This is a genomic window from Luminiphilus syltensis NOR5-1B, assembly GCF_000158175.1.
GTDB lineage: Bacteria > Pseudomonadota > Gammaproteobacteria > Pseudomonadales > Halieaceae > Luminiphilus > Luminiphilus syltensis.
In genome coordinates this window covers 946311-1003085 of sequence record NZ_DS999411.1, presented here as the reverse complement: position 1 = coordinate 1003085, position 56775 = coordinate 946311, and the positions used below count along the sequence as shown (strand labels likewise).

Genomic DNA, 56775 nt, shown 5'->3' with positions numbered 1-56775 from the left:
TTGAAGACGGTGACATCGCCGAATTACGCCCCGGGTTGATTCACATCTTCGACCGCGATGGAGACAGCGTTGAGCGCCCTAAAACCAGGCTTAATCGCGGCGATGAGGCCGATTTACTCGGTGATTACGACCACTACATGCTCAAGGAAATGTTTGAGCAGCCGGCCCGCCTCGAAGATACGGTGGCCTACCCGGCTTTATCTGATGCGCTTTTTGGCGATCAGGCTGCCGAGGTCTTTCCCGCGGTGTCGGCTGTTCAGATTATCGCTTGCGGCACAAGCTACCATGCGGGGCTGGTGGCCCGGCATTGGATCGAGTCGATTGCGGGACTTCCCTGTCAGGTGGAGGTCGCTTCAGAATATCGTTATCGTCAGTCGGTGACGCTGGCAAACACCTTGATTGTGAGTATCTCCCAATCCGGTGAGACGGCCGACACATTGGCCGCATTGAAAAATTGTGACCGTGCCAATGTGCTGGCACGACTGGCGATTTGTAACGTCGACCATAGCGCGATTGTGCGTGAAAGTGAGCTCGTGTTCCTCACTCGAGCGGGTGCTGAAATTGGGGTCGCCTCGACCAAGGCGTTTACGACCCAGCTCGCTGCTTTGCTGATTTTGACCGAACGACTGGCAACCCACCATCGGCCAGATCAGTTCGATGCCGCACCGGTGGCGGCGGCCCTCAAGGACATGCCGAGTGCGGTGGCCCGTGTGCTTTCGCACAGCGACAAGATAGCGGCGCTGACCCCACAGTTTGTCACCAAGCACCACGCGTTGTTTTTGGGCCGCGGTATTTACCACCCTATCGCTATGGAAGGTGCTCTCAAACTCAAGGAAATTTCGTATATCCACGCGGAGGCCTACCCGGCGGGGGAGCTCAAGCACGGCCCGCTGGCGCTGGTGGATTCGGATATGCCAGTGGTTGCTGTGGCACCCAATGATGAGTTGCTGGAGAAGCTGCGTTCCAATCTCGAGGAGGTCAAGGCGAGGGGTGGGCAGTTATTCGTGTTCGCCGATGAAGCTGCCGGTTTCAAGCCCGGTCCGGGCATCGAGGTCATACCCATGCCCCACTGCAGCGAGTTGGTGGGTCCCGTGGTTTATACCGTGGCCCTGCAATTGCTGTCCTATCATGTGGCAGTGGGCAAAGGTACCGATGTCGATAAGCCCCGAAATCTTGCCAAGTCGGTAACGGTTGAGTGATGGGACTGGGCAGGCGGGTATCCCCAAAACCAAACGCCTGTATTAATAAAACGTAAACGCGTTTGTGCCTCTGGCGCTTCACAGACTGCTCGGCTCGGGTAATGCCAACTGCCTAAAGGGCAAGAATTTAGGCGGTTTGCCCTAATCTTTTGTTGAAATAAGGCCCCTTATCGGTAGATTCTAGTGCGATGTGTCCCGTTGTCGCCATCAGAAGCGCTCGGCAGGAGACGCCCTTTCCCAGGAGATTGCCATGTATAAAAAAGACCAGACCTTGCGCCGAGCCATAGCACTGACTTTAGGTACCACCACCATTGGCGCTTTTCCCCAGGCGAGCGCGCAATCGCCGGCACCTGTTGGCGCCCTCGAGGAGATCGTTGTTACCGCCCGTAAGCGTGGGGAAGAGCTGCTCCAGAACACGCCTCTCAGTATCCGTGCGCTTACCAGCGATACGCTTCAGGACGCCGGTATCCAGCAATTCGAGGACTGGGCCCGAATGGTGCCTGGCATCACCTTCAAGGATTTGGGGCCTGGCGAGAAGACCATTGTTACCCGAGGGTTGGTTTCTACGGGCGCCGCCACTACGGCGGTGTATTTTGATGAAACCAATATCACTGCTTTCAACGACGGTGAGGGCGGCGGAAGAAATGTTGATATAAAGCTTTTCGATATTGATCGCGTAGATGTGCTTCGTGGTCCGCAGGGAACCATTTATGGTGCCAGCGCGCTGGGCGGTGTCATTCGTATTGAGACCGCTAAGCCCGACTTAAACGAGTTTTCAGGTGCGATCAAGGCTGATATTGGCTACACCGCATCGGGCGCGGAAAACTACAGCTTTAATGGACACGTTAACATTCCAATTATTGAAGATGTGCTGGGTTTGCGTCTTGTCGCGTGGAATGTTGATAACAGTGGTTTCATCGACAACATCAGGCTTGGCCGCAACGAGATCAATGATGAGCAAACCAGTGGCTTCCGCGCCATAGCACGTTATGTTCCCAGCGACCGTCTTACGCTGACCGCGTCCGCGACCGTTCAGAATCAGGAAATCGGAGATGGTGTCCGTTACAACCGCGTCGGTGATGCAGCGCTGGTTTATCCCGGTGAACAGCCCTTCAGCATTACCGGAGATCTGCAAAACTCTGACTTTACTGTGAACGAGCGTAGCGATGATCCGAGAATCTATTCGCTGACAGCAGACTATGATTTTAAATACGGCAATATTGTCGCCACGACCAATCTGTACGATCGCGAGGTCGAGTTTAACTTCGATTCGACTCCCATTTTGCTGTTTTTCGGTGTACCTATCAAAGCGATTTCCTCGTTTCCGGAGGAGCGAGAAATCTGGTCCAACGAAATACGTTTCAACTCGAGTTTCGATGGTCCGTTGCAGGTTCTCGCGGGAGTTTTTCATCAGGAAGAGAAAATTGACTCTGCCTCGCGCGTTTTTACCGTTGATAACGACGGCCTGATCAATGAGCCTTCGCCGTCAGTGTTGTGGGTAGTGAGAGATCGCGAGTTTGATGAGACGGCGGTATTTGGTGAGGTGAGTTTCGATGTTACTTCTCAATGGAATCTGACCGTCGGTGCCCGCTACGCTGAATTTGATTTCGTCACCGACGAAGAGGCCTTAGTGCCGTTCTTTGGTCCACCTACCGGGCCCGAGCCTACGAAAACCGGCAGCGACAGTACCGATATTCTTCGTTTCAATACGTCCTACCAAATAAGCGACGACCATATGGTCTATGCGACAGCCTCAGAGGGTTTCCGTCGGGGCGGGCTTAACCTGAATGCATTTGGTGCGCTATTCGATATTCCAGAAACCTTCGGATCCGACAGTCTGTGGAATTACGAAATTGGTGCCAAGACGAGCTGGTTCGATCGGCGCTTGACGGTCAATGCGACACTGTACCGACTTGACTGGTCAGATATTCAAGTTGAGACCGTTGATGAGCTGGGGGGAATAGAATACTTCGCCAATGCGGGTGAAGCTCAGGTTGACGGGGTTGAGCTCGAAGTATTCGCGCGACCTATTTCGGGTCTTGATATAACTGCGACCTTGGGATGGACTCGCGCTGAATTAACCGAGGATCCACCGCCTCCAAGTAACGGCCTTGACGGCGACGAAATCAATAACGTCCCGGAATGGACGGCCAGTCTTTCAGCACAATACACTTGGCCTGTCTTTAGTGATTTTGATGGCTTTGTCCGCGCCGATATGGATTATACCGACGGATCAAATACTCGTATTGCCGGCTCCAGAGATCCTTTCAATGTCGCACTCGAGTCCTATGAGTTAGTCAATCTCAGGGCAGGTATAGAAAACGAGAGCTGGAGAATCACCGCTTACGCTGACAATGTTTTCGATGAGATTACGCAGAACGACGCGATCAACGAAGTAACCAATATCCTGGCCTACTTCACAACACAACCGCGGACTATCGGCGTGAATGCGGAGTATCGATTTTAGGTGTGCGCTGACACAAGTTCAGACGGTAGCAGGTGGTGATAGCGGCGTAAATTTTCCAGTGGGTCCACCTTGCTGGCGCGAATTTGAAGTGCGCTAGCGGTGCGGAATAACCCGTCGTCACTGCTATAGTCAGCTGAGGCTAAATCTGCGTCTCGTTCCGCGCCACAGAATGCTAAAAGGCCATCGAGTGTTTTTTGGGGTTCTTGCAAAAGGTCGGCAAGCTTGACGCTGGAAACCCAAGAGCCGGCCGTCGACTCCGCTGACCTGATTATTTCCATGTGTGCCTCCCAGAATCTAGACGCCTCATGGAGGTCATAGGCAAACTGCTGGGTGCTGGAAAAAAGCTGGATAAAACAAGACAAGCAGGTGCTGGCACGATCTCTAGTAGTAATGATGATCCGTGATTCAGGAAAAACTCTAAGGATCAGCGGAATATAAAGCAGATTTCCCGGGAGTTTATCGATGCATATAGATTCTTTCCCCGTTCCCGATACGGGGACATTTTCTGCAAGCAATTTTGAGTAGTCTGAGCGTATTTTCGCGAGCGCACTATCGGGTAAGTGAGCCATACCTTCTGGAAAGGTGAGCTGATTCTCGGTCAGTGATGCTCGCACCAGGCGTTGCATCCAAACCATCTCGCCAGCAGAGGTGATATCGGGATAGCGCGTCATCATCGATTCGAGCAATGTCGATCCTGTGCGCGGCATTCCTACGATAAAAACGGGCCGGTGACGTACATCGCGATAGTCGATGTCGGGTAAAGGCGCTGACGTTAATCCATCTATTTGCGAAGCAATGACTGAAAGTCTTCTTTCATCTTCCGCGATCCCATAATTCATTGACCGCCTGACGAGACTGTTACCGCGTTTATAGAACGTAAATGCGGCGTCAAAATCACCAAAACCATGATGGAGATTACCCGCAGCGAATTGCAACTCTGGTGATTTAAGCCCTCTAGCTGAAGTAGCTTTGAGGACAATATCGGTCGCTATGGGGTCGTTTTTCGAAAGTCGAATGGTTTTGGTCAGCAGGTAATAACCCGGATATAAGTCCGGTTCGATAGCTATGGACTCTCTTGATGCCATTGCAGCCAATTCCTTTTCACCACCCATAAAATGAGTCAGCGAAAGGTTTAGTTTATGCTCCGCAGCACCTGGTTCGAGTCTGGATAGTCGTGTAAGCGCTCGTTTTGCGTAAGGGTAGGAGCCCAGTTGGATCGAGCACTGTGCCAGTTCATTCAAAATGGCGCGATCATCCGGGTCATATTTTTCGAGATCCGATAGTGACCGGAACGCGCTACGCTCGAAACCGCCGGCGCGAAGCTGCCGCACTAGCTCTATTTTCAAAGTTGAATTCGTAGTGGCTATATCTAAGCCTTCCTGGGCGGCTTCCGCCGCCTCGAAGGTCGATCCAGACTTTGATAAAGCTGCTGCCAGGTTGGCATAGGTTTCAACAGCTCGGTATCCATTGAGCAGCGCACGACGGCAGTATTCGGCGGCGCTATTATGGTCACCACGCTGCCCCATCAGTACCGCGAGCAGGTGCCATGTAGCCCCCTCATCCGGATGAGTAGCAAGAATCTGGCGATAGCCAGCTTCTGCCGCGGTCAAATCGCCCTGTTTGTGTAGCACCAGGGCTCGATCACGTGCATCGTCGCGTAGCCTCAATGCTTTCCCATATAAAAAATACGACCGTCGCTTATGACCAGCTCAGGGTGCGCAACAATGCCCATGTTTTCCAGCGGGCTTTCACGAAAAGCTACCAGGTCGGCTTCTAACCCTGGGGCGATATGTCCCGTTCTGGCTTCGATGCCAAATGCGGTTGCTGCATTAATGGTAGCCGCCGCCAGCGTGTCCGCTGGAGTTATCCCGAGTTTTGAATACGCCAAAAGCTCATTTCCATTGTCTCCGTGAGGAAATACCCCGGAATCCGACGCCAGTATCAATTTCGATTTCTCACGATAACCCACCAGCGCTGAAGGTGTTTGTTGTTTGAGAGCATAAAGTTGCTCGAGTATGGACCGAGGCAACCAACCCATGGACCCTTTTTCAAGGGTTTCAGGAGTATCTCCAACGGCCGCTTCGAGGGCGTAAACATGCGGCGCAAAATAACCATCATTGCGGTTTAAAAGTCTGAAAGTCGCGTTATCCGGAAATGTGACGGTGTCTATAATGTCAAAGCCGTACTCTATTGCGCGGTTGATACCAGCGGCTCCAACTGGACTGTTTCCCCCGTCTGCAATGACCTTAACGCCCGCTAAGTCTGCGGTTTCGGCTATTGCGCTCAACTCGTCATTTGTCAGCGTCTGCTGCGGGGACGGTTGCTGCAAAAGACTGCCGGTAGGGTAGACGTTAATAAAGTCTGCACCTCTGTAGAGCTGCTCCAAAACCTGATACCGGCAGCTTTCTGGTCCTTGGCAGGTACCCTCGGGACCTCCTGCGAACTCAACAGCGTCATTAAACCGACCCGTACGTGCGAATCCATGCGCGGCGATGGGGCTTCCGGCCGCCAAAATTTCGGGGCCGGGTAACGCGCCTTGAGAGATGGCATCGCGAACGGCGTAGACGGCTTGCTCATGTTGTCGCCACCCGTTTCCCAGATCCATGACTGTGGTAAAACCCGCCATAAGAATGCTCTCCGCATTCCTGGCGACAATAATTGCCAGTTCCGCGCTCGATGACTTCACTACGGAAAGAGTTGATTCAGGTCGATGATCGGTACTCAGGTGTACGTGTGTGTCGATAAGCCCCGGCATAACAAAGGCCTGCCGTAAGTCGATGATTTCTAGCGCTGGGTTATCGTCGAAGGTGTGAAATCCCGGCAGTATAGAAGCGATTAGACCGCCTTCGATAAGTACCGTCTGATCTTTGAGAGGCGACTCCCCTGCCTTTTTGAGCAGCGTACCCACATGTAAGGCAAAAGTGCTCTCCTCCTGGCATTGACCGGCCGGTGCTGACAATAAATTAAGTAATGTCAGGCTAAGGACAAAGCGAAATACAGGGTTGAAACGGAAATTTAAACGCCTGAAGACTGCCATAACCATCGATCCCACCACTCAAACATGGTCTTGTAATAATCTATTAGATAATCCTTTCGATCGCGGAAAATGCTGTGGTCCGCGTTCGGGTAAATTCGTATTTTTACGGTCTTCCCCGAGCGGCGCAGCATCTGGAACATCGCAATACTTTGATTCAATGGAACCTGGGCGTCGTCGGTCCCATGCAGAAGTAGAAGTGGTGTCTGGATAGCACCCGCCCGCCATAATGGGGAGTCTTCATCATAAGTCTCACGGTTTTCCTGCGGAGAACCCGCGCCAGTAATCAACTCCAGCAACTCCGCATCCCTGTCTTTACCGGTAGCCCAGCTCCATGCAAATTCTGACGGCGGTGCCCTCAATGCAGCGGCGGCGAATTTTGATGTGTTGGTCAGCAAGTGCAAACCAGCGAATCCCCCCAGGCTACCTCCGGTAAACCCAATCGTTAAATCGCGACCCAGTTGCTCTCGTGCGATGGCTATGGCTTGCGGTATCGCCGCGGAGTACGCCTCACCGATCCTACCCAGCACGGGGAAGACATCCACCATGAGGTAGGAGATCCCCCGACTTACGTGCAGTTGAGCTTCAGGATTAAACTGGTGCCTTGAATCGGTCATTCGGCCGTATGCAGTGACCACGAGGGCGGCCGGACTGTGTTTGCTTTTCAGATCGGGTGCGGAATAAAGCAGAGCTTTGGAGGGCGGGCGGCCGGGGTGGGTAACAAGCAAAACCTCGGGTTCGACGGGTCTGAATCCATCGAGCTGTTCAGTTGGGGCAGACGTTTTCCACAATGCGTGGGATTCACCCTTTTCTGACGATAAACGTCGCAGTTCGAAAGACCCATTGGCGTGTTCGCTAAAAAAGAGAACCCGGCTGCGGTGGTCGGTGGTAAATCCGCCAATGCTCACAGCATCAGTAAAAATCTCGCGCGCTTCGGCGCCCGGCTCGAGCCACCATAGACTTTCATCGAAAGTTCTTAAATTACGACTATGAACGATAGCGGCGTGCTTGTGGTAAGTCGCTGTCAGCCCCAAAATTTCTCGCTCGCCATCTGATGGCAGGCTACTCACTACGCTGCCATCTTTTGCGTCAATCAGCTGTACGCCCGCGGGTCGCGGCGGGGGGATCAGATAGGGCTCCTCCTGGGAAGGGGTTTGAGGCGCCAGATGTATACCGAGCCAACCATCACCGCTAATGACGTCCAGGACTGGGCGATCGGTTTGCAAGGGTGCTGGCTGCACACCAAGCTCGGGTTTCCAGATGAATAGGCCCCCGCTATTACTGAAAACCAGATGTTGCTCCAATGTCCAGGTGATTGATTTCGCTGAACTAATTGGAAGAAGTTCTGTTTCCCCTGTTGAATGTTCACTTAGAAAAAACTGCTTTGATCTGACCCATCGATCACCGATAAACACACCGGTTGAATCCGTGTTTGCCGATACTAGCAGTAGTTTTTCGCCTCGGGGCGAGGACGGGAGAATCCGACGTAATGGGCCCGGTTCGCCGCTGGAGGTAATTGCGCCCGTAGTTGCATCAATCTCCGTAATGCTCCAGAGCGTGTCGTCGCGGAAATGGGCATCCCATGGGGTTTTGGCGGTTTTATTGGTTATGCCCCATGGTGCATTCTGCGGGGTAGGGGAGTCGCGGTAATTTGCCAGCGCAACTATAATCGCAGCTCCATTTTCGACCCAAATTGGCGGTAAATAACGCGCACTTTTCCGCTGGTACTCCCCAGAAACCGGTGTGCACCGGGCGTCAGTGTTGGGATGGGCGATTGACGTTACGCAAAGATTCCTTTCGCTGCCGAAGCCATTGAAAAACGCCAGGTGATCACCGGAAGGCGACCACGCAGGGTCGTGAGCTGAATCAAAATCACCGAAGGTAGTTACCGCGCCCTCGCGCCAGACCACTAATTGACCCGAACGTTTAAACGGTAAAAGAACGTCGTTGGCACCTCTACTAATGACAAACGCCACGGCACTACCCTGCGGTTGAGCTAGAGGGCCGCCAAGGGGTTCGGTGCGAGAAAAAAATTCGGTGGGCCAGTCTGGAGTGGCGTGAACAGCGGTGGCCAAAAATATGGCAAATAGAACAAACGCCACCCACTTTTTTAATAGGCTAATCGTCACGGTTATCGACCACCACAGAGCCGCCCTTGATCACCGCAAGAGGAGTCCTGGTCAATGTTATTTGCTCCAGAGGATTACCCTTGAGCACCAGTATATCTGCGTACTTGTCCGGTTCGATGGCGCCGATTTCGCTATCCCAACCGATAGCTGCTGCAGCGTGTGCGGTGGCGGAAAGTAACGCATCGTGGGGTGTCATACCGAGTTCAACCATCTGCTCAAGTTGCTCTGCATTTTCACCATGCGGCCGCCAACCTGCATCGGTGCCGAAAGCTATTTGCACTCCAGCATCCATCGCCGCCCGAAAGCTGGCTACCATGCCGTGGTAAATTGAAAGATTTTCTTCGCGCCAGGCATCGCTTCTGCGTGAGTCAGGGTCCTCCGCCATCTCACGAACAACGCGTGCGGCCAGAAGAGTGGGAATGAACCACGCCTTATTTTCTCGCAGGAGCTCGAATGTTTCTGTATCGCTGTAGGTCCCGTGTACTACACCATCGAATCCAGCGGCAAGCGGCAGGTTTATGGAGTCCGTTGAAAACCCCGAAGCCGTTACGCGAACGCCTTTGCGATGGGCTGCTTCTCGAATCGCGATTAACTCTTCAAGCGCGAACTGTGACGGACTATCCGCTGCGAGATCACCTTTTGTTGCCACTTTTATCGTATCTGCACCGAGGGCGATACTGGCGCGAACCGCTCTGCCGCAATCGGCCGGGCCGTCGCAAATCGCGGCCACATGGAGTGCCTGCTCAATCTCTTCCTGCATCCACCCCGCCAGCTCCCCGCCCGTGGGCCGTATGAGTTCGCCAGCCGCTTGCATTCTGGGTCCCTCGATTAGTCCATCGTTAATCGCATCGCGAACAGCAAATACCGATTGCCCGGAATGTCCCATATCACGTATTGAGGTAAATCCGCCGCGCAGCGTTTTTTCCGCATTGCGCATGGCAATGACCGTCCGGTCTGCATCACTCCACTGCGTGCGGCGCACAGAATGTGGTGGTAGGTTCGGCTGCGATGTCAGATGGGTCTGGGTATCGATGAGGCCCGGTATGATGAAACAGCAGCTCAGGTCCAGGACGCTTGCGTGCTCAGGCAGTTGCTGGATGTCAACATCGTTTTGCACACGCGTAATCCGTTCATTGTCGATGGTCAGAAGAACATTCTTTTGGACTTGATAGCCCCCACCTAGCCAGGCCTCCCCTGCAAATATGAACGTTGGTTCAGTCGGGGTACCCCCCTGTGCGGCAAGCAGAGAGGGTGTGATGAATACCGTTATCGGTAGACAGAAAAACACACGCGCGATTATCCAAATGGCAGTTCTCGCGACGTAACCTGTTGAAAAAATTATGTTTTTTGTCATTACCAGTGACAGCCCCGTATAGTTATCCAGCCAAATTGGCTAAGGTCGATCAGCGAAAAGAGCGGGTTGAGCCCGACCAATGATGAGGGTGATATCGATAGTGATCTATTCGACGTCCTCCGCCATATCCCAGAAAACGTCACCCATATGGACCCTGGTCTTGGCCTCCGCCGTAAACTCGGGTGGTCCCATGGCTTTTTCAGCAACCCCGGTGTACTCGCCGTTTTCTAAATGAAACTCCTTGAAGATCAGGGGGGCTTTCTGCTCCATGGCGCGCTGGCGCAACCACTCGAGAGTTTCGGGTGGCACTTCGGGTCCGGTTGGAATGGCGCGAATCACCTTCCACTCGTACCAGTCGCGATCGGTAATGACAATCGCTCCACTCCGATCCGGCCGCATTTCCTCAGGGAAGATCTCGGGTTGTTGTAGCCAGGCACAGCGAAAGGTTCTGCAGGGCTTTTCTGGCCGCGTTTCGTAAATGCCACAGCCGTTTTCTTTGAGATGCCGACATGAAGAGCCGGGTCTGAGCTCCATCGACTTGTCGTACAGCCAACCCTCGCAGCAGGCGGTACAACCATTGCAGTCTCTCATAATCTAAGCTCCGCTTATCCCTACCTGTTTAAACAGCGGTTGGAAACCGATATCCGAGATTTTTGCGGGTCGTCAACGCCCTGCTCGGCGAAAAAACGGCCTATCGGTTTAGCAACTGACGGGACAGGGGGAAAAAGGGTCTGAGATGGATCACAAAGACCCTGATTGACGGTTAGGTGTTACCGCTACGGGTTGGCTGCCTTGAACGCGCGAATCGCTGTATTGAAATCCTCGGCGAGCTTCTCTTCAGTCGCGACCGATGCGTTATAGGCCTCCGTTGCCGCTTCAAACGCGGCGGCCGCTTCGGCTTTGTCGTCCTCGTCACCCTTTTTTACGCGCTTTTGAGCGGCAGCAATCTCTGTATCAAGACAGGTGCGGTATTCGCCGCTCTCGGCCTGGAACGCTTTTATCGCGCCTTGGCCGGCTACCATTTCTTCCATACTGGCGGAGCTACCATCCGGCAGCGTGGGTGCCTCAGGCGCTTCGCAGTCATCCGCAAACGCGGGGCTGGCCGCCATAAGGGCGATGGCCAAAAAGGGGGTTGTCAACGTTTTCATGGGTAGATTCTCTCTTATCAGTGGGTTTCAGTAACGACGTAACTGAAGGTTGGGTAAGTCGAGGGCCTGGTTGATTGCAGCCATCGTTTTCTGGCCCTGCTCCTCGCTTTTAATACCAACCACCTGTACACGATAAAACAATTCTCCGCGTCTTGCCTCAACTGCGACTTTTGCCTCGAACCCGGAATCACGCAGTGCGCGTGCCTGACGATCGGCTTCCACTCCGGTGGAAAAGGTATCGATATAAATAAACCATCCCCCGCCAAGTCGAGGTTCGCGCAGGGCAGCTCCCGACGATGAGCTTCCACCTGATACCGCCGCTGTGGGTTGTGCGTTGGCGGAGGTGCCAGCCTCAACCGTCTCGGGATCGATAACAACGCCTTCGATCGCATCCACCTCCTCGGGCTGCCACTGGCCTACCCATAAGGGGCCGGTGTTGAGCGTCTCAGCCACTCGCTCCCCCGCGGTTTTCGCGGCTGCCCGACTCTCAAAACCGATAGCTCGAACCCGGAAAACGGTATTGCTATTAACAATGGCTTTCTGCACAAAAATATCGACGCCACTGTCCGCAATGACGGCGGCGAGGGTCTCGGCGGCCTCCAGCGTGTTATAGCTGGCGATGTTGACGAACCAGGTGCCGGAATCGATCGCGGCTCTGGGTATCTGCTGCACTTTTGGCGTTTCAGAGGATCCGGTTTCCGCCTTCGCTGTATCTCCGGTGCTGCTCGTCGCACTAGCCGGCACCATATTGTCGTTATCTTCCGAGGTAGTGGCGATGGCCTCCGATACGTTTGCGGCTGCTCTGGTGGTCTCGAGTTCTTCGAGCACTGAGCGATATTCCCGTTGCAGGTCTGATAACTGACGCTTCAGGGCAGCGTTTTCAGTGATCAGCTCGCGCTCCTCGGCAGCGGCGAGCCCGTCAGCGGATGGCTGTTTCTCCAGCGCGCTGACCTGTGACTTCAGCGCGGTGCGCTCGGTATAGGCGCCCCAGCCGCCGATGCCCACTAACACCAGCGCGGCAATCAAAATAATGACTGACCAGAGCGGGAATTTACGCTTATTACCCTCATCACCCGTATGCCGGTGGTCAGTGAGAATGGCCTCCGCACCTTTTTGCAACGGCTCTTCGGCGCCTGCAATGGGGATTGTGGTCAGGAGGTCCTCATCGCTGTCGCCCATTGTGGGCTCAGCATCGGGAGAGGCGTCTGGGCTGTCGGCCACGTCTGCCATTGTCGTGGTGGCGTCGTCCAAATCGGTCGCCGGAGGCTCGGGCGCCGGATCGGCCTCGAACTCGTCATCAAAGGGGGAAACATAAAGGTGGTCGTCGTTGTCGTCGTCTACATCCTCATCGTCGAGGTCGGGGTCGTCAAACCAGGGAGAGTCGATACCGAGCGGCGTTTTGGGTGTATTCGCCGGTCTCGGCTCAAAAAGAGGATCATCGTCTTCCGACTCTTCATTCCAATCCGCGGCACTGTATGACGGGTCTTCGGATTGATCGTCCCAGTCAGACGCCGTGTCCAAAGCATCGGGACCCGGGGCCGAGGTGGGCTCCTCCAACCAGCTGTCCGGCACCAGGTCTCCATCCTCGCGGGTATCAGATTCGACCTTGAGAGAGTCGTCCGCTGAGGGCGAAGTGGGGTCCGCGTCATCGCTGGGATCGCGACGGTTGGCGTCGGAATCGGTCGGCGACGCGCTGCCGCTTATATCCGCTTCCTGATCGTCGTCGTCATATTTATCGTTCACTTGCCTGCCCTCGTTGCCCACTAGATCAGGGTCAATTACATCAAAGCTCTAGGTGTACCGTTTTCACCGTTAAATATCCACATTAGCGCGGGAGTTCGTCGTGCTTTTTTCGGTAAACTGCCGCTATGGATGTATCGGAAATTCTCAACCCGCTCAATGATGCGCAACGCCAGGCGGTAGCGGCCGAGCCTAGCCATCAGTTGGTGCTCGCCGGGGCCGGGTCCGGCAAGACGCGAGTGCTGGTGCATCGCATAGCCTGGCTTATTCGCGCCGAAAATTATTCACCCAATGCGGTACTGGCGGTGACATTTACCAATAAGGCGGCGCGGGAGATGCGGGGTCGCATCGAGTCCATGTTGCAGTTGCCCACCCATGGACTCTGGATAGGCACTTTTCACGGTCTTGCGCACCGACTGCTCAAGGCACACTGGAAAGCGGCCAACCTGCCGCAAAACTTCCAGATTCTGGACAGCGATGACCAGTTGCGCCTTGTAAAGCGTGTCTGCCGTGAGCTTGATCTTGATGAATCTCGATGGCCGCCAAAGCAGGCGCAGTGGTATATCAATGGCCAAAAAGACGAGGGGCTCAGGGCACGTCATATCGAGCCGCCCTTCGGCGATTTGTACGCGAAAACCATGCTCACAATCTATTCGGCCTATGAGACGGCCTGCGAACGCGGCGGTTTGGTCGATTTTGCCGAGCTATTGCTCCGGGCCCACGAATTGTGGCTCAACTCTCCCGAGACTCTGGCACATTACCAGGGGCGTTTTCGGGCGATTCTGGTGGATGAGTTTCAGGACACCAATACCATACAGTACGCGTGGCTCCGGGTACTGGCTGGAGAGCAGATACCGGTGGTGGCGGTCGGTGATGACGACCAGTCTATCTATGGCTGGCGAGGCGCAAAAATTGAAAATATACAACGGTTCCAGCAGGACTTCGCAAGCGCTACCGTGGTCAGGCTGGAGCAGAACTATCGGTCCACACAAACTATTCTCAGCGCTGCCAATGGTCTGATCGCCCACAACTTTGGTCGCCTTGGCAAGCAACTTTGGACCGATGGCGAGAGTGGCGAGCCCATCAGTCTTTATGCGGGGTTCAATGAGCAGGATGAGGCCCGATTTATCGTCGAGCGTGCTCAGGGGTGGATTGACGATGGAAACCATCGTGCTTCGGTGGCGATTCTGTATCGTTCGAATGCCCAGTCCCGGGTCCTGGAGGAGGCGCTGATCCGCGCCGGATTACCCTATCGGATTTATGGGGGCCAACGCTTTTATGAGCGCCTGGAGATCCGGAATGCCCTCGCCTATATGCGCCTGATGCTGACGCGTACCGATGATCCCGCGTTGGAACGGGTGATCAATACCCCGCCCCGCGGTATCGGCAGCAAAACCATTGACAAGCTTCGTGAGATTGCCCGCGATCACGGTGTATCCCTGTGGGCGGCTATTGGCATCGCTAGAGAGCAAAAGCTGCTCACCACCCGGGCGTTAACAGCAGTCACAGGCTTTCAGGTGTTGATTGATGAGCTCGATTCCACAACGCTTTCGTATTCCTTGGAAGCGCTGACCGAGCACCTGATTAATGCGAGCGGGCTGCTGGATTATCATCGTGCTGAAAAAGGTGAGCGCGGCCAGGCACGAGTGGAAAACCTCGAGGAACTGGTGTCTGCAGCGAAAACATTTATTGCCGAGGATGAGTCGCTGTCTCCGTTGCAGCAGTTTCTCGACAACGCTGCACTCGATGCCGGTGACGCACAGGCCGAGGCTCATGAGGACAGCGTGCAGTTGATGACCTTGCACTCGGCGAAGGGGCTGGAGTTTCCTCTGGTGTTTCTAGCAGGGATGGAGGAAAACCTCTTCCCCCACCGCATGTCCGTTGAGGAACCCGGGCGTCTCGAGGAGGAGCGGAGACTGTGCTACGTGGGGATTACCCGCGCTATGCAACAGTTGGTGATGACTTATGCTGAGAGCCGCAGGCTACATGGCAGCGAGAGCTACAACACCCCCTCGCGATTTGTGCGTGAAATCCCCGCCGAGCTGATCCATGAGGTTCGTCTTGGGTCGAGTGTTTCTCGCCCGCTTTCCACGTTTGCTCCTGACCCGAGTCGGGCCCATGACGAGGCGGGCGTCAGCCTGGGACAGCGGGTCTTACATCAAGTATTTGGTGAGGGAATTATCACTAATTTCGAGGGTCGCGGCGCCAATGCGCGGGTCGAAGTCAGTTTCGCCGAGGGCAGCAAATGGTTGGTTTTACAGTACGCGAACCTGCAGAGCTTATGAGGCACGATGGGTATGAATGAGAGACAGATTTTACCCGCAGTAGTGGTGGCGTTACTGGCACTGTTGGCGCTGGTTACCGGACTCTGGGTTACTGGTGTAGCGCAGGACAAGACAGGTGCCAACACAGGAAACGCCGCCGACGCCGCACAGTATCGCTGGAAGATGGTCACCACTTTCCCGAAGAATTTTCCCGGGCTGGGCACTGCACCTGAGGAGTTCGCACGTCGGGTGCGCGCCATGAGCAACGGCCGCATCGATATTACGGTATACGGTGCCGGTGAAATTGTTCAGGCTTTCGAGGTGTTTGATGCGGTATCACAGGGCGTCGCCGAGCTGGGCTATGGCGCGGCGTATTATTGGAAAGGAAAGATACCCGCATCCGTTTATTTCACGGCGATTCCCTTTGGCATGACGACCCAGGAAATGAACGCGTGGCTCCACTACGGTGGGGGGCTTGAGTTGTGGCGTGAGCTCTATGCCCCATTTAATCTGGTTCCCTTCGCCGCGGGCAGTACCGGGGTACAAATGGCGGGCTGGTTCAATAAAGCGCTCAATTCCGTCGACGATGTCGAGGGTCTGATGATGCGCATTCCCGGTATGGCGGGTGAGGTATTCAGTGGTATTGGCGGCAGCTCGGTCAGAATTGCCGGCGGCGAGATCTACACATCGATGCAAACCGGGGTCATCGACGCGGTTGAATGGGTAGGTCCGTTCAATGACCGCACCATGGGCCTACAGGATGTGGCGGAATATTATTATTATCCGGGCTGGCACGAGCCCGGCACGATTCTGGAAATAACGATTAACGGCGACGTGTACGCAGGCCTTCCTGACGACCTAAGGGCCATTATTGAGGGCGCTGCACGGGCGGTAAATCAGGATACCCTCGATTTTTATACCGCGCGTAATAACGAGGCGCTGCAATCACTGATTGCCGACGGCACCAAGCTCCGGGAGCTGCCGCCATCGGTAGTGGAAGCGCTTTATGCTGAAGCGCTAAATGCTCGGTTGCGCATGGCCAAAACCAGCCCGCTTGCCAATCGTATTGAGGCGTCTTATCGGGAGTTCGAGCAGCAGGTCACTGCTTATCACGATATTTCCGAGCGGGCTTATCTGAATCTTCGCGCGGAAGTTTCAGGTTCCACTTCTCCGGGTGCGGGGCAGGCTAATCGGGATTAATGTGCCGCGTCCGCCCGTTTTCATCGATGGCCACAAAAACGAAGATACCTTCGGTCACTTTTATGGGCTCTCCGTCGTGTCGGGAATTGATCCAGACTTCGACCACGATTCGCATTGAACTTCGCCCGATTTCGATAACGTCACAGTAGCAGCTGACCACCGCTCCGACGTGAACGGGGGTGAGAAAGGCCATACCTTCGATGGCGACGGTTGCTATTCTGCGGCCTGCGGTTTCTTCGGCCGTGATGGCCCCCGCCAGATCCATCTGTGATAACAACCAGCCGCCAAAGATGTCGCCACTGGCGTTGGTATCCTTGGGCATGGCAATTGTCTGTAAGGCCAGGTCGCCCTGTGGCGTCGGCGTACTGTCAATATCCTGCATGACTTCTCGATCTCGGTGGCTTCGGAAGTAGTGGAGCGCAATTTTTAAAGGGCTTGGTGGCTGGAGTCTACCCTAACTTCATCCAGCAACCAGCTTTGGCAACCACGTGGCCAGTGCCGGGAACAGCCAAAGTGTGAATAAAAGGCCTAACTGGATAACGATGAAGGGTACAACACCGCGGTATATGGCTCCCGTGGGTACTGAAGCGTCCGCAACCCCGCGAAGATAAAAAAGGGCGAAACCAAAGGGTGGGGTCAAAAACGACGTCTGCAGGTTGATGGCGATCATGATGGCAAGCCAGATGGGGTCGAAGCCCAGGGCGATAAGAATAGGCCCCACAAGGGGCACGACAACAAAGGTGATTTCAATAAAATCGAGGATAAAGCCCAGCAGGAAGATTCCGAGCATCACCAGCAGTAGCGCTGCGGTGGGACCACCCTCCATAGTGGTGAAGAACTCCTCGATGACCACATCTCCGCCGAGGCCACGAAATACCAGCGAAAACACAGCCGCACCGATCAGAATGGTGAACACCATACTGGTGATGCGTACCGTCGATTGGGCAGCATCGCGGACCATGGCGATTGATAACTCTCCCCGGGATGCCGCTAGCGCGAGGGCACATACGGCGCCAACTCCGGCGGCCTCGGTCGGCGTTGCGGCCCCAAGGAGGATCGATCCCAGCACCAGGCTCATAAGCAAAACCGGGGGGATGAGTCCATGCAGCAGCGCACCGAGTGAGACCGCCTCTGATTCGGCGGGGGGCGCCGCCTCCGGCTTGAATCGAGCAACGGCCAAAACGTACAGTATGTAGAGTCCTACCAGTATCAGTCCGGGAATCAGTGCACCGACAAAGAGATCGCCTACCGAGACGGTGCCTGTTGTGCTGGCACCACTCAGCTGGGCCTGCTGATTGGCCGTTGCCATGATATCACCCAGCAGTACCAACGCGATCGATGGCGGGATGATCTGGCCCAGCGTGCCCGTGGCGCAAATCGTCCCTGTTGCCAATGTTGTCCGGTAGCCGGCTTTCAACATACTGGGCAGGGAAAGCAGCGCCATAGTCACCACGGTGGCGCCAACAATGCCGGTACTGGCAGCAAGTAGTGCTCCGACGATAATGACCGAGACACCAATGCCGCCGGGTCGTCGACCGAACAAACGCGCCATATTAATGAGCAATTCTTCGGCCACCCGAGCCCTTTCCAACACATTGCCCATGAAAATAAATAACGGCACAGCGACCAGGATCGTGTTGTTCATGGTGCCAAAAATTCGCCCGGGCAACGCATTGAAGTAGCTTGCATCGAACAGCTCAAGAATAATGCCCAGGCCAGCAAAGCCCAGTGCAGTGCCGGCCAGGGTGAGTGCTACCGGGAAGCCCAGCATCAAAAGTACGCAGATCGAGGCAAAAAGCAGTATCGCTAGATCACCGCCGCCCATCATGCACCCCACAAAGTTGTGTCACGCCCCGGACAATCTCAATCAGGGCCTGAGCAGCGAGTAGTGTTGCCATGATCGGAATGAGGGTTTTCAGTAGAAATACGGCGGGAATACCACCGGTTTCGGCTGAGGTTTCCCGGATAGACCAGGAGCTGGTCACGTAATCGAGGCTGGAGAAGCAAATGAGCGCACAAATCGGGAGGGTAAAAATGACATGGCCGATGACATTGACCCAGGTCCTGCCCCGTGGGGAAAACCGGTGATACAGAATATCGACCCTGACATGCTCATCGGCAGCCAGGGTATAGGCAGCGCCGAGCATAAAAACGGCGCTGTGCATGTATAACACCGCTTCCTGTGCGGCCATTGCGCCGGTGGAAAAGCCATAGCGCATGACGACGATAATAAATGTCAGTAGCGCCATAGCGGGCACCAGCCAGGCGATGGCCCTTCCCAGTGCCGTAATGGCACTCTCGAGGACGCGTGTCATAGCAGAGATAAAAACCACAGTCGGTTCCGTTTTTTCAGAGCCGCGGCAAGGGTATCATCCCTTGTCTTAATTTATTGTGAATGAGGTTTGCCGTGCTCACGTTGCTTTCACCCGCGAAGACCCTTGACTTCGAAACGACACCAACCACCCGCCGGAAAACGCTGCCGCAGTTCCTCGATCAGGCGGAGCAGCTGGTCGAAGACGCGCGAGCGCTCGATCCCGCCCAGATCCGGGAGTTGATGGGTGTCAGTGAGTCGATTGCTTCCTTGAATCATGAGCGTTTTATGAACTGGAATCGAGAGTTTAGTCTCGACAATGCCAAACAGGCCGTGCTCGCTTTCCGGGGAGATGTTTACTCGGGGCTTGAGGCCGAGACGCTGTCGAAAGAGGAGCTGGCGTTTGCGCAAAAGCATTTGCGGATTCTTTCCGGGCTTTATGGTTTGCTGCGACCGCTGGATCTGATGCAGCCCTACCGGCTCGAGATGGGACTTCGCTTTGCCAACCGTGGCGGCAAGAACCTTTACGAGTTCTGGGGCGACGACATTACCCGACTGATCAATAAACAGCTGCGCGGCAGCGGTAGCGATGTTCTCGTCAACCTGGCGTCCAATGAGTATTTCAAGGCCATCAAGACCAAACAGGTGAACGCAGACATTATCACCCCCGTGTTTAAGGACAAGAAAGGCGACAACTATAAAATCATCAGCTTTTACGCCAAAAAGGCGCGAGGTTTAATGGCCCGACATATTATCCGTGAGGGAATCAATGAGCCCGGCGCTCTATCCAGCTTTTCGAGCGAGGGCTACCGGTATTCAGCGCAGGGCTCGACGCCGGAATCGCCGGTTTTTCTTCGCGATGCTGCGCCGTAGTTTATTCGGTCGCTTTAAACGGCAATAGGTCTCGTGCCGCTTCACAGTACTCGCGGACGTGCTCACCTTCTCGAATACAGAACGCGCTCAATGCCTGATTAAACTCCTCAGCGGCTACCCAGTGGTTGGAATAGGTGAGTGTCGGCTCAAAGCCGCGCTGGATTTTATGCTCACCCTGGGCGCCGGGATCAAAACGGCGAAGGCCGCGCTCAATGCAGTATTCGATACCCCGGTAGTAACAGGCCTCGAAATGAAGGTGTTCGTATTCCCTGAGGCATCCCCAGTAGCGCCCGTACAGGGTGTCACTGGACTGGAAATAAAGCGCGCCAGCAACCGGCCCCTGGTCGTCATCAGCCAACACCAGAACGGTGCTGTCCAGCGTTGGGCAGATGTCGGTAAAAAACTCGCGGGTGAGATAGCCCCCGTGGCCACTTCGTTTGGCATAGGTATGTTGATAACAACGGTGAAAGACTCGCCAGTCTTCCGCTGTCGCCTCACGACCACTCAGGGTGCGAATCGAGAGACCCTGATCTGCAACACGGGCCCGCTCCTTGCGCAGATTTTTCCGTTTTCGGCTGCTACAGGTGGCTAAAAAGTCATCGAACGATGAGTAGTCGTGGTTGTACCAATGAAATTGTGTCGTGAGACGCTGATGTAAACCCAGATCTGAAAGTCGATCCGAGACCGGTTCCGCGCAAAACAGCAGGTGCCAGCTCGATAACTCCCTTTCCCGACACCACAGACCGACCGCAGACACCAGCTTTTCCAAGGCATCGGGGGTCTCAGGATCAAGAAAAACCCTGGGTCCGGATGCCGGCGTGAAAGGTGCCGCTGTGACCAGCTTTGGGTAGTACCGCTTACCACTGCGCTCCCACGCGTCGGCCCACGCCCAATCAAAAACATACTCGCCATAGGAGTGTGTTTTAAGAAAGGCGGGCACGGCGGCGATGACTTTGTTGGCCTCGCGCAGTACCAAGTGGGACGGTTGCCAGCCCTGATTGGCACCGGTACAGCCGGTTTGTTCCAGACCCAGCAGGAAAGCGTGGCTGATGAACGGATAGTCATCGCCGAACCAGGAAAGCCAATCGGAGGCCGCCAGTTCACCAATGCTGTGGTGTACGCTCAGTTCCATCAGGGTGTCGCTGTTGATTGAGTGGGGTTATACGCCGGGGAGCAGGAATTGTCCCAACAACCCCGCCAGAATAATCGCACCAATCCAGCGCGCCTGATTAAAGGCTTTGAAACAGGCCGCTCGATCGCGGTCGCGAATCAGCCTTAAATGCCAGCAAAACAGGGCCCCAACGGCGGCCACCGCGAGATACCAGGGGAAACCCAGGTCAAAGGCGACACCGCAGCCAATAAAGCAAAGAATACAGGCGAGTTGAAGCAGGGCGATGATGCGCACATCGAGGCCGCCAAAAAGTATCGCGGTCGATTTGATACCAATCGACAGATCATCTTCACGATCGACCATGGCGTATTGGGTGTCGTACACCACTGTCCACAACAAATTGGCAGCAAAAAGCCACCACAGCTCCACCGGCAGTGCGTCGAGACTGGCCGCGAATGCCATGGGAATACTCCAGGAGAACGCGGTGCCCAATACCAGCTGGGGCAGATGGGTAATCCGTTTCATAAAGGGATAGATAATGGCCAGCACCACTCCCGCCAGCGATAGTGTGATCGTGAGTGGGTTGGTCAACATCACCAGACCCAGTGCCAGGGCGAGTAGCACCACCATCAATACCAGCGCTTCGGTACCCGAAAGTGCGCCCGTGACCAGGGGTCGTTGCCGTGTACGTTCCACAAACCCATCGAGCTCACGGTCGGCGAGGTCATTGGCGGTGCAGCCGGCGGCGCGCATGACGACGGCGCCGAGAAAGAAAATGGCGAGAAGATCGATAGGCGGTAAACCCCGATTCGCAAGCACCAATCCCCATAGGGTAGGCGCCATCAACAAAAAGGTACCTATGGGCTTGTCGAAACGCATGATTTCGATAAGCGCGCGGAGTTTGGGCTGCGGCGAACCGGTGTAGTCGGCACTGGTCATGGGAGAAAAACGTTTGCGTGATTTCTGCTAATGGTAGCGGAAACCTCGTCGCCTGGGGGGGAGAGTGCTCAGACGCGACCGTAGCTGTCACGCCCCGCCATCCAGCGATCAAGCAAGGCCCTGGCGGTCTCCGGCGATTCAGCGGCGATACGGTCGCTGATGACCTGTACCTGATCCAATAGCGCCTCATGCTCAGGTAGTTTCGCCACTCTGAACTGGGCGAGGCCGGTCTGCCGTGTGCCCAGTAGTTCGCCGGGTCCACGAAGCCGAAGGTCCTGCTCGGCGATGAAGAAGCCGTCATTGCTGTCGCGCATGACATTGAGCCTTGCTCTTGCGGTTTGGCTCAGCGGAGTCTGGTAAAGCAACAGACAATGACTTTTGTCCGCTCCTCGCCCGACTCTGCCCCTGAGCTGATGCAATTGGGCCAGGCCCAGGCGCTCGGGATTTTCGATGATCATCAGACTGGCATTGGCGACGTCGACCCCGACTTCGATCACAGTTGTCGCCACGAGCAAGTCGATGTCCCCGCGTTTGAAAGCGGCCATCACAGACTCTTTCTCTGATCCCGGAAGGCGTCCGTGAATCAATCCGACTCGAACCGTGTCAGGCAGCGCTCCAGTCAGATGCCCGGCGGTGGCCTCGGCGGCCTGCACCGTCAGTGTGTCGCTTTCATCGATCACCGTGCAGACCCAATAAGCCTGGCGGCCCTCGCCGCAAGCGACGCCGACGCGCTCGATAACAGCGGCGCGCCGACTGTTGTCGAGTAGTGTGGTCTGTACGGGCGTTCGCCCCGGAGGGAGTTCATCGATGATGGAGCAGTCAAGGTCGGCGTAGGCGACCATCGACAGGGTTCGTGGAATGGGCGTGGCGGTAAGCACCAATTGATGGGGGTGTCCCGAGTTGCCCCCTTTCTCGGTCAGGGAGAGCCGTTGGTGGACTCCGAATCGGTGTTGTTCGTCGACAATTACGAGCCCCAGCCGGGCGAAACTGACGTCATCCTGAAACAAGGCGTGTGTCCCAACGAGGATCTTGCTATCGCCAGCGGTAACCGCCGCCAGTATTGCTTGACGCTGTTTTCCTTTGACCCGACCGGTCAGCCATCCCACCTCGATACCCAGTGGAGAAAACCAGGTCTTGAAATTCTGCAGATGCTGCTCCGCCAGCAGCTCTGTTGGCGCCATTAGCGCGACCTGGAAACCGGCATCAATCGCTTCCAGTGCGGCGATTGCGGCTACCAGCGTCTTGCCGGAACCGACATCACCCTGAACTAACCGGAGCATCGGTGTTGGCCTGCTCAGGTCATCCAATATCTCGCTACTCACACGCTCCTGAGCAGCAGTGGGTTGGAACGGTAGTGATGCCAGCAGCTGCCTTCTAAGCGCTCCCGATCCTCGCAGGGGCGGAGCGGGCTGTTCACGCTCTTTTTCACGAAGCTGGCGCATCGACAGTTGGTGCGCCACGAGTTCCTCGAGGGCGAGACGAAGTTGCGCGGGATGGTCGCATTCAATGATGGACTCAAGGCGTGCGTCGGGAGGCGGGTGATGAAGAAACCGCAAGGCCTCTACCCAGCCGAAGCTACCCGAGTAATAGGGAGATAGCAGGTCAGGCGGTGGTTCCTTGTCCAGTACTGTCAATGCTTGCCCGCACAAACGCCTCCACAGGGCTTGCCCCAGGCCTTCAATGGTCGGATAGACGGGGGTTAAATGGGATTCCAGTTCCGGCGTTTCACTGCCGATTCGGTATTCGGGGTGGACCATTTCCACGGCCCCGCTACCCCGTCGCGGCTGTCCGTACAGCATAATCGGTGCGCCTGGCGAAAACTGTTTCAGCTGGGCGTTTCGAAAATGGAACAGGCGCAGACTCATCACACCGCTTCCGTCGGCGACTTTTGCAACCAACGCTCGCCGTCGTCCAGGGACAATACTGGCGAGGGTGACTTCGGCGACAACCACCGCATTGACGCCGTCACGCAAGGCTGCGATGGGCGTTACCCGGGTACGGTCTTCGTAGCGTATCGGGAAGTAAAACAGCAGATCCTCGATCGCGCGTATGCCCAGGTCTGCCAGCTTTTCTGCGAGCTTGGGACCTACACCGCGCAACCGCGTAATCGAGCTGTTCAGCGAGCTTCCCTGTTCGTCGGCTGGGGTCATCGTCAAAACATCGTCATAATAATCGGGAATGATAACCGCACCGGAGACATTAATTGGCCAAGCCACACTGTTTACTGCTGGGATGCGGCGATGTAGGCACTCGAGTCGGTCTTGAGCTCGCCGCCAGCGGTTGGCAAATAAGCGCCTTACGCCGTAGCCCGGATCAGTTGCCACGGGAATTCAGGCGACTGGAAGGCGATTACACCCGCTCAGGTGGCCTGTCCTCACTGGCTGATGAAGCCCCAGATTTCATTGTTTTTACGCCTCTGCCCACATCGCGAGATATTGCAGGCTATGAGCGCGGTTACTGGCACAGCCTTTCCGTACTGGCGCAAACCGCAGTGATGAGGTGTTGCCAGCGCCTTTTTTTTGTCTCGTCGACCCGTGTGTATGGGGATGCCGACGGAGGCTGGGTCGACGAGCAGTCGCCGATAGACACTAGCGATCCCCGCTCGGCGGCCATTATTGAAGGCGAGAACGCGGCCCGCGCGCTGGGTGCCTGTACGGTGATTCGGCCCTCGGGTCTCTACGGCAGTCCGCCCGGGCGCCTTCTGCAGCAGGTGGCTCAGGGGGCGGTATCGAACAATACGACCCAGTTCAGTAACCGGATACACCGGGAGGATCTCGCGGGCGTGCTGTCATCCCTGTTGCGGCAATCGGCAGCAAATCAAGAATTACCGGAAACCTTGATCGCATCAGATGATGCGCCGTGCTCAGCCGCTGAGATTCAGGGATGGCTTGCTGACCAGCTGGGAGTAAAAAATCCGACACTCTCGACACCTACAGCGCCCCGCAAAAACCGCCGCTGCAGTAATCGGCGCCTGCACGAGACCGGGTACCGGCTTCGCTACCCCTCTTATCGTGAAGGTTACCGTGAACTGATCGATAGTTATCGGGAACAACGAGCGCAGTAGCAGCCGTTGCTCGGTTTACAGCGCGAGAATGGCTTCAATCTCGATAGCGGCGGATTTCGGCAGCGCGGCGACCTGCACACAGGCCCTCGCGGGATAAGGCTCATCAAAATAGTCGCTCATGATGCCGTTAACCGTCGCGAAGTCGCCAAGATCGACCACCGAAATATTGATTTTTACCGCATTATTCAACGACCCCCCTGCGGCAGCTGCGATCGCGGCAAGGTTCTTGAACGCCTGATGTGCCTGTTCCTCGATACCACCCTCAACGAGGGTCATTGAGACGGGATCAAGGGGAATCTGGCCAGAAACCCATACGGTGTTGCCTACCTTTACGGCCTGAGAGTAGGGGCCGATGGCGGCGGGCGCGTCGTTGGTGGCGATAATAGCTCTGTTGGTCACAGCAATCTCCGTGGATTTGTGGATTTAGCGTCGGGAGGTTCGCGTTACCTTGCGAACGCCATCAATGGTACGCAACCGCTTCATGATTCGAGCGAGGTGTATTCGGCTACTGAGCTTCAATTCCATATCGATATAGGTGAAGTGGGTATCTCTGGCATGGGATGAAATACGTTCAATATTCAGCCCAATCACACTGAGGCGATTGGCAATGACCGCGATAATGCCGCGTCGATTCTCAGCTTCGACGCGGAGCCCCACGGCAAATTGCCCATCAATTTCTTCGTCCCATCGCAGGGCCATCAAGCGCTCCGGCTGATCGCGCTTTTCGCTGAGGTTGGCGCAGCCGTCGCGATGCACGACGATGCCGCGCTCCTGGCTCAGGTAGCCGGCAATCGGATCCCCAGGCAACGGACAGCAGCATTTTGCATAGGTGACCGCAAAACCCTCACTGCCCCGAATCGCCACGGCCTCTTCGAGAGTGGCGTCATCGTCATTTTTGTTGCCAAGGCTGAGCTGGGCCGCTACCACGTGGGGAAGCAGGTTGCCCACACCAATTTCCACATACAGCGCTTCCAAACTGGCTTGGCCGAACCGCTCGAGGCAGTGATCAAGGCGTTGCTCATCGATATCCCGCAGCCGCGTATCGTAGGCACGCAAGGCCTTTTCCAGAATATTGCTGCCCAGCTCTACTGAATCCTCGCGACGCTGATCCTTCAGGAAGTGGCGGATATTGGTGCGCGCTCGCGCCGTGACCACAAAGTTAAACCAGGCAGGGCTTGGGCGACCGCTGGGTGAGGTCACAATTTCAACGCTCTGGCCGCTCTCCAGTGCTTCGGACAGGGGCGCCAATCGCTTGTTGATGCGGCAGGCGACACAGCGGTTTCCGATCTCGGTGTGCACGGCATAAGCGAAATCAACGGCAGTGGCACCCCGCGGCAGCTCCATAATGTCCCCTTTGGGGGTGAATATATAAACCTCGTCCGGAAACAGGTCGATCTTGACGTTTTCAATGAACTCCAGCGAGTCTCCGGTTCGCTCCTGCATCTCGAGTAGGCCCTGTACCCACTGCCTAGCCCTCGCATGAGAGGCGCTGGTGCTTCCCTGCTCGGTCTTGTAAAGCCAATGCGCCGCAACACCGCTGTTGGCCATATCCTCCATCTCCCGAGTTCGAATCTGGATCTCGATGGGAACGCCATTCATGCCTTTAAGCACGGTGTGCAGTGATTGATAGCCGTTACTTTTCGGTATGGCGATGTAGTCGTTGAACTCACCGGGCACCGGCTTGTAAAGACTGTGGACGATGCCCAGTGTTCGATAGCAGGCATCGACGGTATCGACGACCACGCGAAACGCGTAGAGGTCCATAATTTCCGAGAACAGCTTACGCTTCACCTTCATTTTGCGATAAATGCTGTAAAGGTGTTTTTCGCGTCCGAGGATGTCTGCGCTAATGCCCTCATTATCGAGGGCATCTGACAACTGCTGCTGGATATTTTCAACCAGCGCCTTGCGGTTGCCCCGGGCCTTGATGACCGCCGCTTCAATCCGTTTAGAGCGCATTGGATGCAGCGCCCTGAACCCCAGGTCCTCGAATTCCATGCGTACTTCATTCATACCAAGACGCATGGCAATGGGTGCATAGATTTCCAGCGTTTCGCGGGCGATTCGCCGCATCTTGTCGCGATTGAGCACGCCAAGGGTTCGCATGTTGTGCAGACGGTCCGCCAGTTTGACCAGGATTACCCGAATGTCTTTTGACATCGCCAGGGTCATTTTCTGGAAGTTCTCTGCCTGTTTCAGTTCGGCACTATCGAACTCAATGTGGGTCAGCTTGCTGACACCATCGACCAGATCGGCGACGTCGTCGCCAAATTGGGCAGCGATATCGTGCTTGGTGACGCCGGTGTCTTCGATAACATCGTGCAATAGCGCGGCGAGCAGGGATTGGGCATCCAGATGCATGTTCGCGAGAATGCCTGCGACAGCAAGGGGATGGGTTACATAGGGTTCGCCGCTGCGTCGAACCTGCCCGTAATGCGCTTGTTCGGCAAAGTAGTAGGCGCGCTTGACGGCCTCAATCTGTTCTTCGGGAAGATAGCGCTTGAGGACGTTTTCCAGGGCATCGAGGGAGCCCTGCTGCGAGTGGACAATGAGGTGGCCGGCTTGCGCGGGCGTGCGCAACCCCAGCCGGGTGGTGATATCGGTGAGTGACCCGCTTAGCGCCTGAAACGTTGTGGCTACCAAAGCGGGCCCCGTTCGTTATTAGAGTATAGGTGTCTCAAAACTCGCGGCGAATTCCTCTTCGGCTTCGATTTCGGTTTCTCGCGCCAGCAGGTCGGGAGTGACCATACCCTCAGCGATTTCCCGCAGCGCGATGACGGTGGGCTTGTCGGATTCCTCTTCGACCATGGGATCTTTGCCCCCGGTCGCGAGTTGACGCGCGCGCTTGGACGCGAGCATTACGAGCTCGAAGCGGTTATCAACGTTGTCCAGGCAGTCTTCTACGGTGACTCGTGCCATGCGGTAAATCCTCGGTATTAATAAAAGGTGACCGGCCATTATACCGAAAAGCACCGGTGCTGCGCAGGTAAATATAACCGCTAGTCCGCTACCAGCGCCCGAAGCGTTGACGCGAGTCGCGCGCCCTGGCTCGCTTTCTCGAGGCGCATCGCCCTGACAATAGCCTGCAGATCCGCCAGCGCCGTATCGAAATTATCGTTCATGACGATGTAGTCGGCCTCGGGGTAATGGGACATCTCGCTGGTCGCCTCTGACATGCGCTTATCGATCACCTCAGCGCCATCCTGACCACGCCCGGTGAGCCGGTCGCGCAGCGCGGCTCGCGACGGCGGCAGAATGAAGATAGAGCAGGTATCAGGTTGGCACTGGCGCATCTGGCGGGCGCCCTGCCAGTCGATCTCGAGGATCACATCTTTACCCGACTGCTGTATTGCATCGACTTGTTGCCGCGATGTGCCGTAGAAATTATCGAACACCTTTGCCCACTCGACGAGTTCCTGGTTGTCGCGCATCCGAATAAAGGTGTCGGTGTCCACAAAATGGTAGTTAATTCCATTCTGTTCTCCGGGTCGTTGCATTCGGGTGGTGTGGGAAATCGATACCGCCAATCCCGGATCAGACTCCACCATGGCGCGAACCAGCGATGTTTTCCCTGCGCCACTGGGTGCAGAAATCGTAATAACGCGGCCCTTATAGCCCTCGGCTGACACTCAAGCTACCTCGATCACTCTATATTCTGGATTTGTTCACGCATCTGTTCGATGAGCACCTTAAACTCTACCGCGCTGCTGGTCGTGGGTAGTGAAGCAGATTTCGATGACAGTGTATTGGCTTCCCGGTTCAATTCCTGCATCAAAAAATCCAGTCGCCTCCCACAGGGCTCGCCACCTGAAAGTGCCGTTTCAATGGCATCGAGATGGGCATCCATTCGATCCATCTCTTCCTCAACATCAGCTCGCTGCGCCCAGAGCACCAATTCCTCCTCGAGTCGTGTATCACTGGCCTCGGTGACCACTTCCGCAATCCGGTCTTTGATGCGCTGACGCCGTGATGCCTGCAGTTCGGGAATATGGCGACGCAGGGCGCCGAGTTCGTCGCGGACTTGCACACAGCGAGAACGAATAAAATCCGCCAGTTGGTGACCCTCCTCCGATCGATGGCGAACCAGTGCGTCGAGCGCCTGCTCGGTGGCGGTTAACGCCGAATGGGTCAGCGCCTCATTGTCGATTGGTGTGGCACTCAAGACCCCCGGCGCATTGATCAGCTGCCAGGGGTCGGGGGTCCCCGCTTCGGGAACCGCTTTGGCAACGCTGACCAGCGCCGCCCTCCAGCGCTCAAGAACCTGGCTGTTAATCGAGGGAACCGTATTCTCCTCGTCGTGCTCACAGCGCAACAGCAACTCGACTTTGCCCCTCGCCAGTCGCCCCTGCACCGATTTCTTCAGGGCAGGCTCGCAGGAGCGAAGGTTTTCGGGCAAACGAAAATGGACGTCGAGGTAACGGCTGTTAACGGTGCGCACTTCGACGGTGACCGTAGTGGAGCCGGTTGTTACACTGGCCGCGGCAAAGCCAGTCATGCTTTGTGTCACCACATACCCCCTGTTCCCAAAAAAAGAAAGTCTAGCAGCAAACTCCCGATCCTGAGAGGCAACCATGAATGCAACGCCGAAAAGACCCAGTGGACGCAGCGCTGGAGAATTACGACCACTGAGTTTCACCCGGAACTTTACCTGCCATGCAGAAGGGTCTGTTCTGGTTGCGTTTGGTGATACCAAGGTCATTTGCACGGCATCAGTGACTCCCGGCGTGCCCCCCTGGTTGCGCGGCAGCGGCGAGGGCTGGCTCACCGCAGAGTACGGCATGCTACCCCGTTCCACCGGATCGCGAATGGCGCGCGAGGCCGCTCGCGGCAAACAGTCCGGCAGGACCGTGGAGATTCAACGGTTGATTGGCCGGTCACTTCGCGCTGCCCTTGACCTGAAAAAGCTGGGTGAATACACCATTACCGTAGACTGTGATGTGATTCAGGCCGATGGCGGTACGCGCACGGCTGCGATCTCCGGCGCCTGCGTTGCGGTTGTCGATGCCTTAAACCGCTTGCAACGAAGCGGTGATCTGGCCAATGACCCGCTGTTACACCTGGTGTCAGCGATTTCGGTGGGCATTTGGCGGGGGCTCCCGGTCGCCGATCTTGATTACATTGAGGATTCGTCAGCGGATACCGATATGAACGTCGTGGTTACCGAGTCGGGTGGACTGATTGAGGTGCAGGGCACTGCTGAGGGTGCGACTTTCAATCGTGCCGAGATGGATGCCATGATTGATCTGGCGGTATCGGCCGCGTCGCAGATTAGCGCCGCACAGCGGGCGGTATTGAGCGAGGGGTGATTACGGGGTTACGTCGTAGTCGATAATCACTGGCGCGTGGCTCGAGAACGTATCAGCGGTATAGATCGCGGCGTAATCCACATGGGCCACCAGATCGCTCGATATGATCTGCGTATCGGTGCGTACCCCCCCGGCATCATCGCCCTCGGGCCACCAGGTGAACTCATCGGGATCGCTGTTATGGGCGCGAAAGGCGTCGGCATAACCGGATTGATACAGCGAATTTAGCCAACGTCGGTCTTTGTCAGAAAAACCCGGGATGTCGATTCGATTTCCCGCTTCCTCAGCGTCGATGGGTTCGTGCGCCACTCCCCAGCCGCCGCAGAAAATAAAATCCCTGCGTTTGTTTCGGATTTTTTGTAAGTGCGCTGCCAACTGCTCCATAAATGCGGCGCGCTCAGCGAGGCCCTGTGGGTCGTTGGCGGCGGCGGGCATTAGCAGCGAGCCGATGCTGATGTTCTGGTAGTCGGCCTGGATGTAAAGACCGCGGGCATCGAATTCAGGGAAGCCGAGGCCCGTCATTATGGCCTTGGGCATGGCTTTACAGTAAATCGCTACACCGTTGCGCCGGTGATCATCGATGTCGTCCCAGAAATAGGCGTTGTAACCCTCGGGGAAAAATTCGTCGCCCTTCAGTGAGTACTCGGAGCATCGCGTATCCTGCAGGCATATAACGTCTGCATCCTGCTGCTTTAGCCACGAGAAAACACCGGCGTCACGCGCTGTTTCCAGCCCGTCGACGGCCAAACTGATGATGCGCATTGGTAGTCCACCCTCTGAATGGAAGATATGATAAGCCAAATCGTGGGTTGATCACTATGCATACCGTTAAAAACTGTGGTCTAGTTGGTAGTCAGTAGGGCTTGCACCGAAGCAAAAGGGTTGGGAAGGAATGGATATTGATGATGCCAGAGCGCGTTTTATCACGCTGGCAGTCGCGTGTGACGTGCTGAAATTCGGCGAATTTGAGCTGAAATCCGGGCGTATCTCACCCTATTTTTTTAATGCCGGTGCGTTTAATACGGGTGAAGCTCTCGCTACTCTTGGAGAGTGTTACGCCGCTGCCCTGCTGGCGGCTGAAGTGGCGCCCGACATGCTTTTCGGGCCTGCCTACAAGGGTATTCCCCTCGTCGCTACAACAGCGGTGGCACTGGCCAAGCAGGGCACCAATTTGCCGTTTGCGTTCAACCGAAAGGAAGCAAAGGCTCATGGCGAAGGCGGAACGGTGGTCGGTGCCCCTCTCAGGGGGCGAGTGGTTATCGTCGATGATGTCATCACCGCGGGCACTGCGATCAGGGAGTCGGTCGCGATGATCAAGAGCGCTGGCGCCGAGCCCGCGGCGGTGATTATCGGGCTCGATCGAGCCGAGCGGGGGCAGGGGGACAAATCAGCGGTCCAGGAAGCTACCGAGGAGTTGGGGCTTGCCGTCACCAGCGTGATTGATTTGCACCATATTATTCGTTGGCTTGAGGATACCGGTGCCGATCGGGCGCACCTTGAGTCGATGCAGCGCTATCGGGATCAGTACGGTGCGTAGAACGGCGGTCACCATCGTTGCAGTGCTGTGGTCAGTCGCGCTGGTCGCCGGCTCGGGTAACCTTTATCGCTATAAAAATGATGAAGGGGTCACGGTGATCGACTGGCAGGTTCCCCCGGAATTTGCTGACAACGGCTACGAGGTTTTGAATGAGCGCGGCATTGTTATTGACGTCGTCCGTGGAGCGCTGACCGGCGAGGAGAAGGCAAACAGCATCGAGTCGCGACAACGCCAGAGCGAAGCGGAGGCGGAGGCTGAGCGCTTGCGCGCCTGGGATGAATCGCTACTGAGACGCTATAGCAGTGCGGCTGACATTGAGGCGGCTCGGGACCGGGTGGTTGATGACCTGCGTGTGCGTATTGCCATCCTGAAAAGCAATCGTCGCAGCCTCATATCGAAGGCGGCCCAGCATCAGGCCAACATCGCTGAGGCGGAGCGCAGCGGCCGTGAACCGGCAGAGATCGACCTGACCGCGATAGAACGCGCCAGAAACGAAATTGCGTCGACAGAAAACGCGATCGAGGATCGTCAGTCCGAGGTTGACGCGGTGTACGCCAGTTACCAGAAGGACATAGACCGTCTCGCTGAGTTGCGGTATTTGATTGAGCTCCGGCGCACCATGGAGCGCCAAACCACCGACGTCAGCCGTGATTGATGGCGGGGCGTTCTGCTGCTCCCGGTGTATCGCGCATAAAGCCGGTGGTCAGGATTAACCACTGTTCGTTCCAGCCGACGGTGGGTGATTTTCGGAAGTTACTCCTGACGTACTGGGCAATCCGCCCTTCGGCGCAGGAGAGCAACAGGTTGGCGGCGTCGTTTAACGCCAGAGTGGGACGCTGGTTTTCCTCGAGTTCGGCCTGCCGCAGCGTTTGTCGCAACTGGGTTTCGAGCCGTTCGAAGACCTGAGCGGCGCGGATATGCAGTCGCTCGGTCTCGCCAATTAAAGCCTCACCGTTGAGCACCCGTGTAATTCCCGGATTTCGCTCGCAGAAACTCAACAACAGCAGGACGATTTTGCGGCAGCGCTCCATGGCGGTTTCTTCTTCGGCCACGATGCGATTGATTCGACTGAAGAGCGTGTCTTCGACGAACTCGATCAACGCTTCGAACATCTTGTTTTTTGAAGGGAAGTGTCGGTAGAGCGCCGCTTCCGATACGCCGACTTTGGCGGCCAACTTGGCGGTGGTAATCCGCTCGCCCGGGTTTGCCTCGAGCATCTCAGCCAGGGCCTGCAAGATTTGATCGCGGCGATCTGAGCGTCGTGGGGGCATGGGAGACCGGATTGCATTAAGAGTCCCTGATGCTAGCTACTCAGAGTACGCGGCGCAATGCCGATGAGCCTCAGCCGTTCAATTTATTTGTGATCAGCGTGCCTATGCCCTCGTCAGTAAAGATTTCGAGCAGCCCCGCGTGTGCAACGGTGCCATCAATGATATGGGCGCTGACCACGCCACCTTTCACCGCATCGAGTGCGCATTGGATTTTTGGCAGCATACCCCCCGTGATTACGCCATCGAGGATCAACTGATCTACCTGCGCCGTACTCAGGCCGGTGAGCGTATTGCCGTCAGCGTCCATTAACCCGGGGACATTGGTCAGCAGCATGAGCTTTTCTGCTTTTAACACCTCGGCGAGTTTTCCCGCGACAAGATCAGCGTTGATGTTATAGGTCCGCCCATCCTCGCCCCCTGCGATGGGGGCAATAACGGGAATATAATCGCTCTTCAGCAGTAAATTGAGCACATCGGTGTCGATACTGGCGACCTCACCTACCTGCCCGATATCCCGTTGCCCATCGCTGCCCCAGTTACCTCGAAGTTTGCGCGCCAGCAGCAATTGCCCGTCCTTGCCGGTCAGACCCATTGCCCGACCGCCATTTCGGTGGATACTGTCGACGATTTCCTTGTTGACGCTGGCGCCCAACACCATCTCCACCACATCCATGGTGTGTTCATCGGTGACACGCATGCCGTCGACGAATTCACTCTGAATATCAAGTCGCTTCAACAGAGTGCCGATCTGCGGGCCACCGCCATGCACAATGATGGGATTCATACCCACCAGTTTCATGAGCACAACGTCCCGGGCAAAGCTTTCGTGCAGGGCGGGATCCACCATGGCGTTGCCACCGAACTTGATGACGAAGGTGCGTCCGGTAAAGCGCTGGATGTAGGGCAGTGACTCGGTCAGTACCCGGGCAAAATTTTCCGCGTCATCGCGTTGCAGTGACATTTGCGCGGTGCTCCAAAGAGGGGTTAATGCGTCAGAAGTTTAAAGCAAACCTCGGCTCGATATCGCTGAGTATCGCCGTGATTTTTCCAGCTAGCCGCTCAAGGCCCGCTTCATCATTCGCCTCAACCGTAACGATGAGCCCGGTTTCGGCGCGTTTCTGCGTAACGGCGATCCATCCATCGTGAAAATCGGCGCGAAGTCCGTCCTTCATTGTCAGGCGTGATTCTGCGAGCCCAGTATGACGAGACAAGGCGGCGAAAAGCTTCCTGTTGTCTTCGTCACTGCAAGCGAGGTTCGCCGATAGTTGGGGGGAGATCCTCGGTAAGTCGTTGATCAGATCATCGTAGCTGCTTGGTGAGCTGCCCAGCAGTTCGAGCAAACGCGATGCGGCGTAGATGCCATCCGCCGTTCCGTACCATCGGTCGTTAAAATAGATAGCGCCATCGGCACTACCTCCCATCAGTGCGCCGGTGTCGCGCATGGATGCAGCCATGACGGCATTACTACTGGCGGTGGGTAAGACCCGTCCTCCGGCTTTGGCCAGCAGCTGCGTGGTGGTGCGACTGGCACGCAGGTCGTGCAATATATCGATTCCCGGGTGGCGCTCAAGAACATCCTGCGCCAGAAGCGCCAATACGTGCTCCGCGTGGACCGGTTTGCCACGATTGGTGATCGTATGAATTTGTTCGCCTTCCGCATCGAAGACGATACCAAGATCGGCGCCATGGGATGTTACTTGTGGCGCAAGAGCGGCAATACGCTCCTGCAGGGTCAACTCGGTGCCCGGTGCCGTATCGGTATTCGCATCATCGATGCTGATCACTTCGCAGCCAATGGCGGTGAACACATCGCTCGCGACCAGGGATGTCGCACTGAAATGATGGTCGACGACCAGTTTCAGGGGCAGACCCAGGCCGATGTCTACCGCGATTTTATCAAGGTAATCGTGTCTGATGTCACGGCCGGTGAAGTGACCCTTGCCACCACCGCTGTGTTCATCGGAAGCAAAGGCTTGCAGTGCGTCCAGATCTACTTTGCCAATCACGTTGCCGGCGATGATTACGTCCAGACCATTGACCGAACGGGGAGCACCGGCGCCCGTGATGGCAATACCGGAGTCCACATCTCCTGTGGCGGTAGCGTAGTGCAGCAAGGGCAGGGGAACAGTGCCGAGATCGACAATATCGCAGTTACCCGCGAGCAGTGCCTGGGCCAGGGTGGTGTGCAGTTGCTTACCGCTCGGTCGGGCATCCATTGCCAGCAGAAGCGTTGAAATGTTGTGGCTTTTCGCGAGGTCGGCGAGACCAAATCCAAGCTGTTTCATGGTGGCGTCATTCATGATCGCATCGACCTCACCCCGAATGCCATGTGCACGGATGATGGATGCAAACGATTCTGGCGTGGCCTCTTCGGGAACCGGGGTTGCTGCAGTCGCTTCCGTGTCAGGCTGATCCGTTGCTTCGTCCACTTCTTCCACGGAAGCCACCGGTGGTGTCGAAAATGCTGACATCGGCGTGGTCTCGGCGCGGGGTGATGACGCAGCATCCTCATGATCCGATCGCACCCGCATCGGGCTCCGCACCTTGCGTCGGTTGAGGTGGTTCAGCTGGTACAGCAGTGTCGCCAATGGCTGTAATTGTGGCACGCGCAACGCAATGTTGTGGTTGTTGCCGCTTAAATCCAGGATTCTTTTTGCTTCCCTGGCAATTTCTTTCGGTAGTCCGATCAATAGCAGATACGCACCAGCGGCTCCCGACACCAGCACCGCGGCAATCGCGATCATCAGCAGTAAAGAGCCAGGCCGTGTCTGATCCAAAAGCGCATCCGCTGGCCTGAAAAGTACCTGCCAGGGGGTATTTTTAACGTCCGCGGAGTAGGTGCCTGACCCGGTTATGGCTGTTCCAGCCAGCAACTGCTCCGGCCCTCCGCCATGTTGCTGCACCAGAGCCCAGGTACCCAGCGACTCGCCCTGGTTGAGGATCGCGCCAAAGCGGTCGCTCGGTATCCAGAGCAGCGCGACTGTCGCTGCCGATCGGCCCCGAAAATCAAAGCCTTGCGCCATCAATACGTGCCATCGCCCATCGCGTTTTATGGCTTCGATCTGCTTGATATTGCCCGACTGGGCCTGTCGGATAAGGTCAATCGCTACATGGGATTCAATACCCCAGAATTCCGGATCCAGCCCGACCGTACCGCGATCGTCGAGGGGGATAATGTTGAGCACGCTGGCTTCGGGGAAGCCGAGATCTGAGGGATTCAAATCAGTGTCCGCAGCGGCCCCGTTAACCCGATGGGATAGCGCCTGCAGACGGGCCTGGAAACTCTCCAGCACCCCGTGTATCGATCCTGCTCGCTGCCCGGCCAACGTGGAGCCGAGCTGCTCCGCGGCGCCACTCTGGAGCCCCGGTTCGCGGATCAATAAAATCCATAACAATACGATCAAGGCAGGCAGCAGCCCGAGAAGCAGTGCCTTTACACACAGGCGTCGCAGGGCGTCGCGTTCAACGGTTATCGCTTTGTCACTGGCCCGCTGCTCGGTCTGGATCATGAGGACACCCTATCCGGCACTCTATCGCCCTTGGCCAGCCACTCTGCGGCAGCGGCCACGATGTGCTGCGCAACGACGTGCTTACTCGCCATCGGTAGAGCGGTATCGCCCTCGACATCGACGAGCAGTACTGCGTTGTGATCGCTGTTGAAGCCAATATCCGGGCGTGAGACGTCGTTGGCTATCACCAGATCAAGCGCTTTGCGGGTTAATTTACTACGGGCGTGCTCGGCCACGCGCTCGGTTTCCGCGGCGAAACCAATCACCATTTTCGGGCGCTGCCCCAGGCGCGCGACGCTGGCAATGATGTCAGGATTCTGGGTGAGTGGGAGCTGCCAGTCGGTCGTATCGGTCTTTTTCAGTTTCTGGTCGGCACAGGCGACGGGCCGGTAATCAGCAACGGCGGCGGCACCGATAAAGACGTCAGCACCCGCGGCCTGTTGCTCGGCGGCGGCAAGCATTTCCTGGGCGGTTTCGACCTTGATGAGGACAACCCCATCGGGCGGCGTGAGTTGCACCGGGCCACTGATAAGCACCGTCTCTGCGCCCTGCTCCATTGCGGCTCTCGCCAGTGCGTAACCCATTTTCCCCGAGCTGTGGTTGCTCAGAAAACGCACCGGATCAATGGGTTCCCGCGTGGGCCCGGCGGTAATGACAACCCGCCGCCCCGCCAGCTTCTGCTGGGCAAACGACCCGCTAAGGGTCTCGACAATGGCCTCAGGATCGAGCAGACGGCCGGGCCCGATATCACCACAGGCCTGATCTCCCGCTTCGGGGCCCACGATAGTGAAACCGCGGTGCTGAAGCAGTTGGATGTTGTCGGCGGTCGCGGCATCAGCCCACATCTGCTGATTCATGGCGGGGGCGATAAACCGGGGTGCCGGTGTCGCCAGTGCGGTAGTGGTTAGTAGGTCATCGGCGCGTCCATGGCACAGTCGCGCAATCACATCGGCAGTCGCCGGGGCTATGAGCAGCGCGTCGGCCCAGCGTGCCAGTTCGATATGCCCCATACCCAGTTCTGCCTCTTCATCAAGGAGTTCGGTATGAACGGGCATTCCTGAAAGCGCCTGCAGGGTTAGCGGCGTTATAAATTCCTGGGCGCCCCGGGTCATGATGACACGCACGCTGGCGCCTGACTTCCTTAACAGCCGGACCAGTTCGGCACTTTTATAGGCGGCAATGCCGCCCGTAACGCCGATGATGATGTTGCGATTGAATAGATGTCCCATTGACACAGGTTCGCGTACACACTGCCCGCAACGCTAGCAGCTAACATCGCTCATGAATACCAGGAAGGCCGAAATGAATGCGCCAATTCACAGTAAATCCGGTGAATCCCTGTGGTCTGAAGATGTTCGTGTACCGCTGCTGGCCCGGGCGATGGGCCTCGACCCCTGGGAGGCCGGTGTAAGCCTTGCCAACGCACTGCGCGAAAATAACGATTGTCTGCGGTCGCTCATGCGCCGGATTATCGGGGGCCCATCGGCCATTGGTGGTATCGATGACGCTGCCAGGGCGCGGCTTATCGCAGCGCTCGAGCTCGGTGACTTGCTGGCCGAAGCCGGCCTTTACCAACGCGACCTTATTGCCTCTGCGGTCGAGTGCCGGCGGTTCCTTCAGCGCCGGTTGGGCAAACAGCGACGCGAGGTGTTCAGTGCGCTGTACCTCGATTCCCGCAATCGCCTTATTGTCGCTGAGGACTTGTTTGCTGGCACTATCGATGGGGCTGCGGTGTTTCCCAGAGAAGTGGTCAGAGGCGCGTTGCTTCACGATGCCGCGTCAGTGATTGTGGCGCACAATCACCCGAGCGGTGCGCTGGCTCCGAGCGAGCAGGACCGGCAGCTGACGCGTCGGCTCTCCTCAGCCCTGTCGTTGGTTGATATCCGCTTGCTGGACCATTTTATTGTGGGTTTTGGCGACTCCGTGTCCCTGGCCAGTCTTGGTGAATGTTGACATCGCTGTTGCGTCAAAGCAGGCCGTCTGCTATAAAGCGCACCCTTTTTTTAAATCGATGGATAGCACGATGTCCCGAGTCTGTCAGGTGACGGGTAAGCGCCCAATCACTGGAAACAACGTATCGCATGCGAAAAATCGCACCCGTCGCCGGTTCCTGCCCAATTTGCACAATCATCGCTTTTGGGTTGAGTCCGAGAACCGCTTTGTGACATTGCGGGTGTCCTCCAAGGGCATGCGCGTCATCGACAAGCGCGGCATAGAAACTGTGCTGGCGGAGCTTCGCGCCCGCGGCGAAAAGTACTGAGGAGAGCGGCATGCGAGAGAAGATTAGAATGAATTCGTCGGCGGGTACGGGCCACTTTTACACCACCGACAAGAACAAGCGCACGACGCCCGATAAGCTGGAGATGAAGAAGTACGATCCGGTGGCTCGGAAGCACGTGATGTACAAGGAAGGCAAGATCAAGTAACCCGCTTTCCGATCAAAACCCAGAAACCCCGGCGCTGCCGGGGTTTTGTTTTTCTGGACCTGAATTCCCAGTACTGGAGCCGGTTATGCCTGAGTTACCGGAGGTAGAAACCACTCGTCGAGGGATTGCTCCCCATGTCATCGGGCAATCCGTTGTTGCGGTGGACGTGCGGGATAGCCGCCTGAGGTGGCCGGTACCCGATGACCTGGACCGGCTGGTTGGTGGCCGCTTCACCGCGGTGCGCCGACGCGCTAAATATCTGCTACTCGACCATGATCATGGCGTTTTGATGATTCATCTGGGTATGTCCGGGTCACTGCGCCTGGTGAGCGCCGATACGCCGGTGATGTTTCATGATCATGTTGATATTGGCCTCTCCAGTGGATTGACGCTGCGCTACCACGACCCGCGTCGCTTCGGCAGTTTTCACTGGGTCGATGATGACCACCACGCCCTGCTCGACCACCTCGGTCCGGAGCCCCTCTCGGGCGACTTTGACGGCGCATTGCTATACCGGCGCTCCCGGGGCCGCAAAACCGCTGTGAAGCAGTTTGTGATGGACGGCCGCATCGTTGTGGGGGTCGGTAACATTTATGCCAACGAAGCCCTGTTTATGGCCGGTATCCGACCCGATCGCGCCGCTGGCAGGGTGGCCCTCAAGCGATATGAAACCCTGGGCGATGCGATTAAGCAGGTACTTGGCGGCGCCATCGAGCAGGGGGGGACGACATTGAGGGATTTTGTGGGCGGCGATGGCTCGCCGGGGTATTTTGCCCAACAACTGGCCGTCTACGGTCGTGCGAGACAGCCTTGTCGTCGCTGTGAAAGCGCGCTGACCGAGACCCGGCTGGGGGGTCGCAGCACGGTATTCTGCAAAACCTGTCAGCGCTGAGCGTCGGGAAATTTCTCGTGAAGCGCTGTGGCTACCGGAGGGGGCACGAACGGACTTATGTCGCCACCCAGTGAGGCAATCTCCTTCACCAGTGATGATGAAATATAGGAAAGATGCTCAGCCGGTGTCAGGAAAACACTTTCAAAGTCAGGCTTTATGGCTCGGTTCATATTGGCCAGCTGGAATTCGTACTCAAAATCCGCGACCGCCCGCAGGCCACGAAGCACGCAGTTAGAGTCATATTGCTCGACGAATCGCGTGAGCAGGATGTTGAAGCCCGTGACTTCGATGTTATCGAGGTGGCTCAAAACCGTCTTCGCCAACGCCACCCGTTCTTCAATGGCAAATAGCGGTCCCTTCCGATCACTGGTAGCGATCGCAACAACGACGCGATCAAAGAGTCGCGCTGCACGTTCGATCAGGTCCACGTGTCCATTGGTAATGGGGTCGAAAGTGCCCGGATAGACGACGGTGTGGGTGCGCATAATGGTGTCCTTTAGTCAGTTTTCAGCCTACACAAACGCGCACTAATCTGAAAGCGATCCGGAGTTATCAAATTGGTAGAGCCGGTAGTCGACTTCCCCCGCCCGCTTTTGCCGCAATAACGCCAGGCGCTGATCGAGATCGGCTTCGGCCGTTTTGGTGGATTGCTCAATATAGACCAGCGATCCCTGTTTGAGGCAATCAGCGGCGATCAACTGCTGAGTGATACCCGCGACGAGCGCGTCAGCGAACGGCGGGTCGATAAACACAATATCGAAGGGTCCACTTTGATCGTGTCCGCTATCGATAGGTCTGCTGCGGGAAATGAAGTCGCTCGCATCGACAACGGCGACTCGGCTGCGATCAGCGGCATCGAGTTGTCTTATGTGCTGTTCGATGGTCTCTGCCGCCAGGCGATGCCGTTCCACAAAATCACAACGGGCGGCGCCACGGGAGAGCGCCTCCAGACCCAATGCACCGCTGCCGGCAAACAGGTCGAGGCAACGACTACCGGTGATATGGGCAACCAGCCAATTGAACAGCGTTTCCCGGACGCGATCCGGAGTCGGTCTAAGGCCTTCAAGGTCAGGAAACACCAGGGTGCGACCGCGCCAGGTGCCGCCTATGATCCGCAGTTTGCGACGCGCGGTGTTACCACCGTCGCGATTTTTAATGCTCTGTTTACGCCGCATTTCTGCGCCCCTCATCCAGTGCTACCATGCAGCGCCGGCCGTCAAAACCGGAGGTCGCCGAGCATAGAATATTCAAGCATAGAGAGCCCGTCTTAATGAAGCTATTCAAACGTCGGTCGAGTGAGGCAAAAGTGCCCGAGGCCGAACCCGCCACCAGCACCGAGGAATCAGCGTCTCCGCCTGAGCCGGCGGTGACACCAGCGGATCAGGCGCCGGACGTCGTGCCTGAGGCGCAGCACGATGAACCTCCCGCGTCGGTAGAGGGGGCGAAGGACGGCGAGCAGACCGGCTTTTATACCCGTTTGAAGCGGGGCCTGGGCCGGACGGGAAGCCAGTTCGCGGAAGGACTGGGCAATCTTTTCCTGGGCAAAAAAGCGCTTGATGCCGACCTGCTTGAAGCCCTCGAAGCGCAATTGTTGCAATCGGACCTGGGAATTGAGGCCACCAGCCGGGTTATCGACGACTTGACCGCCCGGGTGTCGCGCAAGGAACTCGCCGATGCCGAAGCCGTTATGGCGGCGGTGCGTGCATCGCTGTTGGATATCATCGAGCCCTGCGAGCAGCCGCTGTCGGTTGAGGGCAAAAAGCCGTTCGTTATTCTGGTCGTCGGCGTCAACGGAGCGGGCAAAACCACCACCATTGGCAAAATGGCGAATCGCTTCCAGCGGGAGGGTAAAAAGGTCATTCTCGCGGCGGGCGATACGTTTCGCGCGGCCGCTGTCGAACAGTTGCAAACCTGGGGAGAGCGCCACGGAGTGCCGGTAGTGGCACAGCATACGGGTGCCGACAGTGCCTCGGTGCTGTTTGACGGGCTGGAGGCGGCGCGGGCTCGCGGTGCAGATGTACTGATTGCCGATACGGCGGGCCGATTACAGAATAAATCCCATTTGATGGACGAGCTCGAAAAGGTGGTTCGAGTGATGCGGAAGCTCGACCCCGACGCCCCCCACGAAACGCTGCTCGTGCTCGACGCCGGGACGGGACAGAACGCGGTTTCCCAGGCGGTCCAGTTCGATGCCGCCATCGGCGTTTCGGGTATCGCACTGACCAAGCTCGATGGCACTGCCCGTGGTGGCGTCACTTTTGCGATCGCCGAGCGCCTGAGGCGACCCATCCGGTTCATTGGTATTGGCGAAGGTGCTGAGGATTTACGACCCTTTGTGGCGCGAGACTTTGTGGATGCGCTGTTTGACGCCCACCCGTCGCGAGACAGTGAATGATTGAGTTTAAGCGGGTTAGCAAGCGCTATGAGAGTCATGATGCCTTGCGCGATATCAGTCTCACCATCGATACCGGGGAGATGGCTTTCATCACCGGGCATTCGGGTGCCGGAAAAAGCACGCTGTTGCGCCTGCTACTACTACTGGATCGTCCCAGTTCGGGCGAATTATCGGTAAACCAGCGCCCCACCAGCGCTATCAAGCGCCGCGGTATTGCGGCTTACCGGCGCAATTTCGGGATTGTCTTCCAGGACCACCAACTGCTGTTCGATCGAAGCGTTTTCGACAATGTGGCGCTACCGCTTGTCATAGCGGGCTTCGGTCGCCGGGATGTCAATCGCCGCGCACGTGCCGCTCTGGACAAGGTCGGACTGCTCGATCGCGAGGGAGCCAATCCTGCTTCACTGTCCGGTGGCGAACAGCAGCGGGTCGGTATCGCCCGTGCGGTTGTCGCCCGTCCCCGAATTCTCATTGCCGATGAGCCGACAGGAAACCTCGATCCCGATCTTTCCGCAGAGATTATGGAGTTGTTCCGGGCGTTTAACCGTGTAGGCGTCACGGTTTTGATTGCCAGTCACGATCTCGCACTGATTTCGCGAATGCGCCATCGCATCATTACCCTGCATGAGGGTCGACTCATAGAGGGTGAGGGTCGATGAGCGCACAGGCGAAGGGTTTGGGGGCGGGTCCGCGGTCTCGCTTTAACAGTTGGTTGCATCATCATCGACAGTCGGCTTATGAGAGCCTTAACAAACAACTACTGACACCGATATCCACGCTGTTGACCTGGCTGGTCCTCGGCATTTCTCTGGCGTTACCCGCGACGGTTCTGGTGGCGCTGGATAATATTGACCGGCTAACCGCCGGTGTCGATCGCTCAACCCAATTCTCGTTGTTTTTGCAAGCCGATACCGAAGAGGCCGCCGCCGAAGACTTTGTTGCTGATCTGGCCCAGCGCAGCGATGTGGCGACTGCGACACTTATACCCGCTGACCGGGCGCTGCAAGAATTTGCGGCGGACACAGGGCTGTCAGCGGTAGTGGCTACACTTGACGACAACCCGTTACCGCATACGGTTGTGGTACGACCGATAGCAATGGGTGCGGCGGCGCTGGCTGATCTGGCGGCAGTTTTCGATCGTATGCCGGAAGTGTCGCAGGTGGTTCTCGATACGCGATGGATCAAGCGTCTGATCAGCGCACTGGAATTTGGCCGCCGATTGACCTATGCCATAGGGGCCATGATGCTTGTGGGTGCCCTTTTGGCACTTGCGAATACCATTCGCCTCGAAATCGAAGCGAGGCGCGCTGAGATTGTCGTTATCAAGCTGATTGGCGCCAGCGACGGTTTTGCGCGCCGCCCGTTTCTATACACCGGGCTGTGGTATGGCATTGGCGGTGGCGTCATCGCCAGCGGCCTCGTATTTGGACTGCTATGGCTCCTAGCGCCTCCGGTTAACGAGCTGTTGCGGCTCTATGACAGCGATAAGGTGCTCATGGGTTTGGGTGCCATCGGGGCATTACAGTTAGTACTGATTGGCGGTGCCGTCGGGTTGATGAGCGCGTGGCAGGCAACAGCAGTGCATTTGCGCCGGGTGGAGCCTCGCTGAGAGCCGGTAACCGGGGCTGCATGAGAGGAACTTTTACCGGTTAGCACTCTCTAAGAGAGAGTGCTAAACTTGCGCGGTTAACAACGGAGGATCTAACAGTGGCAGCTTCAGACAAAGCCCTCTCACTGGGACACGGCGCTGCTTTGAGCATGGCGCCGGGGGCCAATCTCCCGGCCTATATCCAGGCGGTAGGTACCATCCCAATGTTGTCGGCAGAGCGCGAACAAGCGCTCGCTGAAAAGCTATACTATGGCGAATGTGTTGCCTCTGCGCGTGAGTTAGTACTTGCTCACTTGCGTTTTGTTGTGCATATCGCCCGAAGCTACTCTGGCTATGGACTTGCGGAAGCCGATCTTATTCAGGAAGGCAACGTGGGCCTCATGAAGGCGGTGAAGCGGTTTGATCCCAACAAGGGGGTCAGGCTGGTCTCTTTTGCAGTTCACTGGATCAAGGCAGAGATGCACGAGTTCATCCTCCGTAACTGGCGTATTGTCAAAGTCGCGACCACCAAGGCGCAGCGTAAGCTCTTTTTCAACCTTCGCAGTGCGAAGAAAAATCTCAGCTGGTTGACTCATAGTGAAACTCAGGCCATTGCTGAAGATCTGGGCGTTCCTGAGGCCGAGGTTCAGCGCATGGAAGGGCGGTTGTCCTGCCGCGATATGGCTTTTGATGCGCCCTCCGATGCCGATGACGATGACGCGTGGCAGGCGCCGCAGCATTATCTGCAAGACCTGTCTTCTGACCCCGCGGTGGCGGTTGAGGCTGCGAATTCCAGCGCCGATGACGAGACGCGATTGCACGCGGCGTTAGCGCAGCTCGATGCCCGCAGTCAGGACATTTTGGCGCGCCGTTGGCTGGCGGAGAAAAAGGCGACTCTGCACGAGCTGGCTGCCGAGCACGGTGTTTCCGCCGAACGAATTCGGCAGCTTGAAGCCAACGCCATGAAGAAGTTGCGGACCGGACTGGCTGCCTGATCTGAATGACTGAAGCCCGGCGCCGCTGGCCCCTGCTGTTGGCGGCATTCTTTGGCGCTACCGGAGTCATCGCAGGCGCGTTCGGTGCGCACGCATTGCAACAGACGGTCGCGCCTGAATATCTGCAAGTGTGGGAGACCGCTGCCCGTTACCAGCTGCTGCATGCGCTCGGGTTATTCGCGTTAGCGCTGTTTTCCTGGGTGGTACCGCTTCCGGGTGCGCTGCGTTGGACGCAGTGGCTTTGGTGCGGAGGTATCCTCATTTTTTCAGGCTCGTTATACGCGCTGGTACTGACCGGAGAGCGCTGGTTGGGCGCCATCACGCCCTTCGGCGGCGCGGCCCTGATACTGGGGTGGGCGGCCATTGCCGTCGCGGCGATTCGCCAGCGGGCGCCGGCGTCATGAGCGATCCCAAGCCCCACGCAGCCCATCCGCCCATCCGCAGCTTCGTACTCCGTGCCGGCAGGCTTACTGAGGGTCAGCGCCGGGCGCTGGAGGTCGGTTGGCCCCGGTACGGGCTGGATCCGGAGGATGGTCTTCTTGATTGGGATCGCGCGTTTCCCCATTCGGGCCGGCGTGTGCTGGAAGTAGGCTTTGGCATGGGTGATTCGCTGCGCCAAATGGCGGAGGCCGATGCACACACCAATTTTGTGGGGGTTGAGGTGCACCGACCCGGAGTGGGTCGCCTGCTGGCCGACGCACTGACCCTGAAGCTGGACAACTTGCGGGTTTATGAAGCGGATGCGGTGGCGGTCCTCGGGGAGTGTATTGCGCCGTGCTCCATCGACGGGATCAACATCTTTTTCCCCGACCCCTGGCACAAAAAGCGGCACCACAAGCGACGCCTCATCCAGCCCGAGTTTATTGCCATGGCGGCGACACGGCTCCGCACTGGCGGGATCCTGCATTTGGCCACGGACTGGCAGCCTTATGCGGAGCATATGCTCGAGGTAATGGAAGGCGAATCCGCGCTGATGAATTGCTCGGCGCAAGGTGGCTATTGCGAACGGCCTGAGTATCGACCGGAAACGAAGTTCGAGCGTCGCGGTGCCCGGCTCGGACACGGCGTTTGGGATTTGCTGTTCGAAAAACGGCCTTAAGCGTCGAAAAATTCGCCGACTACGTCGTCGAGAAAACGCCACCCCAGTGCGGTGGCGCTGATGTTTGAGTCACCTATCGCGATAAGGCCTTTGCTCTCGAGCGATCGCAGCGTTTCGTTGACGCTGCCAGTCCCAAGCCCGGTCCGTTGAAGCAACAAGTCCGTACTGAAGCCCTGCCGCAAGCGCAGTGCGTTCATCATGAATTCTCCGGCCAAATCAGATGCCGCAACCCGTGTTTGTTTCGGTGGCGCCTGATCCTTGATGGACTGGAGGTAATCCCGCGGCAGCCGGGTACGCTGGGTACGCAAAATACCGGTGCTATCCGTGATTTTGCCGTGGGCACCAGCGCCAACCCCCAAATAGTCACCAAACTGCCAGTAATTGAGATTATGGTGGCATTGCTGCCCGGGTCGCGCGAAGGCCGACACTTCATACTGTTCAAAGCCCTGGCCGAGTAACAACGCTTCACCGCGCTCCTGAATGTCCCCTAGCGCCTTCTCCTGCGGCAGGATCGGGGGGCGTTTGAAAAATTCGGTATTGCGCTCAATCGTTAGCTGATACCAGGAGAGGTGGTCGCCGCCGCAGGCCAAGGCCTGGTTGAGGTCATCAAGGGCACTTTCGACCGATTGATTCGGCAATCCATGCATCAGGTCAATATTGAAGCGATCGAATCCGGCGCTTCGCGCAAGCTCCGTCGCGAGCCTGGCATTTGACGCCGTATGAATTCGGCCCAGGCGGGTTAATTGTTTATCGTCAAAGCTCTGTACGCCAATGCTCAGGCGGTTCACCCCGGCCGCGCGGTACCCGATATAGCGGGACGCTTCCGCACTACCTGGGTTGGTCTCGAGGGTAATCTCAGTCCCTGCCGGCAGGTGTGCAACCCTGGCTACGCCATCGAGTAGTTTGCCGATGGCGTCGGCGCTGAACAGGCTCGGTGTTCCGCCGCCGATAAAAATCGAGGCAATGGGACGGCTATCGATCCATTGTTCCTGCGCCTCAATATCGGCAAGCAGCGCGGCGACATAGACGGGTTCCAGGTCGGGTTTGAAACCCTCATGGCTATTGAAGTCACAGTAGGGGCACTTGCGTTCACACCAGGGTATGTGCACATAGAGCGCCAGCGGCGGGGGGTCAAGCTCGCTGTTCAAGAAGACGTTTCAGTGCGTCGACGGCCAGCCCGCGGTGGCTGGTGGCACGCTTTTCAGCCGGGCTCAACTCGGCCGCATGCCGGGACGTGTGGTCGGGCACAAAGAGTGGATCATAACCAAAGCCCTGATCGCCCCGGGGCTCGCTGGCAATCCGTCCCAGCCAGGTACCTTCAGCGATAATCGGTGACGGATCGCTACTGTGCTGCAAAAAAACCAGTACGCAGACAAACCAGGCACGGCGGGAGTCACCACTGAGCCCCGACATTGCCGTCAGTAGTTTTCGATTGTTGCCGATATCGCCTTCGCCGGAGTAGCGTGAGGAATAGATACCGGGTTGCCCATCGAGCGCCGGGACTACCAGCCCTGAGTCATCGGCGATGCTGGGTAAGCCCGTTATCTCTGCGGCATGTCTCGCTTTTATCAGCGCGTTTTCGACAAAGGTGAGGCCGGTTTCATCGGCGTCGTCGACGTTTAAGTTCCCCTGGGGAACCAGCTCCCAGCCGAGGTCCTGTAAGGCATATTGCAACTCTTCGAGCTTGCCGCGATTGCCACTGGCGAGCACCGCCCGGTGCGTCGGATGGGGGCTCGCCACCTTAATCCTGAAGCCACAGCTGGGTTTTAAACTTATAGCGATAGCGGGTGTCCGCACCTTCCGGCTTAAAGCTGAATTCAAAGAAACGCCACTCGCGGTCGATGAACTTAAAAGGCGCGATGTAATAGGTGGCATCGCCCTCGCGAATTTCCTCGAAGTCCAGCGTCGAGCGATGGATTAAATCCCAGGTTTCGCCTTCAATCTGCATGGGCCGACCCGCGGTCTCGCCCGCTTCTGCGTCGCGCACCGACAAGGTCAGAATGGCTTTTTTGTCGCCGCGCGTAATACCGTACTGCGCGGCGATGTCAGCCGTGAGGAAGGTGGTGTAAACCACGCTGCGATGCAGCTCAAAACGATCAAAACGCTCGCTCTGCTGGGCGACGCCGGCGGTTGCCCAGAGCAGGAGGAGGGGCGCTAGCCACCGCGCCGCCGCAGGCGATAGATGGCGGTGACTGCAAAGGCATTGGGCCAGAGGCGAGCCAGTATTTGCGAGCTGCCACCGCCCACGGTGTCCTTGGCAATTAGTTCGATGTCGAGGGAGTCGCACAGGTGTTCAAAGTCCTTAACGGTACAGAAGTGGATATTGGGTGTGTCATACCAACTATAAGGCATCACCTTGGAGACTGGCATTCGTCCGCGAAGACCCAGGTACAGACGGCATCGCCAGTGGCCAAAATTGGGGAAGGTGACGATGGCCTCGCCGCCGATGCGCACCATGTGCTCAAGCACGCGATGGGGCCGGTGCAGCACCTGTAGGGCGTGTGCCATTACGACGGTGTCGAAGCTGTTGTCGGGAAAGTTGGGCAGGCCGGCATCCATGTCCTGCTGAACCACACTCAGTCCCTTGGCAACCGCTTCGCTGAGATTATGCAGGTCGATCTCAAGACCGGTACCGCTCACTTCGAGTTCGTGCTCGAGTTCGGCGAGAAACTCGCCATCGCCACAACCGAGGTCAAGCACCCGACTACCCTTGGGAATCCAGCGCTTGATTTGGGTCAAATCCAGTCGCATCAGCACCCTACCCGAGCCATATAGGCGGTGAACAAAGGCAGATAACCTGGAACATCAATGAGGAACGAGTCATGCCCCTCATTGGCTTCAATATCAGCGTAGGTGACGGGTTTGCCTTCAGCGAGCAGTGCGTCGACCAGTTCCTGGGACCGTGCCGGTGAGAAGCGCCAATCACTGGAGAATGACAGTACCAGGAACGACGCGGTTGTATTGGCGAGCGCCCGGCGCAGGTCTCCATCGTGGTCACGACTGATATCAAAAAAGTCGAGCGCCCGTGTCATCAGCATGTAGGTGTTGGCATCAAAGCGGGTAGAAAACTGAGCGCCCTGATAGCGGAGATAACTCTCTACCTGGAAGACTACCGCGTCACTCTCCTCGCTACCCAGCGAACCCTCACGCAGCTCCCTGCCAAACTTGTCACTCATACCGTCGGCCGACATATAGGTCAGGTGGCCTACCATGCGTGCCAGGCCCAGCCCCTTTTCCGGAATACGATCGTTTTGGTAGTAATGGCCGTCCAGCCAATCGGGATCTGACAGAATGGCGTGACGAGCAATCTCATTGAACGCGATATTCTGTGCCGAGAGGCGAGGCGCTGACGCGAGGACTACACAGTGGTCAAGCCAATCGGGATAGCTGACCGCCCACTGCAGTGCCTGCATACCGCCCAGGCTGCCGCCAATTACCGCGGCCCATCGCGAAATACCCAGCCGTTGCGCGAGGCGTCGCTGTGATTCTACCCAATCGTCAATTTGTATTTGGGGAAAGTCGGGTCCCCAGGGCGACCCTGTTGCGGGATTGATGCTGGCGGGGCCGGTAGACCCGTGGCACCCGCCTAAATTGTTGACCGACACCACGAAGAAGCGGTCCGTATCGATAGCTTTGCCGGGGCCGATAGCCACGTCCCACCACCCCGGCTTGCGCTCGTCTCTGGAATGAAATCCGGCGGCGTGATGATTGCCGCTGAGCGCGTGGCAGATCAAAATGGCATTGCTGGCGTCAGCGTTGAGCACCCCGTAGGTTTCCAGCACCAGCTCAAAGCGATCAAGCGTTCGCCCACAGGCCAGGGTTAAAGGTTCTTCGAACACCTCTACAAAAGGGATAACCAGGCCAACACTGCCCGCAGAGTCGACGCCTGTCATGGTTTAAAGCCCAATGACCAACCGCGCCGGGAGCTCAACGGCAACAGCCATATGGCGCAGGGCAATTTGCAGAACATTGATGAGGATAAACAGCAGTATCGGTGAAAAATCCAGGCCGCCGAAGTTGGGCAGCAGCGATCGAAACGGTGCCATCACGGGTTCGGTGATTTGATAAATAAGGAGAATGGCGGGATGACGGCTGCCTGCGGCTACCCAGCTTAGGATAATCATTGCCAGCAGCGCAAAAAAATAGGTGTTAACCAACAGGCCAAGAATCCCAACACATGACCACAGGATAATAATGGCGGGATTGGGGGGCATGTAGCCAATCAGGAGCAAGGTCAGGGCGATGCCGAGACTCTGAACCAGCAGGGCTAACGCGACGCAAGACAGATCGATTCGGCCTGACGAGGGTAAGCCGCGCCTGAGAACCCGCAGCGGCGGGTTGGTAACCCGGGCGATAAACTGGGATATGGGGTTAAAAAAATCAGCCCGCGACGCGTGAAGAATCAGCCGCAGGATGATGAGTATCAGGTACAGCGACGTAACGGTTTGTATCAGGTAGATACCAATCTCGGTGGTGGCTCCCATAATTACTCGAGCTCCTTGGTCATGACTTCGGCACGTGACTTACAGGCGAGCATCGCTTCGCGCACCAGCGTTTCCAGTCCGCCCTCCTGAAAGGCCTTCACGGCCTGCTCGGTGGTGCCTCCCGGACTTGAGACGTTGCGCCTGAGATCAGACACCGATATCTCCACCGAGCTCGCCAGGGTGGCGGCGCCCAGCGCGGTCTGCAATGTCAGGTCGGTAGCGGTTTTTCGGTCCATACCCATTTCTACGGCGACGTTAATCATCGCCTCCATGAAGGCAAAGAAATAGGCGGGGCCGCTTCCGGATACGGCAATTACGGTATCGATATCGGTTTCGTGGTCGACCCAGAGCGTGCTGCCCACCGCTGCCATGGCGTCCGTGGCGAGATCGCGCTGTAACGCACTGACGCCCGCATCGGCGTACAGTCCTGCCACACCGCGGCCCACCAGAGCCGGCGTATTGGGCATACAGCGCACAATGGCGACGTCCTCGCCGAGATAGGATTTGAGCGCTTTGACACTGATACCCGCTGCGATAGACATGACGACGGTACCCTCGGGTATGGTGCCCCTGAATCCGGAAGCCACCGCTCGCATGATCTGCGGCTTGACCGCCAGTACTATCAGGTCGGCGTCGCTCACTATCGCCCCCGCATCGTCCACCGTACGCGTGACGCCCATTTCAACCAGTGCGCGCTGCGCGTCGGGTGACGGGTCGGCGACGGCAATCGTGTCTTCGGGCTTGCCTTTTGCCAACAGCCCGCCAATGATCGCCCGGGCCATATTGCCGCCGCCGATGAAAGCAATTCGTGATGCGTCGCCGTGTTGTGATGCCATGGGGCTTGATTCCTCGATCGTGAAGGCGGTGAGTATAGCGCTGATCAGCGTATCAGGGCGGCTACGCCTGTGTTTGAGCCCGTTATTGGCGGGCACCGAACAGGTCGGTACCCACGCGAACAATGGTGGCCCCTTCGGCAATGGCGGCCTCGAGGTCTGAAGACATTCCCATCGACAGTGTGTCGAGGTGGGGCAGCGAGTCGGACAGGGATTCCAGCAAATGCCGTAGTGCGGCGAAGGGCTGCCGCTGCTTTACCGGGTCGGTCTCGGGTGCCGGTATCGCCATCAGTCCGCGCAGTGTGATACCGGGCAGTGACGCTACGGTGGCAGCCAGGTCGGGGACCTGGCCGGGAAGCACGCCGGACTTGCTCGGTTCACCCGAAATATTCACCTGCAGGCAAATATTCAGAGGTCCCAGCGCCTCAGGGCGCTGCTCGCTGAGTCGTCGCGCGATTTTCAGCCGGTCCACACTGTGGACCCAGTCGAAATTGGCGGCGATGGTCCGCGTCTTGTTTGACTGTAGGGGGCCGATGAAGTGCCATTCGAGGCCCAGGTCCCGCAGTTCTTCTATCTTGGTTTCCGCATCCTGAAGATAGTTTTCGCCAAAGGCATGAAGCCCCGCCTCAGCGGCCGCCCGCACCATCGCGGCAGGCTTGGTCTTACTGACAGCCAGTAGGGCGACACACTCGGGATCACGGCCTGCCGCTGCGGCGGCATCGGCGATGCGATCTCGAACTTTTGATACATTCGTGGCTATCTCTCGGGCGTCCATAATGACATGATACTGGAAGCGGGCGCCGTGCGCGGCCAACGATGAGGAAACGCTATCTATGGATATTACTGAGCTGCTTGCCTTTAGCGCCAAGCAAGGCGCATCGGATCTGCACTTGTCAGCGGGGCTGCCCCCGATGATCCGGGTGGATGGCGATGTTCGGCGTATCAATATTCCACCGCTTGAGCACACGACGGTTCATGACCTCATCTACGACATCATGAACGACAAGCAGCGCAAGGACTTCGAGGAGTTCCTGGAAACCGATTTCTCCTTTGAGGTCCCCGGTGTTGCGCGCTTCAGGGTCAACGCGTTCAATCAGAACCGCGGCGCCGGTGCGGTGTTCCGGACGATTCCGTCAAAAGTGCAGACCATGGATGATCTGGGCCTGACCCAGGTATTCAGGGATGTCTCACTCCTGCCCCGAGGGCTTTGTCTGGTCACGGGACCCACCGGATCGGGTAAATCGACCACCCTCGCCGCGATGGTCGATTTTATCAACGACAACCGCTACGACCACATTCTGACCATCGAAGATCCGATTGAATTTGTTCACGAGAGTAAGCGCTGCCTGGTCAACCAGCGAGAAGTACACCGCGATACGCTGGGATTCTCCGAGGCTTTGCGCTCCGCACTGCGGGAAGATCCCGATATTATTCTGGTCGGCGAGATGCGGGATCTGGAGACTATTCGGCTGGCACTCACCGCTGCAGAGACGGGTCACCTTGTGTTCGGTACCTTGCATACGACATCGGCGGCCAAAACCATTGACCGGATTATTGATGTCTTTCCTGCCGCCGAGAAGTCGATGGTTCGATCGATGCTGTCGGAATCTTTGCAGGCCGTGATTTCGCAGACCCTGCTCAAGAAGCGCGGCGGTGGCCGGATTGCTGCCTTTGAGATCATGCGCGGGACTTCGGCGATTCGTAACCTGATTCGCGAAGATAAAGTGGCGCAGATGTACTCGGCGATTCAGACCGGCCAATCGATCGGCATGCAGACCATCGACCAAAGTTTGCAGAACCTGGTGGACAAAAAATTGATTTCGGTTGAAGTCGCACGTGAAAAGGCGCGTCAGCCGGACAGTATTATTGCCTGAGGACGACCACGGGAGATAGACCATGGATATACAGCAGTTTTTAAAAGTAATGGTGAATCGCAGTGCGTCCGATGGCTTTCTCACGGTGGCCTCAGAGCCCGTCATCAAGGTCGATGGCGAGCTGATAAAGCTCGATGAGGAGGTGCTTGGTGCAGAGCAGGTGGGTGCTCTGATTGACGGAACGCTCTCCGATGTACAGCGCCGCGAGTTCCGTGAGCACCACGAATGTAATTACGCCATCAACGATGATCAATTTGGCCGCTTCCGCGCAAGCGCCTTTATCCAGCGTGGCCTGCCTGGCCTTGCACTACGTCGCATCAGTGCGGAGATTCCTTCGATTGAGGATCTCAATCTCCCGCCCATTATTGAAAAGCTGGCGATGATCAAACGGGGTTTGGTGATTTTCGTGGGTGGTACGGGTACCGGTAAATCCACGTCGCTGGCGTCAATGATTGATTATCGCAACCGCAATAGTCACGGCCACATCATTACGGTCGAGGATCCCATCGAGTTTATACACAGCCACAAAGGCTGTCTCATGACCCAGCGGGAAGTGGGTATCGATACGGAATCCTACGAGGTGGCCTTGAAGAACACGCTGCGTCAGGCACCCGATGTCATCATGATCGGCGAGGTTCGTACAGCTGAAACCATGCAGGCCGCGTTGTCCTTCGCCGAAACCGGCCACCTGTGTCTGTGTACACTGCACGCCAATAATGCCAACCAGGCGCTCGACAGAATCCAGAGCTTCTTCCCTGAAGGGAAACAAAAACAGGTCTGGATGGATCTTTCGCTTAATATGAAGGCCATGGTGGCGCAGCAGCTATTACCGCGTCGTGACGGCGATGGCCGAACGCCCGTGATTGAGGTGTTGCTGTCGACACCCTTGATACAGGATCACATCCGGAAGGGCGAAGTGCACATGATCAAGGAGCTGATGGAGCGCTCCACAGAACTGGGTATGCAAACCTTTGATCAAAGCCTTGTGGAGGCCTATAAAAAAGGCCTTATTACCGACGAACAGGCTGAACGGAACGCGGATTCAGGCAATGATGTTCGACTTCAAATCAAACTGCATGAGCGCGGTCAGAGCGCCTATCGCGACGGCGCCGATTTGGATCTGGAAGTGGAGCGTACGCGTCAGCGGGGCATGTGAAGCTCGAACCAGGTATTGAGGATCAGCGCCGCCGCCTCATCATCGATGGGGTCGGTAGTGTAGTTACCGTTATGACCACGATCCCGGGACTGACTTTTCGCTTCCCGTGAGGTCAGGCGTTCATCGACCAGATCGACGGGTTTCGCAAAACGACCGTTCAGTTGTCGGCTGAACTTGGCCGCGCGAGCGCCCATCTCGCTATCGCTACCATCCATATTCAGTGGTTTACCCACAACCAGGTGGTCGGGTTGCCACTCGCCGATCAGGCGTTCGATCTGCGACCAGTCCGGTTTGCCGTCTCGTGCAGTGACGATCGCCAGCGGTTTGCCCTGGCCCAAAAGCGTATTGCCAATCGCTACGCCGATTTGACGCAGGCCATAATCAAAACCCATTACCGTAATCGGGGAGTCATTCATGCATGCCCCGATTCGCTGGTCATCAGATTGATGTCGAACCCGAGTGTTTGCGACGCTGCATTGAGACGTTCCCCGGCGGGGACTGAAAAAAGAATATCTTCCCAGGCGGGTGCGGTTATCCAGCTGTTGCTGGCCAGCTCGGCCTCCAGTTGGCCCGGTCCCCAGCCCGCGTAGCCCAATGCTATCAGGCGCTTTTTAGGGCCGGCTCCATGAGCGATCGCGGCCAGAATATCCTGTGAGGTGGTCATGCAGATCCCCGCTGTGACCTCGAGCGACGCATCCCACTCTCCTTCGGCACTGTGCAATACAAACCCGTGATCGACATCGACCGGCCCACCGGCGAGGATTGGCTCTTCAAGCAGCGATCCGGAGGCGATAATCTCCAGGTGCTCCAGGATATCAACAACGGATAAATCCAGAGGCTGATTGATGACAATGCCCATGGCGCCTGCCTCGCCGTGCTCACATAGGTAGGTTACCGAGCGTGCAAAAAAGCCCACATTCAGCGCGGGTGTCGCAATCAATAGTTGGCCGCGTAAAGAATCTCCGATGCGCTGCTGCCTGGGCGGGGGTCTCGGCGGTTGCTGGCGGGCAGGCATTAGCTGGCGTCGCTCGTTTGCTGCTCGCGGAATTGCCAGGTCCGTACGATTTCAAGGCGATCGGTTTGCGCGCGCAGTGCCGCCGGAAAGGCGGGGAAGGGTGCCGCCTGCTGAACCGTCTGGATCGCAGCGCGGTCAAGGTCGCCATTGCCGGAGGAAGCAAGAATACGGATTCCCAGTAGTGTCCCATTGGCGGCAACCGTCACCAGCAGGCGAACGTCACCATTGGTGCGATAACGCTCACCGCCGTAGAGTGTATTTCCCACCCGCTCAACCCGGGCGCGCCAGCGCGCCAGATAATCAGCATCCAGCGCACGTCGCGCAGCGACCTGGCCAATACGTGCTTTTGACGGCGTATTGGCGTCGGATAGGGCCATTACCTCCCGCTCCAGCTCATCGATTTGCGCACGAAGCGCGTCGGCACTTGTCGGGCCGTTACCCACAGAGCCCCCGGGCTCGGCGGCGATGGCTACGGTGGTGGTTGGGCGCTGCTTCGCTGCATAGCTCGCTGCAATATCCCCGAATTGGTCATTGGCGGCGATATGGGTGGCATCGAGCGGTGCTGCGGTTGACGGTGTCAGCGCCAGAGTGACCGCGATTTGCCGACGTTCGGGCTCATCGCTGGTAATAAAGTTAAAGCCGATCCCAAAAATAACCAGCAAATGAAGGGCAGCAGCGGCAATCGCCGATGGCCAGATTGGATCCTCAATGACGTTGGCAAGGCCACTAACGGCCAAGAGATCCCAACTCCGTTTCGATACAGGACATCAGTGATCCCGCGATATCGGGAGAGGCCTCGCGCTCGATCTCGCGCAGGCAGGTGGGGCTGGTCACATTGATTTCCGTGAGGTAGTCGCCGATAACATCGAGTCCGACAAAGAAAAGGCCCCGCTCGCGTAAAGCCGGACCGACCTGCTCGGCGATCCATTGATCTCGCTCGCTGAGTGGTTGTACCCGACCGTTTCCACCCGCCGCGAGGTTACCCCGGGTCTCGCCGGCGAGCGGGATGCGCGCCAGACACCAGGGCACAGGCGTACCGTTTATCATCAGAATCCGCTTATCGCCGTCCGAGATCTCCGGCAGATATTTCTGCGCCATGATGGTCTCGCTCCCGTGCTGGGTGAGTGACTCGAGAATGACACTTAAATTGGGGTCGTCGGGTTTAACCCTGAAAATATTACTGCCGCCCATACCATCCAGCGGCTTGAAAATAACGTCTCCGTGCAGCCCGTGGAAGCCACGCAAGCGTTCCGGGTCTCGACTCACCAGAAGCGGCGGACAGCAGTGGGGGAAGTGGGTCGCAAACAACTTTTCATTGCAGTTTCGTAAACTCTCACAACGATTGACGATCAGCGTTCCCTTGCTCTCCGCTTCCTCGAGTAGGTGGGTGGTGTAAAAAAATTCCATATCGAAAGGCGGATCCTTTCGCATGAGGATGACGTCGAGTTCCGCGAGCTCCCGGTTTGCGGGTTCATCAAGCGCGTAAAAGTTGTTGGGATCGTCAAATACCTGGAGTGGGCGCATCATTGCCCGACTCACACCGGCGTCGATAAACAAATCAC

The 56775-nt window shown here is 57.0% G+C and carries 58 protein-coding genes (2 of these 58 running past the window's edge); 21 read left to right on the top strand and 37 right to left on the bottom strand.

Annotation, left to right across the window (positions count from 1 at the left end; all coding sequences use genetic code 11):
• A protein-coding gene (gene glmS, locus NOR51B_RS04490; protein WP_009020801.1) for a glutamine--fructose-6-phosphate transaminase (isomerizing) crosses the window boundary here: on the top strand, window positions 1–1199 show its 3' portion. Its footprint begins 622 nt before the window's first position; 1199 of the gene's 1821 nt are visible here — the last part of the coding sequence; the start codon falls outside the window, past its left edge; its stop codon occupies window positions 1197–1199.
• A 250-nt stretch (window positions 1200–1449) separates the two neighbouring features.
• Entirely contained in the window at window positions 1450–3666 is a 2217-nt protein-coding gene (locus NOR51B_RS04485) for a TonB-dependent receptor (protein WP_009021207.1), read from the top strand.
• On the opposite strand, the gene NOR51B_RS04480 is transcribed toward NOR51B_RS04485, so the two are convergent.
• The 7 genes from NOR51B_RS04480 to NOR51B_RS04450 form a co-directional block, all read right to left on the bottom strand.
• Window positions 3663–5297: a tetratricopeptide repeat-containing sulfotransferase family protein gene (locus NOR51B_RS04480; protein WP_009020846.1), complete on the bottom strand. Its 1635-nt coding sequence runs from the start codon at window positions 5295–5297 to the stop codon at window positions 3663–3665. The genes NOR51B_RS04485 and NOR51B_RS04480 overlap by 4 nt on opposite strands.
• A 32-nt stretch (window positions 5298–5329) precedes the next feature.
• The gene (locus NOR51B_RS04475) at window positions 5330–6703 is read right to left on the bottom strand and encodes an amidohydrolase family protein (RefSeq protein ID WP_195891466.1); all 1374 of its coding nucleotides are present in this window, start codon (window positions 6701–6703) and stop codon (window positions 5330–5332) included.
• Complete coding sequence (locus tag NOR51B_RS04470; protein ID WP_154647599.1) at window positions 6682–8676, bottom strand: alpha/beta hydrolase family protein; 1995 nt, start codon at window positions 8674–8676, stop codon at window positions 6682–6684. Before NOR51B_RS04470 ends, NOR51B_RS04475 begins: the two co-directional genes overlap by 22 nt.
• A gap of 142 nt (window positions 8677–8818) precedes the next feature.
• Window positions 8819–9946 (bottom strand): metal-dependent hydrolase family protein, encoded by a 1128-nt coding sequence (locus tag NOR51B_RS04465; protein ID WP_195891465.1) that lies wholly within the window; start codon window positions 9944–9946, stop codon window positions 8819–8821.
• A gap of 342 nt (window positions 9947–10288) precedes the next feature.
• Window positions 10289–10774 (bottom strand): YkgJ family cysteine cluster protein, encoded by a 486-nt coding sequence (locus tag NOR51B_RS14835; protein ID WP_009020165.1) that lies wholly within the window; start codon window positions 10772–10774, stop codon window positions 10289–10291.
• A 185-nt stretch (window positions 10775–10959) separates the two neighbouring features.
• Window positions 10960–11331, bottom strand: a complete 372-nt coding sequence (locus tag NOR51B_RS04455) for a hypothetical protein (RefSeq protein WP_009019903.1) — start codon at window positions 11329–11331, stop codon at window positions 10960–10962.
• Window positions 11332–11358: 27 nt separating this feature from the next.
• Window positions 11359–13074, bottom strand: coding sequence for an SPOR domain-containing protein (locus NOR51B_RS04450; RefSeq protein WP_009019363.1), 1716 nt, complete (start codon window positions 13072–13074; stop codon window positions 11359–11361).
• 125 nt (window positions 13075–13199) lie between these two features.
• On the opposite strand from NOR51B_RS04450, the gene uvrD reads away from it, so the two are divergent.
• Together uvrD and NOR51B_RS04440 are read left to right on the top strand one after the other, a co-directional pair.
• On the top strand, window positions 13200–15356 hold the full coding sequence (gene uvrD, locus NOR51B_RS04445) for a DNA helicase II (RefSeq protein ID WP_009019825.1): 2157 nt from the start codon (window positions 13200–13202) through the stop codon (window positions 15354–15356).
• Window positions 15357–15362: 6 nt separating this feature from the next.
• On the top strand, window positions 15363–16535 hold the full coding sequence (locus NOR51B_RS04440; RefSeq protein WP_009020966.1) for a TRAP transporter substrate-binding protein: 1173 nt from the start codon (window positions 15363–15365) through the stop codon (window positions 16533–16535).
• Here the strand turns inward: NOR51B_RS04440 and NOR51B_RS04435 are convergent.
• The 3 genes from NOR51B_RS04435 to NOR51B_RS04425 all read right to left on the bottom strand — a co-directional run bounded on the left by NOR51B_RS04435 (window position 16522) and on the right by NOR51B_RS04425 (window position 18850).
• Complete coding sequence (locus tag NOR51B_RS04435; protein WP_009019721.1) at window positions 16522–16917, bottom strand: acyl-CoA thioesterase; 396 nt, start codon at window positions 16915–16917, stop codon at window positions 16522–16524. The two genes, NOR51B_RS04440 and NOR51B_RS04435, sit on opposite strands and share 14 nt — an antisense overlap.
• A gap of 78 nt (window positions 16918–16995) precedes the next feature.
• Window positions 16996–18360, bottom strand: coding sequence for a TRAP transporter large permease (locus NOR51B_RS04430; RefSeq protein ID WP_009019731.1), 1365 nt, complete (start codon window positions 18358–18360; stop codon window positions 16996–16998).
• The gene (locus tag NOR51B_RS04425) at window positions 18347–18850 is read right to left on the bottom strand and encodes a TRAP transporter small permease subunit (RefSeq protein WP_009021315.1); all 504 of its coding nucleotides are present in this window, start codon (window positions 18848–18850) and stop codon (window positions 18347–18349) included. Before NOR51B_RS04425 ends, NOR51B_RS04430 begins: the two co-directional genes overlap by 14 nt.
• Window positions 18851–18942: 92 nt before the next feature.
• Between NOR51B_RS04425 and yaaA the strand changes: the two genes are divergently transcribed.
• The gene (gene yaaA, locus NOR51B_RS04420; RefSeq protein ID WP_040481760.1) at window positions 18943–19719 is read left to right on the top strand and encodes a peroxide stress protein YaaA; all 777 of its coding nucleotides are present in this window, start codon (window positions 18943–18945) and stop codon (window positions 19717–19719) included.
• 1 nt (window position 19720) lies between these two features.
• On the opposite strand, the gene NOR51B_RS04415 is transcribed toward yaaA, so the two are convergent.
• The 3 genes from NOR51B_RS04415 to recG all read right to left on the bottom strand — a co-directional run bounded on the left by NOR51B_RS04415 (window position 19721) and on the right by recG (window position 23985).
• A complete protein-coding gene (locus tag NOR51B_RS04415) occupies window positions 19721–20851 on the bottom strand; it encodes a GNAT family N-acetyltransferase (RefSeq protein WP_009020850.1) in 1131 nt (376 codons plus the stop codon).
• A gap of 27 nt (window positions 20852–20878) precedes the next feature.
• The gene (gene ubiA, locus NOR51B_RS04410) at window positions 20879–21769 is read right to left on the bottom strand and encodes a 4-hydroxybenzoate octaprenyltransferase (RefSeq protein ID WP_009020609.1); all 891 of its coding nucleotides are present in this window, start codon (window positions 21767–21769) and stop codon (window positions 20879–20881) included.
• A 68-nt stretch (window positions 21770–21837) separates the two neighbouring features.
• Entirely contained in the window at window positions 21838–23985 is a 2148-nt protein-coding gene (gene recG, locus NOR51B_RS04405) for an ATP-dependent DNA helicase RecG (RefSeq protein WP_009018848.1), read from the bottom strand.
• Between recG and NOR51B_RS04400 the strand changes: the two genes are divergently transcribed.
• Complete coding sequence (locus NOR51B_RS04400) at window positions 23973–24833, top strand: NAD-dependent epimerase/dehydratase family protein (protein WP_009020900.1); 861 nt, start codon at window positions 23973–23975, stop codon at window positions 24831–24833. The two genes, recG and NOR51B_RS04400, sit on opposite strands and share 13 nt — an antisense overlap.
• A 15-nt stretch (window positions 24834–24848) precedes the next feature.
• Here the strand turns inward: NOR51B_RS04400 and NOR51B_RS04395 are convergent, their stop codons facing one another.
• From NOR51B_RS04395 to NOR51B_RS04375, 5 genes are all read right to left on the bottom strand, one after another.
• The gene (locus NOR51B_RS04395; protein WP_009020118.1) at window positions 24849–25232 is read right to left on the bottom strand and encodes a RidA family protein; all 384 of its coding nucleotides are present in this window, start codon (window positions 25230–25232) and stop codon (window positions 24849–24851) included.
• 24 nt (window positions 25233–25256) lie between these two features.
• Window positions 25257–27476: a RelA/SpoT family protein gene (locus NOR51B_RS04390; protein ID WP_009021499.1), complete on the bottom strand. Its 2220-nt coding sequence runs from the start codon at window positions 27474–27476 to the stop codon at window positions 25257–25259.
• A gap of 18 nt (window positions 27477–27494) precedes the next feature.
• Window positions 27495–27752, bottom strand: a complete 258-nt coding sequence (gene rpoZ / locus NOR51B_RS04385) for a DNA-directed RNA polymerase subunit omega (protein ID WP_009019264.1) — start codon at window positions 27750–27752, stop codon at window positions 27495–27497.
• Between the two features lie 80 nt (window positions 27753–27832).
• On the bottom strand, window positions 27833–28462 hold the full coding sequence (gene gmk / locus NOR51B_RS04380) for a guanylate kinase (RefSeq protein ID WP_009020561.1): 630 nt from the start codon (window positions 28460–28462) through the stop codon (window positions 27833–27835).
• A 14-nt stretch (window positions 28463–28476) separates the two neighbouring features.
• Window positions 28477–29328, bottom strand: a complete 852-nt coding sequence (locus tag NOR51B_RS04375) for a YicC/YloC family endoribonuclease (protein WP_009018923.1) — start codon at window positions 29326–29328, stop codon at window positions 28477–28479.
• 76 nt (window positions 29329–29404) lie between these two features.
• Here NOR51B_RS04375 and rph point away from each other — a divergent pair, with 76 nt between their 5' ends.
• Complete coding sequence (rph, locus tag NOR51B_RS04370) at window positions 29405–30139, top strand: ribonuclease PH (protein WP_040481757.1); 735 nt, start codon at window positions 29405–29407, stop codon at window positions 30137–30139.
• Here rph and NOR51B_RS04365 read toward each other — a convergent pair whose 3' ends face one another.
• Entirely contained in the window at window positions 30140–30901 is a 762-nt protein-coding gene (locus NOR51B_RS04365; protein ID WP_009020907.1) for an exodeoxyribonuclease III, read from the bottom strand.
• A 130-nt stretch (window positions 30902–31031) separates the two neighbouring features.
• On the opposite strand from NOR51B_RS04365, the gene pyrE reads away from it, so the two are divergent.
• Window positions 31032–31676 (top strand): orotate phosphoribosyltransferase, encoded by a 645-nt coding sequence (pyrE, locus tag NOR51B_RS04360; protein WP_009019935.1) that lies wholly within the window; start codon window positions 31032–31034, stop codon window positions 31674–31676.
• On the top strand, window positions 31669–32331 hold the full coding sequence (locus NOR51B_RS04355) for a hypothetical protein (protein ID WP_009021193.1): 663 nt from the start codon (window positions 31669–31671) through the stop codon (window positions 32329–32331). The genes pyrE and NOR51B_RS04355 overlap by 8 nt, the downstream gene beginning before the upstream one ends.
• Here NOR51B_RS04355 and slmA read toward each other — a convergent pair.
• The 4 genes from slmA to coaBC all read right to left on the bottom strand — a co-directional run bounded on the left by slmA (window position 32318) and on the right by coaBC (window position 37685).
• Entirely contained in the window at window positions 32318–32947 is a 630-nt protein-coding gene (gene slmA, locus NOR51B_RS04350; protein ID WP_009021677.1) for a nucleoid occlusion factor SlmA, read from the bottom strand. The genes NOR51B_RS04355 and slmA overlap by 14 nt on opposite strands.
• A 70-nt stretch (window positions 32948–33017) precedes the next feature.
• Window positions 33018–33908, bottom strand: a complete 891-nt coding sequence (argB, locus tag NOR51B_RS04345) for an acetylglutamate kinase (protein WP_009019099.1) — start codon at window positions 33906–33908, stop codon at window positions 33018–33020.
• A gap of 31 nt (window positions 33909–33939) precedes the next feature.
• On the bottom strand, window positions 33940–36456 hold the full coding sequence (locus tag NOR51B_RS04340; RefSeq protein WP_009020920.1) for a phosphohexomutase domain-containing protein: 2517 nt from the start codon (window positions 36454–36456) through the stop codon (window positions 33940–33942).
• A complete protein-coding gene (gene coaBC / locus NOR51B_RS04335) occupies window positions 36453–37685 on the bottom strand; it encodes a bifunctional phosphopantothenoylcysteine decarboxylase/phosphopantothenate--cysteine ligase CoaBC (RefSeq protein ID WP_009020623.1) in 1233 nt (410 codons plus the stop codon). Before coaBC ends, NOR51B_RS04340 begins: the two co-directional genes overlap by 4 nt.
• A 73-nt stretch (window positions 37686–37758) precedes the next feature.
• Between coaBC and NOR51B_RS04330 the strand changes: the two genes are divergently transcribed.
• The 4 genes from NOR51B_RS04330 to mutM all read left to right on the top strand — a co-directional run bounded on the left by NOR51B_RS04330 (window position 37759) and on the right by mutM (window position 39774).
• On the top strand, window positions 37759–38409 hold the full coding sequence (locus NOR51B_RS04330; RefSeq protein ID WP_050759413.1) for a JAB domain-containing protein: 651 nt from the start codon (window positions 37759–37761) through the stop codon (window positions 38407–38409).
• Window positions 38410–38479: 70 nt separating this feature from the next.
• On the top strand, window positions 38480–38716 hold the full coding sequence (gene rpmB / locus NOR51B_RS04325; protein WP_040482341.1) for a 50S ribosomal protein L28: 237 nt from the start codon (window positions 38480–38482) through the stop codon (window positions 38714–38716).
• 10 nt (window positions 38717–38726) lie between these two features.
• Window positions 38727–38882, top strand: a complete 156-nt coding sequence (gene rpmG / locus NOR51B_RS04320) for a 50S ribosomal protein L33 (RefSeq protein ID WP_040481754.1) — start codon at window positions 38727–38729, stop codon at window positions 38880–38882.
• A gap of 85 nt (window positions 38883–38967) precedes the next feature.
• On the top strand, window positions 38968–39774 hold the full coding sequence (gene mutM, locus NOR51B_RS04315; RefSeq protein ID WP_009021337.1) for a bifunctional DNA-formamidopyrimidine glycosylase/DNA-(apurinic or apyrimidinic site) lyase: 807 nt from the start codon (window positions 38968–38970) through the stop codon (window positions 39772–39774).
• On the opposite strand, the gene coaD is transcribed toward mutM, so the two are convergent.
• Both coaD and rsmD read right to left on the bottom strand, forming a co-directional pair.
• A complete protein-coding gene (coaD, locus tag NOR51B_RS04310) occupies window positions 39765–40259 on the bottom strand; it encodes a pantetheine-phosphate adenylyltransferase (protein ID WP_009021231.1) in 495 nt (164 codons plus the stop codon). The two genes, mutM and coaD, sit on opposite strands and share 10 nt — an antisense overlap.
• 42 nt (window positions 40260–40301) lie before the next feature.
• Window positions 40302–40949 carry a 16S rRNA (guanine(966)-N(2))-methyltransferase RsmD gene (gene rsmD / locus NOR51B_RS04305; RefSeq protein ID WP_009018965.1) on the bottom strand — a complete coding sequence of 216 codons (648 nt, stop codon included), beginning with the start codon at window positions 40947–40949 and terminating at the stop codon, window positions 40302–40304.
• Window positions 40950–41044: 95 nt separating this feature from the next.
• Between rsmD and ftsY the strand changes: the two genes are divergently transcribed.
• The 6 genes from ftsY to trmB all read left to right on the top strand — a co-directional run bounded on the left by ftsY (window position 41045) and on the right by trmB (window position 45851).
• Window positions 41045–42169, top strand: coding sequence for a signal recognition particle-docking protein FtsY (gene ftsY / locus NOR51B_RS04300; RefSeq protein WP_009019521.1), 1125 nt, complete (start codon window positions 41045–41047; stop codon window positions 42167–42169).
• Window positions 42166–42828: a cell division ATP-binding protein FtsE gene (gene ftsE, locus NOR51B_RS04295; protein WP_009020799.1), complete on the top strand. Its 663-nt coding sequence runs from the start codon at window positions 42166–42168 to the stop codon at window positions 42826–42828. The genes ftsY and ftsE overlap by 4 nt, the downstream gene beginning before the upstream one ends.
• Window positions 42825–43778, top strand: a complete 954-nt coding sequence (gene ftsX / locus NOR51B_RS04290) for a permease-like cell division protein FtsX (protein WP_009021511.1) — start codon at window positions 42825–42827, stop codon at window positions 43776–43778. The genes ftsE and ftsX overlap by 4 nt, the downstream gene beginning before the upstream one ends.
• Window positions 43779–43927: 149 nt before the next feature.
• Window positions 43928–44752 (top strand): RNA polymerase sigma factor RpoH, encoded by an 825-nt coding sequence (gene rpoH, locus NOR51B_RS04285; protein WP_040482339.1) that lies wholly within the window; start codon window positions 43928–43930, stop codon window positions 44750–44752.
• Between the two features lie 5 nt (window positions 44753–44757).
• Window positions 44758–45156 carry a DUF423 domain-containing protein gene (locus tag NOR51B_RS04280; protein WP_009018885.1) on the top strand — a complete coding sequence of 133 codons (399 nt, stop codon included), beginning with the start codon at window positions 44758–44760 and terminating at the stop codon, window positions 45154–45156.
• Window positions 45153–45851 carry a tRNA (guanosine(46)-N7)-methyltransferase TrmB gene (gene trmB, locus NOR51B_RS04275; RefSeq protein WP_009019253.1) on the top strand — a complete coding sequence of 233 codons (699 nt, stop codon included), beginning with the start codon at window positions 45153–45155 and terminating at the stop codon, window positions 45849–45851. Before NOR51B_RS04280 ends, trmB begins: the two co-directional genes overlap by 4 nt.
• On the opposite strand, the gene hemW is transcribed toward trmB, so the two are convergent.
• The 8 genes from hemW to NOR51B_RS04235 form a co-directional block, all read right to left on the bottom strand.
• Window positions 45848–46999 (bottom strand): radical SAM family heme chaperone HemW, encoded by a 1152-nt coding sequence (gene hemW / locus NOR51B_RS04270; protein WP_009019151.1) that lies wholly within the window; start codon window positions 46997–46999, stop codon window positions 45848–45850. The two genes, trmB and hemW, sit on opposite strands and share 4 nt — an antisense overlap.
• Complete coding sequence (gene rdgB, locus NOR51B_RS04265; RefSeq protein WP_154647597.1) at window positions 46983–47591, bottom strand: RdgB/HAM1 family non-canonical purine NTP pyrophosphatase; 609 nt, start codon at window positions 47589–47591, stop codon at window positions 46983–46985. Before rdgB ends, hemW begins: the two co-directional genes overlap by 17 nt.
• Before the next feature lies 1 nt (window position 47592).
• Complete coding sequence (locus NOR51B_RS04260) at window positions 47593–47994, bottom strand: DUF4426 domain-containing protein (protein ID WP_081444005.1); 402 nt, start codon at window positions 47992–47994, stop codon at window positions 47593–47595.
• A gap of 11 nt (window positions 47995–48005) precedes the next feature.
• The gene (gene metW, locus NOR51B_RS04255; protein ID WP_040482338.1) at window positions 48006–48602 is read right to left on the bottom strand and encodes a methionine biosynthesis protein MetW; all 597 of its coding nucleotides are present in this window, start codon (window positions 48600–48602) and stop codon (window positions 48006–48008) included.
• The gene (metX, locus tag NOR51B_RS04250; RefSeq protein ID WP_009019246.1) at window positions 48602–49744 is read right to left on the bottom strand and encodes a homoserine O-succinyltransferase MetX; all 1143 of its coding nucleotides are present in this window, start codon (window positions 49742–49744) and stop codon (window positions 48602–48604) included. Before metX ends, metW begins: the two co-directional genes overlap by 1 nt.
• A gap of 3 nt (window positions 49745–49747) precedes the next feature.
• Entirely contained in the window at window positions 49748–50335 is a 588-nt protein-coding gene (locus NOR51B_RS04245) for a YggT family protein (protein WP_009019736.1), read from the bottom strand.
• Between the two features lie 2 nt (window positions 50336–50337).
• Window positions 50338–51171 carry a pyrroline-5-carboxylate reductase gene (gene proC, locus NOR51B_RS04240; protein ID WP_009020254.1) on the bottom strand — a complete coding sequence of 278 codons (834 nt, stop codon included), beginning with the start codon at window positions 51169–51171 and terminating at the stop codon, window positions 50338–50340.
• 82 nt (window positions 51172–51253) lie between these two features.
• The gene (locus NOR51B_RS04235) at window positions 51254–51943 is read right to left on the bottom strand and encodes a YggS family pyridoxal phosphate-dependent enzyme (RefSeq protein ID WP_009019630.1); all 690 of its coding nucleotides are present in this window, start codon (window positions 51941–51943) and stop codon (window positions 51254–51256) included.
• Window positions 51944–52001: 58 nt separating this feature from the next.
• Here NOR51B_RS04235 and NOR51B_RS04230 point away from each other — a divergent pair, with 58 nt between their 5' ends.
• On the top strand, window positions 52002–53042 hold the full coding sequence (locus NOR51B_RS04230; protein ID WP_009021116.1) for a type IV pilus twitching motility protein PilT: 1041 nt from the start codon (window positions 52002–52004) through the stop codon (window positions 53040–53042).
• Window positions 53043–53064: 22 nt separating this feature from the next.
• Window positions 53065–54198: a PilT/PilU family type 4a pilus ATPase gene (locus NOR51B_RS04225; protein WP_009019068.1), complete on the top strand. Its 1134-nt coding sequence runs from the start codon at window positions 53065–53067 to the stop codon at window positions 54196–54198.
• Here NOR51B_RS04225 and ruvX read toward each other — a convergent pair.
• The 4 genes in view from ruvX to gshB are tightly spaced (each overlapping or abutting the next) and all read right to left on the bottom strand, a layout consistent with a single transcriptional unit that may run on beyond the window.
• A complete protein-coding gene (ruvX, locus tag NOR51B_RS04220) occupies window positions 54183–54614 on the bottom strand; it encodes a Holliday junction resolvase RuvX (RefSeq protein ID WP_009021424.1) in 432 nt (143 codons plus the stop codon). The genes NOR51B_RS04225 and ruvX overlap by 16 nt on opposite strands.
• Window positions 54611–55213, bottom strand: a complete 603-nt coding sequence (locus tag NOR51B_RS04215) for a YqgE/AlgH family protein (RefSeq protein ID WP_009019356.1) — start codon at window positions 55211–55213, stop codon at window positions 54611–54613. The genes ruvX and NOR51B_RS04215 overlap by 4 nt, the downstream gene beginning before the upstream one ends.
• On the bottom strand, window positions 55213–55950 hold the full coding sequence (locus tag NOR51B_RS14830) for an energy transducer TonB (protein ID WP_009021021.1): 738 nt from the start codon (window positions 55948–55950) through the stop codon (window positions 55213–55215). Before NOR51B_RS14830 ends, NOR51B_RS04215 begins: the two co-directional genes overlap by 1 nt.
• A protein-coding gene (gene gshB / locus NOR51B_RS04205) for a glutathione synthase (RefSeq protein WP_040482335.1) crosses the window boundary here: on the bottom strand, window positions 55940–56775 show its 3' portion. Its footprint extends 124 nt past the window's final position; only the last 836 of its 960 coding nucleotides appear in the window; its start codon lies off the right edge, out of view; it ends in the stop codon at window positions 55940–55942. The genes NOR51B_RS14830 and gshB overlap by 11 nt, the downstream gene beginning before the upstream one ends.

Excerpts from the sequence above, each read along its gene's own strand:
- NOR51B_RS04340 (WP_009020920.1), bottom strand. The coding sequence starts at position 36,456 with ATGATCCAGACCGAGCAGCGGGCCAGTGACAAAGCGATAACCGTTGAA.
- trmB (WP_009019253.1), top strand. The coding sequence starts at position 45,153 with ATGAGCGATCCCAAGCCCCACGCAGCCCATCCGCCCATCCGCAGCTTC.
- NOR51B_RS04225 (WP_009019068.1), top strand. The coding sequence starts at position 53,065 with ATGGATATACAGCAGTTTTTAAAAGTAATGGTGAATCGCAGTGCGTCC.
- NOR51B_RS04485 (WP_009021207.1), top strand. The coding sequence starts at position 1,450 with ATGTATAAAAAAGACCAGACCTTGCGCCGAGCCATAGCACTGACTTTA.
- rpoZ (WP_009019264.1), bottom strand. The coding sequence starts at position 27,752 with ATGGCACGAGTCACCGTAGAAGACTGCCTGGACAACGTTGATAACCGC.
- ftsX (WP_009021511.1), top strand. The coding sequence starts at position 42,825 with ATGAGCGCACAGGCGAAGGGTTTGGGGGCGGGTCCGCGGTCTCGCTTT.
- metW (WP_040482338.1), bottom strand. The coding sequence starts at position 48,602 with ATGCGACTGGATTTGACCCAAATCAAGCGCTGGATTCCCAAGGGTAGT.
- NOR51B_RS04215 (WP_009019356.1), bottom strand. The coding sequence starts at position 55,213 with ATGCCTGCCCGCCAGCAACCGCCGAGACCCCCGCCCAGGCAGCAGCGC.
- coaBC (WP_009020623.1), bottom strand. The coding sequence starts at position 37,685 with ATGGGACATCTATTCAATCGCAACATCATCATCGGCGTTACGGGCGGC.
- rph (WP_040481757.1), top strand. The coding sequence starts at position 29,405 with ATGAATGCAACGCCGAAAAGACCCAGTGGACGCAGCGCTGGAGAATTA.
- rpoH (WP_040482339.1), top strand. The coding sequence starts at position 43,928 with ATGGCGCCGGGGGCCAATCTCCCGGCCTATATCCAGGCGGTAGGTACC.
- NOR51B_RS04430 (WP_009019731.1), bottom strand. The coding sequence starts at position 18,360 with ATGGGCGGCGGTGATCTAGCGATACTGCTTTTTGCCTCGATCTGCGTA.
- NOR51B_RS04280 (WP_009018885.1), top strand. The coding sequence starts at position 44,758 with ATGACTGAAGCCCGGCGCCGCTGGCCCCTGCTGTTGGCGGCATTCTTT.
- NOR51B_RS04415 (WP_009020850.1), bottom strand. The coding sequence starts at position 20,851 with ATGGAACTGAGCGTACACCACAGCATTGGTGAACTGGCGGCCTCCGAT.
- ubiA (WP_009020609.1), bottom strand. The coding sequence starts at position 21,769 with ATGACCAGTGCCGACTACACCGGTTCGCCGCAGCCCAAACTCCGCGCG.
- coaD (WP_009021231.1), bottom strand. The coding sequence starts at position 40,259 with ATGCGCACCCACACCGTCGTCTATCCGGGCACTTTCGACCCCATTACC.
- argB (WP_009019099.1), bottom strand. The coding sequence starts at position 33,908 with ATGTCACTGCAACGCGATGACGCGGAAAATTTTGCCCGGGTACTGACC.
- pyrE (WP_009019935.1), top strand. The coding sequence starts at position 31,032 with ATGGATATTGATGATGCCAGAGCGCGTTTTATCACGCTGGCAGTCGCG.
- NOR51B_RS04425 (WP_009021315.1), bottom strand. The coding sequence starts at position 18,850 with ATGACACGCGTCCTCGAGAGTGCCATTACGGCACTGGGAAGGGCCATC.
- NOR51B_RS04330 (WP_050759413.1), top strand. The coding sequence starts at position 37,759 with ATGAATGCGCCAATTCACAGTAAATCCGGTGAATCCCTGTGGTCTGAA.
- rpmG (WP_040481754.1), top strand. The coding sequence starts at position 38,727 with ATGCGAGAGAAGATTAGAATGAATTCGTCGGCGGGTACGGGCCACTTT.
- uvrD (WP_009019825.1), top strand. The coding sequence starts at position 13,200 with ATGGATGTATCGGAAATTCTCAACCCGCTCAATGATGCGCAACGCCAG.
- proC (WP_009020254.1), bottom strand. The coding sequence starts at position 51,171 with ATGGCATCACAACACGGCGACGCATCACGAATTGCTTTCATCGGCGGC.
- rsmD (WP_009018965.1), bottom strand. The coding sequence starts at position 40,949 with ATGCGGCGTAAACAGAGCATTAAAAATCGCGACGGTGGTAACACCGCG.
- metX (WP_009019246.1), bottom strand. The coding sequence starts at position 49,744 with ATGACAGGCGTCGACTCTGCGGGCAGTGTTGGCCTGGTTATCCCTTTT.
- NOR51B_RS04455 (WP_009019903.1), bottom strand. The coding sequence starts at position 11,331 with ATGAAAACGTTGACAACCCCCTTTTTGGCCATCGCCCTTATGGCGGCC.
- NOR51B_RS04230 (WP_009021116.1), top strand. The coding sequence starts at position 52,002 with ATGGATATTACTGAGCTGCTTGCCTTTAGCGCCAAGCAAGGCGCATCG.
- NOR51B_RS04245 (WP_009019736.1), bottom strand. The coding sequence starts at position 50,335 with ATGGGAGCCACCACCGAGATTGGTATCTACCTGATACAAACCGTTACG.
- NOR51B_RS04440 (WP_009020966.1), top strand. The coding sequence starts at position 15,363 with ATGGGTATGAATGAGAGACAGATTTTACCCGCAGTAGTGGTGGCGTTA.
- slmA (WP_009021677.1), bottom strand. The coding sequence starts at position 32,947 with ATGCCCCCACGACGCTCAGATCGCCGCGATCAAATCTTGCAGGCCCTG.
- NOR51B_RS04435 (WP_009019721.1), bottom strand. The coding sequence starts at position 16,917 with ATGCAGGATATTGACAGTACGCCGACGCCACAGGGCGACCTGGCCTTA.
- ftsE (WP_009020799.1), top strand. The coding sequence starts at position 42,166 with ATGATTGAGTTTAAGCGGGTTAGCAAGCGCTATGAGAGTCATGATGCC.
- NOR51B_RS04365 (WP_009020907.1), bottom strand. The coding sequence starts at position 30,901 with ATGCGCATCATCAGTTTGGCCGTCGACGGGCTGGAAACAGCGCGTGAC.
- NOR51B_RS04235 (WP_009019630.1), bottom strand. The coding sequence starts at position 51,943 with ATGGACGCCCGAGAGATAGCCACGAATGTATCAAAAGTTCGAGATCGC.
- ruvX (WP_009021424.1), bottom strand. The coding sequence starts at position 54,614 with ATGAATGACTCCCCGATTACGGTAATGGGTTTTGATTATGGCCTGCGT.
- NOR51B_RS04475 (WP_195891466.1), bottom strand. The coding sequence starts at position 6,703 with ATGGCAGTCTTCAGGCGTTTAAATTTCCGTTTCAACCCTGTATTTCGC.
- mutM (WP_009021337.1), top strand. The coding sequence starts at position 38,968 with ATGCCTGAGTTACCGGAGGTAGAAACCACTCGTCGAGGGATTGCTCCC.
- NOR51B_RS04375 (WP_009018923.1), bottom strand. The coding sequence starts at position 29,328 with ATGACTGGCTTTGCCGCGGCCAGTGTAACAACCGGCTCCACTACGGTC.
- NOR51B_RS14835 (WP_009020165.1), bottom strand. The coding sequence starts at position 10,774 with ATGAGAGACTGCAATGGTTGTACCGCCTGCTGCGAGGGTTGGCTGTAC.
- ftsY (WP_009019521.1), top strand. The coding sequence starts at position 41,045 with ATGAAGCTATTCAAACGTCGGTCGAGTGAGGCAAAAGTGCCCGAGGCC.
- rpmB (WP_040482341.1), top strand. The coding sequence starts at position 38,480 with ATGTCCCGAGTCTGTCAGGTGACGGGTAAGCGCCCAATCACTGGAAAC.